Source organism: Tsukamurella spumae (assembly GCF_012396015.1).
GTDB classification, from domain to species: Bacteria; Actinomycetota; Actinomycetes; order Mycobacteriales; family Mycobacteriaceae; genus Tsukamurella; species Tsukamurella spumae.
On the sequence record NZ_JAAXOQ010000027.1, the window covers coordinates 1 to 55,580 of the forward strand.

The following is a 55,580-nucleotide window of genomic DNA, read 5'->3' on the forward strand; positions in this document are numbered from 1 at the left end:
TCCTCCCGGGCCAATTTCACCGCCCGGCGACGGAACTCCTCAGGCTTAGCTTTCGGCATGACACGAACTCCTCTCCTGCAGCAAGAACGCTACAGATCAGGTGTCCGGAGAACCGGGTCAAGCTCCATCCGTAAGTGGGTGCGAACCGCGCAGGTCGACGCCGGCCAGCGTGAAGGGGTCACCTCGGTGGAGTCGGAGGAGATCGGAGCTTGACCCGGTTTCCCGGACGATCCGTGCACGCTTCAGCGACAGCGCTGCACGGATCGCGTCCGGGTTCCGATGCGCGAGGCCGAGGCCGAGGCCTCGCGCATCGCCGTCCTATGCGTCGATCACCGCGACCAAGTCGCCACCGTCGACCTGGGTGGGCCCGGCGAGGGCGACGCGGCTGACGGTGCCGGCGACGGGGGCGGTGATGGCGGCCTCCATCTTCATGGCTTCGATGGTGGCGATCTGATCACCCACGGCGACTGTGGAGCCTGCGTGCACGGTCGGGGTGACGACGCCTGCGAAGGGTGCGGCGACGTGTCCGGGGTTGTTCTTGTCGGCGCGTTCCGCGGCGGGGATGTCTGCTTGGACGGCGCGGTCCCGCACGGAGACGGTGCGCAGTTGCCCGTTGAGGGTGCAGACCAGGGTGCGGTTGCCGTGTTCGTCCGGTTCGCCGACTCCTTCGAGTTTGATGAGCAGCTCGACGCCGGTCGCGAGTTGGACGCGGTGTTCCTCACCTTGCCGCAGTCCGTAGAGGAACTGGTTGGTCGAGAGTTTGGACACGTCGCCGAATTCGGCGAGGTGTTCGGTGAATTCGCGCATCGGCCCGGGGAATAGGAGCCGGCTCAGGGATGCGCGGCGCTGTTCCGAGGTGCCCTCGAGTTCGGTGGCCTCGTCGGCGGGGACGTCGCTGACGGGTGCGGCTTCGGCGCGGCCCTCGAGGGCGCGGCTGCGCAGGGGTTCGGGCCAGCCTCCGGGTGGGGTGCCGAGCTCGCCGCGGAGGAAGCCGATGACCGAGTCGGGGATGTCGTATTTGCCGGGGTCTGCGGCGAACTCGTCGGCGGAGACGCCGGTGCCGACGAGGGCGAGGGCGAGGTCGCCGACGACCTTGGACGAGGGTGTGACCTTGACCAGTCGGCCGAGCATCCGGTCGGCGGAGGCGTAGGCGTTCTCGATGTCCTCGAACCGCTCGGCCAGGCCGAGTGCTCCGGCCTGCTGCCGCAGGTTCGACAGTTGTCCGCCGGGGATCTCGTGGTGGTAGACCCGTCCGGTGGGGGCTTTGAGGCCGGATTCGAACGGGGCGTAGGCGCCGCGCACCGCTTCCCAGTAGGGCTCGAGCGCGCAGACCGCGTCGAGATCGATCCCGGTGTCCCGCTCGGTGTGCGCGGTGGCGGCCACGATCGAGGACAGCGATGGTTGGCTCGTCGTTCCCGATAGCGGGGCGGCGGCACCGTCGACGGCGTCCGCGCCCGCGGTCCATGCGGCGAGGTAGGTGGCCAGCTGCCCGCCGGGGGTGTCGTGGGTGTGCACGTGCACCGGGAGGTCGAACTCCTTGCGCAGCGCGGTGACCAGCTTCGTGGCGGCCGCGGGCCGCAGCAGTCCGGCCATGTCCTTGACCGCCAGGATGTGTGCGCCGGCCTTGACGATCTGTTCCGCCACGCCGAGGTAGTAGTCGAGGGTGTAGAGGTTCTCGCCCGGGTCGGCGAGGTCGCCGGTGTAGGACAGGGCGCCTTCGGCGATCGCGGTGTTCGTGGCGAGGACGGCCTCGATCGCGGGCCGCATCTGTTCGACGTCGTTGAGTGCGTCGAAGATCCGGAAGATGTCCACGCCCGTGGCGGCGGCCTCGGCGACGAACGAGTCGGTCACCTGCTGCGGGTACGGGGTGTAGCCGACGGTGTTGCGGCCGCGCAGCAGCATCTGCAGGCAGATGTTGGGCATCGCCTCCCGCAGCGTCGCCAGTCGCTCCCACGGGTCCTCGTGCAGGAACCGCAGCGCCACATCGTAGGTGGCGCCGCCCCACGCCTCGACGGAGAGCAGCTGCGGCATCATCCGTGCCTCGTACGGGGCGATCGTCGCCAGCGCCGAGGTCCGCACCCGCGTCGCCAGCAGCGACTGGTGCGCATCGCGGAAGGTGGTGTCGGTGACGGCGAGCGCGGTCTGCGCCCGCAGGTCCGCGGCGAACCCGGCGGGGCCGAGCTTGGTCAGGCGCTGCTTGGAGCCGTCCGGTGCCGGGACGGTCAGGTCGGCGGTGGGGACTTTGTCGGAGGCGTACACCTTGGTCGGGCGGGTGCCGTGCGGCTTGTTGACGGTGACATCCGCCAGGTAGCGCAGGATCTTGCTCGCCGTGTCCGAGGAGCCCCGCGCGGTGAGCAGCTCCGGACGCTGCTCGATGAAGGAGGTGGTGACCTCACCCGCCACGAACGCGGGATCGGCCAGGACCGCCTGCAGGTACGGGATGTTCGTCGCCACGCCGCGGATGCGGAACTCCGCCAACGCCCGTCGGGCGCGGACGATGGCCGTGGCCCGGTCGCGGCCGCGGGTGGTGAGCTTGACCAGCATCGAATCGAAGTGCGGGCTGATCTCCGCGCCGACGGACGTGCCACCGTCGAGGCGGATGCCCGCACCGCCCGGCGTCCGGTACGCCGACACCCGGCCGGTGTCCGGGCGGAATCCGTCCGTCGGGTCCTCCGTGGTGATGCGGCACTGCAGCGCGGCCCCGTTGAGGTGGATCGCGTCCTGCGTCAAACCCAGCTCGGGCAGCGTGGAACCCGAGGCCACCTTGAGCTGCGCGGCCACCAGATCGACGTCGGTGACCTCCTCGGTCACGGTGTGCTCCACCTGGATCCGCGGGTTCATCTCGATGAACACGTGCCGGCCCTGCGGATCGACGAGGAACTCCACGGTGCCGGCACAGCTGTAGCCGATCTGCTTGGCGAAGTTCACCGCATCGGTGCACAGGCGAGTGCGCAGCTCCTCCGAGATGTTCGGCGCCGGCGCCATCTCGATGACCTTCTGGTGCCGCCGCTGCAACGAGCAGTCCCGCTCGAACAGATGGATCACGTTACCCGCCGTATCGGCGAGGATCTGCACCTCGATGTGCCGAGGGTCGATCACCGCCTCCTCGAGGAACACCGTCGGATCACCGAACGCCGATTCCGCCTCCCGAGAGGCGATCTCGATCGCATCCCGAAGGTCGGCGATGTCCGCGACCCGGCGCATGCCGCGGCCGCCGCCGCCCGCGACCGCCTTGACGAAGACGGGGAAGTGCATCTCCCGCGCCGCGACGAGCAGCTCGTCGACGTCCGAGGACGGCGCCGTCGAGGTCAGGACCGGCAGGCCCGCCTCACGAGCCGCGGCGATCGCCCGGGCCTTGTTGCCCGTCAGCTCCAACACCTCGGTCGGCGGACCCACGAACGTAATGCCGTTCTCCGCACACGCCGACGCCAAGTCCGGGTTCTCCGACAGGAATCCGTATCCCGGGTAGACCGCGTCGGCACCAGCCTGCTTCGCGATCCGGATGATCTCGTCGACACTCAGGTACGCCCGGACCGGATGCCCCTCCGAACCGATCTGATACGCCTCGTCCGCCTTCTGCCGGTGCGGGGAGTTGCGGTCCTCGTACGGGTAGACGGCGACGGTTCGCGCCCCGCTCTCCACCGCTGCGCGGAATCCGCGGATCGCGATCTCGCCTCGATTCGCTACCAGGACTTTCTTGAACATGTTCACGCTCCACCGGTCTTCGTGGGACATCGACGTCTTACCTCAACGCCCGGGGCGATGGCCCCGGGCGCTGTCGTACTCAATGATATGGGGCCTACGCCACGACCGGGCGCTGTTCCACCCCCACGTACTCGCTGAGCGGTCTGATAAGGGCATTGGCCTCGGTCTGCTCGATGATGTGGGCGGTCCACCCGGTGATCCGCGCCATCACGAAGATCGGCGTGAACACCTCGGTATCGAATCCCAGCAGGTGGTACGCGGGTCCCGTTGGGAAGTCGAGGTTGGGCTTGATTCCTGTTGCATCGACCATAGTCCGCTCAAGGATGCCGTACATCTCGACGAAGCGCGCGCCGTCCGTCCGGTTCGCGATCTCGACGAATGCCTGCTTCATCGTGGGGACGCGCGAATCGCCGTTCTTGTACACGCGGTGCCCGAAGCCCATCACCTTCTCCTTGCGTTCGAGCTTGCCGCGCATCCACGCCTCGGCGGCGGCGGGATCGCCGATCTCCTCCATGTCGTGCATCACGGCCTCGTTCGCGCCGCCGTGCAGCGGGCCCTTGAGAGCACCGATGGCGGCGGTGACCGCGCTGTAGATGTCCGACATGGTGGACGTGACGACGCGGGCAGCGAAGGTCGAGGCGTTGAAGCTGTGCTCGGCGTAGAGGATCAGCGAGACCTCGAAGGCCCTCACCAGCACGGGCTCCGGGACCTCGCCGAAGCACATGTTCAAGAAGTTCGCCGCGAAGCCGAGCGTGTGGTCCGGCGCGATCGGCTCCTTGCCGTGTCGGCGCCGCTGATCCGCCGCGACGACGGTCGGGAGGACGGCGAGCAGACGCAGCCCCTTCGCCTGCAGCGCGACGGGATCGCGGTTCCACTCGTCGGTGTCCTCCGCGCCGAGATAGCTCACCGCGGTGCGGACGACGTCCATCGGGTGGCAGGTCTCGGGCAGCCGCGCGACCAGGCTCAGCAGCGACCGATCGGCCCGCCGTGCCGCACGCTCTCGCTGCGTGAAGAGCGAGAGCTGCGCGTCGGTCGGGAGCTCGCCGTTCCACAGCAGGTAGGCCACCTGCTCGAACGTGCAGTGTTCGGCGAGGTCCTGCACGGCGTAGCCGCGATAGGTCAGGGAGTTGGTCTCCGGCACGACCTTCGAGACGGCCGTCGTATCGACGACGACGCCCGCGAGGCCCTTGCGAATGTCCGTACTCATCACTGGTTCCCGTTCAGGTCGAAGTTGAAGATGCCGGAGTCGAAGTCGTTGTAGCGCTCGTACTGCAGGAGCTCGTAGAGCCGGCTGCGGTGCTGCATCCGCTGCAGCAGCTCCTTCTGCGTGCCCCGAGCCGCGATCTCGCGCAGGCCCTCCTCGGCCGCGAACATCGCCAGGCGCAGCGTCGTGACCGGGTAGATCACCGCGTCGTAGCCGATCGACTCGAGGGTGCCGGCGTCCAGGAGATCGGACTTGCCGAACTCGGTCATGTTGGCCAGCAACGGGATGTCCACAGCGGCGCGGAAACGTTCGAAATCCGCTGTGGTGTACAGGGCCTCAGTGAAGATCAGGTCGGCGCCGGCGTCGGCGTAGGCCTTCGCCCGCTCGACGGCCGCGTCGATGCCCTCGATGCCCGCGGCGTCGGTGCGGGCGCAGATGACGAAGTCGGCGTCCCGTCGGGCCGCGACCGCCGCACGGATGCGCCGGGCGGCCTCGTCGGTCGGCACGACGGCCTTGCCGTCGAGGTGCCCGCATCGCTTCGGATTCACCTGGTCCTCCAGGTGCAAGCCGGACAGGCCCGCGTCCTCGAGGACGGTGACCGTGCGGGCCGCGCTCATCGGTTCGCCGAAGCCGGTGTCGGCGTCGACGAGCGTGGGCAGCTCGGTCACGCGGGCGATCTGCTGCGCCCGCGTCGCGACCTCGGTGAGCGTGGTGAGGCCGATGTCGGGCAGGGCGAGGTCGGCGGCGACCACGGCGCCGGAGACGTACACGCCCTCGAAGCCGATCTCCTGGATCAGCTTCGCCGTCAACGGATTGAACGCGCCGGGCAGCCGCGCGATCCGATCCGAGGCGAGCGCGGCCCGCAAGGCCTTGCGCTTGTCGTTCGCCGACGCACGGGCTGCCAGCAGGCCGCCGGTCGGGTTGACGCCGGTATCGCCGCCGCTCATCAGAACAGCCCCGGGTTCAGCTTCGGGGCGCGGGCGAGCACCTCGTCGGAGACGGTGAAGGTGAGCTGGTCGAGCTCGCCGGCCCCGAGGGACGGAGTGCGCTGCGCGACGTCGAGGAAGCGCTCCTGCTCGTCCTCGTCGATGACGCCGTCGGCGAGGATGCGGAACTTCTCGATGTACTGCTCGCGGGCGAAGGGACGAGCGCCCAGCGGGTGCGCATCGGCCACCGCGAGCTCGTCGACGATCACCTCGCCGCTCTTCAAGGTGATCTCGGCGCGGGCGCCGAAGGCCTTCTCGGCGGGGTCGGTCGAATGGTAACGGCGGGTCCACTCGGGATCCTCGGCGGTGGAGATCTTGTTCCACAGCGAGACGGTGTCGGGCCGCTGCGCGCGCTCGGGGGCGTAGGAGCGCTCGTGGTGCCAGCCGCCGTCCTGCAGCGCGACGGCGAAGATGTACATCACCGAGTGGTCGAGCGTCTCGCGCGAGGCGTGCGGATCGAACTTCTGCGGGTCGTTCGAGCCGGTGCCGATCACGTAGTGGGTGTGGTGGCTGGTGTGCAGCACGATCTTCTCGATCTGCTCGAGATCGCCCACGCGCTCGCGCATCCGGCGCGCGAGGTCGATCGGCGCCTGGCTCTGGTACTCGGCGGAGTGCTCCTTGGTGTACGAGTCCAGGATGGCGCGCTTGGCCTCGCCGGCGCCGGGCAGCGGCACCTCGTAGACGGCCTCGGGGCCGCCGAGCAGCCACGCGATCACGCCGTCCTCGCCCTCCCAGATCGGTGACGGTGCGCCCTCGCCGCGCATCGCGCGGTCGACGGACTCGACGGCCATCTTGCCCGCGAACGACGGGGCGTAGGCCTTCCAGCTCGAGATCTCACCCTTGCGCGACTGCCGAGTGGCGGTGGTCGTGTGCAGCGCCTGACCGATGGCCTGATAGATCGTCGCGGTCGGCAGGCCCAGCAGCGTACCGATGCCGGCGGCGGCCGAGGGGCCGAGGTGGGCGACGTGGTCGATCTTGTGCTCGTGCAGGCAGATCGCCCGCACCAGGTCGATCTGGATCTCGTAGCCGGTGGCCAGGCCGCGGATCAGGTCGGAGCCAGTCGAGCCCTGGTGCTGCGCAGCCGCGAGGATCGGCGGGATGTTGTCGCCGGGATGGCTGTACTCGGCCGCGAGGAAGGTGTCGTGGAAGTCGAGCTCGCGGACGGCGGTGCCGTTGGCCCACGCCGCCCACTCGGGGGAGAACCGGCCGGGAACGCCGAAGACGGTGGCACCGGGCTGGTACGGGTGGGCGAGCGCCTGCGCCCGCGCATTGGCGACGGGGCGGCGCGTGACGGATGCGGCGGCGACCGCGGCGTTGTCGATGATCCGGTTGACCACCATCTCGGCGGTGTCGTCCGGTACCGCGACGGGGTCGGCGGCGACCTCCGCGATCTTCCAGGCGAGGTGCTCCTCCCGGGGGAAGGACTCGGCTGAGCGACGGGTGCGCACGGTGTGCGTCTGCACGATGGGCTCCTGAGGGGGAAGGGGACGGGGAATCGCTTCACACGCTATGCAGCGGCCCCGCGGCGCGAAACCGCTTGCAAATGTGGATCTTTGTGAAGCCGGATCGGGGACTTTGCGAAGTTTGTGGAAATCGTCGGTGCTAGATTCCCCTCATGCAGAGGCTGTACGCGGGCGGGCGCATCAAGCGGCTCCGGGAGGAGCGCGGCCTCACCCAGACGGCGCTCGCGAAGACCTTGGACCTGTCGGTCAGCTACGTCAACCAGCTGGAGAACGACCAGCGACCGCTGTCCGTGCCGGTACTGATGCGGCTGAACGCGACCTTCGATCTCGACATGTCCTTCTTCGCGCCGGAGTCCGACGCCCGGCTCGTCGCCGACCTGCAGAACGCGCTCGTCGAGAACGGCGAGGCGGGCGAGGTGAGCGCCGCCGAGCTCGACGACATCGTCGCGCGGTCGCCCTCGGTCGCGCGGGCCGTCGTGGCCATGCACCGCCAGCTGCAGGGCGCCACCGAGCAGGTCGACCGGCTCTCCAGCGGCATCGCCGGGGGCGCCGGCGGGGCGGTCTCCACCCCCTACGAGGACGTCCGCGACTTCTTCTACGACCGCCGCAATCACGTGGACTCGCTCGACCGCGCCGCCGAGGAACTGTTCGACGGTGCGGGGCTCACCGTCGGTGGGTTGGATCTGCAGCTGGCCCGGCTGCTGCGCGACGAGCACGGCGTCACCGTCCGGATCTCGGGCGGCGAGCCGGATCGGCCCGGGCCCCGTCGGTCCTACGATCCGGACGCGCGCGTGCTCACGCTGGCACGGCGCCTCGATCACGGCCAGCGGGCGTTCCAGATCGCCACGCAACTCGGCTTCCTCACGCAGGCGGCGGAGATCGACCGGATCGTCGCGGGGGAGACCTCGCTGCCCACGGGGTCGCGGGACCTCGCACGCGTGGGCCTGGCGAACTACTTCGCGGGGGCACTCGTCCTGCCGTACGAGCGGTTCCTGCGGGCCGCGGAGGAGCTCCGGTACGACATCGACCTGCTGTGCGCGCGGTTCGAGGTCGGCTTCGAGACGGTGTGCCACCGCCTCTCGACGCTGCAACGAGCGGGGCGCCGCGGCGTGCCCTTCTTCTTCGTGCGCACGGATCGCGCCGGGAACATCTCGAAGCGCCAGTCCGCCACCGCCTTCCACTTCTCGCGGGCCGGTGGCGGCTGCCCGCTGTGGGTGGTGCACGATGCCTTCGCGATGCCCGGCCGGATCCGCCGGCAGGTGGCCCAGATGCCCGACGGTCGCAGCTACCTGTGGATCGCGCGGACCACATCGGAGGTCACGACCGGCGGCTACCTCGGTCAGGGCCGGGACTTCGCGATCGGACTCGGCTGCGATCTCGCGCACGCGCACCGCCTGGTCTACTCGCGGGGCCTGGCACTCGACGATCCCGATTCCTTCGTCCCCATCGGCGCCGGATGCAAGGTGTGCGATCGGCCGCGCTGCGCGCAGCGCGCCTTCCCGCAGATGGGCCGGCCGATCGCCGTCGATACGAACCGGGCGGAGCTCATCCCGTACACGTTCGCGGGCGCCGCCGATCCCGACGGGGCATGATCAGAGTTCGCAGCGGAGTCGTGTGGAGGGGGAGCGTTCGGATGAGCGGGACGGTCGAGAAGGTGGCGGAGGAGACCGCCGAGCAATCGGTGCGGGTGCTGGATCGGGTGCGGGACTGGTGGTCGCACCGCTACACGTTCACCGGGACCTCGGTGGGCCTGGTCTTCCTGTGGCTCTCACTGACCCCGTCGCTGCTGCCGCGTGGCCCGCTGTTCCAGAGCCTGGTGAGCGGTGGCTCGGGTGCCATCGGCTACCTCATCGGTGTCTTCGCCGTGTGGCTGGTGCGCTTCATGCGATCGAAGGAGAGCAGCCCGCCGGTGCCGAAGCAGGGCTGGTGGATTCTGCTGGGGGTCGGCGTGATCGGCACCATCGGGATGGTCGTCTTCTTCGACGCCTGGCAGACCGACCTGCGCGACCTCATGGGCGTGGAGTACCTGACCTTCGTCGACTACCTGCAGATCGGTCTGCTGTCGATCGTCTTCCTCTACGCCTTCATCGAGCTCGGGAAGGCCGTTCGGTGGATCGTGCGGTGGCTCATCGCGCGTCTCGACCGCGTGTGCCCGCCCCGCGTGTCCGCGGTGATCGCCGTGGCACTGGTGCTCTTCCTGAGCATCGAGATCGTCAACGGGGTCGTGGTGCGCAACACGATGGACGCGATGAACACGGCGTTCTCGAAAGCCAGCCGGGAGGGCGCGGCCGATCGCCCGGTGCCCACCAGTCCGTTCCGCTCCGGCGGCCCGCAGTCGCTGGTCGACTGGTCCTCGCTCGGCAAGCAGGGCCGGGTGTTCGTGTCCAACGCGCAGACCGTCGCGCACCTCACCGCGTTCAACGGCGCACCGGCGATGGAGCCGATCCGCGCCTACGCCGGCCTGGAGTCCTCCGACTCGGGGAACCCGAACAGGTACAAGGACATCGCGGAGAAGGCGGCGGCGGAGCTCGAGCGCACCGGCGGCCTGCACCGCAAGGTGGTCGCGGTCGCGGCGACCACCGGTACGGGGTGGATCAACGAGGCCGAGGCCGGCGCGCTCGAGTACATGTACAACGGCGACACGGCCATCGTCAGCATGCAGTACTCGTTCCTGCCGAGCTGGCTGTCCTTCCTCGTCGACAAGCAGAACGCGCTCGATGCCGGCCAGGCCCTGTTCGAGGCCGTCGACAAGCGGGTCAAGGCGCTGCCGGAGGGGCAGCGGCCCAAGCTCGTCGTGTTCGGCGAGAGCCTCGGGTCGTTCGGGGGCGAGGCCCCCTTCCTGTCCCTCAACAACCTCGTCGCCAGGACCGACGGTGCGCTCTTCTCCGGGCCGACCTTCAACAACGAGATGTGGGTGCGATTGACCCAGCAGCGGGACGCGGGCTCGCCCGAGTGGCTGCCGGTGTACCAGCAGGGCGCCAATGTGCGGTTCGCAGCGCGGGCGGAGGACCTCGCGAACCCGGCGAAGCCGTGGTCCCATCCGCGCGCGGTGTACCTGCAGCACGCCTCCGACCCCATCGGCCGGTGGAGCCCGGACCTGCTGTTCAGTGAGCCGGACTGGCTCAAGGAGAAGCGCGGCCCCGACGTCCTGCCCTCGGTGTCGTGGGCCCCGATCGTGACCTTCCTGCAGGTCTCCGCCGACCTCGCGGTCGCGGGGAGTGTGCCCGACGGGCACGGACACACGTACGTCAAGGCCGTCGTCGACGCGTGGGCGGCCATCCTGGAGCCACCGGGCTGGACGGCCGAGAAGACCGCGCGCCTGCGTCCGATGCTCAACAGCCAGACGGGGTTCAACGAGCCCGATGCGCAGCCGGCGGGTTAGCGCCGGGCGTCAGAGCGCACCGTCGAACCCGTTCTGCCGCCACGCCTCGTACGCGACGATGGCGGCGGAATTGGCGAGGTTGAGTGAGCGTCGGCCCGCGAGCATGGGGATGCGCAGAGCCTCGGTGATGTGGGGGTCGGCGAGCACCTCGGGCGGGAGCCCGGTGGGCTCGGGGCCGAAGAGCAGGACATCGCCCGGCTGGTAGTCCACCTCGTGGTGGTGGCGCGTCGCGTGCGCCGTGAAGGCGTAGACGCGCTGCGGCGCCAGGGCCCGCCAGGCGGCGTCGAGGTCGGCGTGCACGCTCACGTGCGCGAGGTCGTGGTAGTCCAGGCCGGCGCGGCGGAGTTTCGGCTCGGAGAGGTCGAAACCCAGCGGTTCGACCAGGTGCAGCTCGCATCCGGTGACGGCGGCGATGCGGATCGCGTTGCCCGTGTTGGGGGCGATCCGGGGCTCGAAGAACAGAATGCGGAACACGGGTGACGATCCTGTCACCCGTGTCCCGCATGCGCGAGGGGAGGTCCGATCAGCCGGCGTACTGCGCGGGCTGCTGGGCGCCGAGTCGCTTCGTGGCGCTGCGCAGCTGCAGGGCGGTGATGATCTGCGTGATGCCGATGGCGACGGCCCAGATGCCGCCGACCCACACCAGGACACCCACCGAGAACGGACTGGAAACGAGGACCACGCCGCCGATCAGGGTGATCAGGCCGAGGATCACGACCCAGGCGCGGCCGGGCAGCAGCCGGTCGCTCGCGGCGGTGACGATCTGGGTGATGCCGGCGAAGATCCACGCGACGCCGATCCAGATGCCGAGGATCGCGACCGAGGTGATGAAGTCGTCGCGGAAGCAGGCCACGCCGATGACGATCGAGAGTGCGCCGCTGATCACCGAGAGCACGCGGTGCTGCGACTCACCGATCAGTCCGGCGATCACCTGGAAGGCGCCGCTGATGAGCAGGTAGATGCCGAACAGGATCGCGATGGCGAGGGTCGTCGGACCCGGCCACACCGCGATGACGATGCCCATCAGGACGGAGAGGACGCCGAGCGCGAGGACGGTCTGCCAGGTGGCCTTGATGCCCTGCTGGATCCCTTGCTGGAGTCCCGTTTGGAGGGGGTTCTGATCAGTCATGGGTTCATTATCGGATGAAACTCGAACCACTGCGACCCGAACCGGGATAAATCGTCACGCTGAATCAGGGGGATAGGATATCGGCTGTGACGGCTGAGGTGTTGGACGGCAAGGCGACCCGCGACGAGCTCTTCGAGGTGTTCCGGGAGCGGGTGAGCGCGCTGCGTGCGCGCGGCATCGCCCCGGGGCTCGGTACGGTTCTCGTCGGTGACGACCCGGGCTCGCGGTCCTATGTCAAGGGGAAGCACGCCGACTGCGCCAAGGTCGGCATCGAGTCGATCCGCCGTGATCTGCCCGCCGACATCTCGCAGGCCGAGCTCGAGGCCGTGATCGACGAGCTCAACGCCGACCCGGCATGCACCGGGTACATCGTGCAGCTGCCGCTGCCGAAACACCTGGACGAGAACGCGATCCTCGAGCGGATCGACCCGGCCAAGGACGCGGACGGCCTGCACCCGACCAACCTGGGCCGGCTGGTGCTGGGCGCGCCGGGCCCGCTGCCGTGCACCCCGCACGGCATCCTGCACCTGTTGCGGCGCTACGACGTTCCGATCGCCGGGGCGCACGTCGTGGTCGTCGGTCGCGGGGTCACCGTCGGCCGCCCGATCGGTCTGCTGCTGACCAGGCGGTCCGAGAACGCCACGGTCACGCTGTGCCATACCGGAACCCGTGATCTCGCGGCCGAGGTCCGCCGCGCCGACATCGTGATCGCCGCCGCCGGCGTTCCCGGTCTGATCACCGCGGACATGGTCAAGCCCGGCGCCGCCGTGCTCGACGTGGGCGTCAGTCGGACCGACGAGGGCCTGCGCGGCGATGTCGCCGAGGGCGTCGCCGAGGTCGCCGGTCATCTCTCGCCCAACCCCGGCGGCGTCGGCCCGCTGACGCGGGCCTTCCTGCTGGGCAACGTGATCGAGGCGGCCGAGCGCGACCTCGCCCGCGCGGACGGGGCGTAGTGGCGGAGACCGCGGTTCAGCAGTTCCGCCGTGCCCGGACGGTGCGCACGGTGATCGCGAACGCGGGGTACGTCGCGGTGGTGGCGATCCTCGCGGCGGGGATGGTGCTCATCGGGCTCGAGTACTGGCGCCGTGGTCTCGTCGTCTTCGGGCTGGGGACGGGGTTCGCCGCCGTCCTGCGCGCCACGCTCCCCGAGCGGCGTCAGGGACTGCTCCGCGTCCGCAGCCGCTGGTTCGATGTCTCGGCACTGGCGGTGGCGGCGGTGGCGATCCTCGTCGTGGCATGGGGGATCAGCCCGCTGGGCACCAAGTAACCCCAGTAAGACAAACTCCGAATGTAGATTCCTGTATGTAACATTTCGGCATCGGGTACGATGTGCTGAGGTAACGACTCGGTCAGCGACTCGAACGGAGGTGCCATGGGGATCTCGTCCTTCGGCGCGTCCGTGGGCCCCGGGCCGGTGCACTGCGTCCTCCTCGATCTCGAGGACGGGCGGATCGTGGACCGGCAGGCCCGCACGATCGATCCCGGGCCGTACCGCCTCGGCCGGCGGGGCAACCTGCTCTCCTCGGGCTTCGACCTGCTCGCCAGCCACTCCGAGCGCACCGTCGACGCGTCGGCCGTGTCCGTCGAGTCGCGCCGCGACCTGGTGTCCGTCCGTTGCGGCGCGCGCGGCGGCGTCCGGTCCGCGGGGATCGTCCGGGAATCCGACGCGGTCCTCCGCGCGCTCGACGAACGCGGCCTGATCGCCCGGTATCCGAACGTGATGATCGCGAACCTCGGAGCGGGCGGCCTGCGGGTCTACACCGTGACCGATGGAACCGTCACCGCTGAGCACCGGGCGCGCGGCGTCGTCGTCGACGGCCCGGACGCGGGAGTCGGCACGGTGCACGGGGTCGCCGATTTCCTGCACGCGACGATCTTTCGCTCCGCCCCGGCCCCGGAGGCGGTGGTCCTGGTGGGGAGCGGCGCGCAGAACACCGGCGTCCGCGAGGCCGTGGCCGACATCGCGCGGGCCGCGGGCGCGGAGCCCCTGTCCGTCGAGGAGCCCGAGGCGATCGCCGCCACCGGCGCAGCGCTCCTCGCGGCGGACCGCTGCGCCGCGGGAACGGCACCGTCGTCCCTGGTGAGCAGCGGCCTCGGTGCCCTCGGCGGCCACAGCGTGCGGCTGACCGCCGCGGTGCTGCCCCTGCTGGTCCTCGCCGCCCTGACCGGCGCGGTCCTCGCCACCGGCTACGCGACCGGCGTCATCGGGCCGGCCGGCCAGACCACCGACCAGGTCGTGCCGACCTCGACGATCGCGCCCTCGTCCGGCGAGAACGCGACCACCTCGGAGGTGGGTCCGCTGCCGACGTCCGCCGCCGCCTCGACCCTGCCCCCCGTGGACACGCTCGTTCCCACCTCGGTTCCGCGGGACAGCGGCGGCGACGGGGTGACGCCGACCATGACGACCTTCGCGCCGCCGCCCGTCCATCCGCCCACGACCCGGGCCCCGTGGCCGACGCCGACCGGGCCGATCACGCCGACCCGCGCGGTCCCGACGACGATCCCGCCGTCCAATCCGACGGGCACGCCGTCGGGAACGCCGTCCGGAACCGCGTCGCCGACGGAGCCGACGATCACACCGCCCGCCGAGGGCTCCGGTCAGAATCCGCCACCCGGATCGGCGCAGCCGCAGTCCCCCGAGATCGCCCCGGGCACCGGGCTGGTCGGACCCGGCACGGGCGCCGGTGGAGGCGCCGCGCATCCCGACGGTGCCGCGGCCCCGGCCGCGTCGCCCGGTGCAGCCGGGCAGGTCCCCGGGGCGACCGAGCCGCGGACGGCCCCGGAGGCACCGTCGTCCTCCTCGGATTCGCCGACGGTGACCACCCCGGCCCTGTAGGGCCCGGCGCGCCGTCAGCGGCGCGCGATCTCCATGGTGCGCGAGAGCAGCTCCGACACGGCGTCCATCTCGGTGAGGAAGCCGTCGTGGCCGTCGCGCGAGTGCACGACGACGAGGCCCTCGCAGCCCGGGAGCAGGTCGGCGATCTCCTGCTGCAGGCGCAGCGGGTAGAGGCGATCGGAATCGATCCCGCCGACCACCACGGGGACCGGGCAACCACGCAGCGCGGCCTCGACGCCGCCGCGACCGCGACCCACGTCGTGGTGGTTGAGCACCTCGGTGAGCGTCACGTAGCTGCCGGCGTCGAACCGGTTGACCAGCTTCTCGGCCTGGTGCTCGAGGTAGGAGGTGACGGCGTAGCGGCCACCCGTGAGCGGGTCCTCGTGGCCCTGCGCATCGTTGCGGAACCGGCTGTCCAGCTCGATCTCGGTGCGGTAGGTCAGGTGCGCGATGCGGCGGGCGACGCCCAGGCCGGCCGTCGGTGCAGCGTCGGTGCCGTGGTAATCGCCGCCGTGCCAGTGCGGATCCGCCGTGATCGCCGCGATCTGCGTGGTCTGGGTGCCGATCTGGTCGGCCGTCGCGCGGGCGCCCACGGCCAGGATCAGGGCCGAGCGCAGGAAGTCGCCGTACATGAGGGCCCATTCGAGCGCCCGTGCGCCGCCCATGGAGCCGCCGACCACCGACGCGATGTCGTGCACGTCGAGCGCGCGCAGCAGCGCAGCCTCGGCCTCCACCTGGTCGCGCACCGTGATGACCGGGAACCGGGAGCCGTAGGGCCGCCCGTCGGGAGCGAGCGACGCCGGCCCCGTCGAACCCGAGCATCCGCCCAGGACGTTGGCGGAGACCACGCACCACTCGTCCGTGTCCACCGCCGCGCCGGGGCCGATCAGGCCGTCCCACCAGCCCGCTGAGCGGTGGTCGGCGTCGGGCGGGCCGGTGACGTGCGAGTCCCCCGTGAGGGCGTGCAGCGTGAGCAGGACATTGCTGCGATCGGCATTCGGACGGCCCCAGCGCTGGAAGGCCATCGTCACGTCCTCGAGGACGACACCGGATTCGAGCACCAGGGGGCCGAGTGACAGGGCCTGCATCGCACCGTCGGGCACGCGGGCCCAATCGCCCGGCGGGCTGTCGATGAATCGGCCTGTGCGGATGCTGATGGTCACCGAACCTCTCCTCGCGCTTGCCACCCGGCAGGGACCACCGGGAAACCAGGTCATCACCCGGGGCACCCCACCGCGGCGGAGGGTTGCCGGTCAGCAAGCCGGGGCTGCGCGCTGACACTCATGACCTCATCTGCATCATAACCGACGGATTTCCCGTGAACGAGGTCACAGGTCGAGCCGGGAAGGAGGGAAGACACCGGAGCGTTGGACGAACTCGTGGACTCCTCTACCCGCACCGCGCTCGCGGTCGGCGCCATGGCGCTCGGCGGATTCGGCATCGGCACGACCGAATTCGCGGCCATGGGGCTGCTCCCCGACATCGCGAAGGACCTGCAGGTCAGCGAGCCGGTCGCCGGGCACGTGATCTCCGCCTACGCGCTGGGCGTCGTCGTCGGGGCGCCGCTCATCGCGGCCGCGTTCGCCCGGGTGCCGCGCCGGCTGCTGCTGATCGGGTTGATGGTCGCGTTCACCGTGGGCAACGGCCTGTCCGTCTTCGCGCCCGGCTACGGCACCCTCCTGGTGGCCCGGTTCGTCGCGGGCCTGCCGCACGGCGCCTTCTTCGGGGTGGCCGCGCTCGTCGCCGCGCACCTCGCCGGGCCTGCGGGGCGCGGGCGCGCGGTCGGGCAGGTGCTCATGGGGCTGTCGGTGGCCAACGTGATCGGGGTGCCGCTGGTGACCTGGCTGGGCAGCGCCTTCAGCTGGCGCTACGCGATGGGCGTGGTCGTGGTGATCGGCGCCGTCACCGTGGCCGCCCTCGTGGCCTTCCTGCCCGCGGTCAGCATTCCGGTGACCAACCCGCTCACCGAGCTCGGGGCGCTCGCCCGGCCCCAGGTCTGGTACGCGCTGCTCACGGGCATCGTCGGGTTCGGGGGCATGTTCGCGGTCTACACGTACATCTCCACGACGCTCACCTCGGTGTCCGGCCTGGGCGCGGGCGCCGTGCCGGTCGTGCTCGCGGTGTACGGCGTGGGCATGGTGATCGGCAACGCCGTGGGCGGCCGCGCCGCCGACCGTTCCGTGATCCGGTCGATCACCGCCGCGCTCGGCGCGCTCGCGGTGCTGCAGGCGCTGTTCTCGCTGTTCGCCCCGCAGCCCTTCGCGGCGGTCACCCTGTTCTTCCTCATCGGGCTCACCGCCTCGGCGCTCGTGCCGGCGCTGCAGACCCGGCTCATGGACGTCGCGGGCGAGGCGCAGACGCTCGCCGCCACGCTCAACCACTCCGCGCTGAACATCGCGAACGCGCTGGGTGCGCTGCTCGGCGGCGTGGTCATCGCCGCGGGCGGCGGCTACACCGCGCCGGCCCTGGTGGGCAGTGGGCTCGCGGTCGCGGGTCTGCTGGTGTTCGGGGCCGGGGTGCTGGCCGCGCGACGGGGCGCGGAAACTGTCGGTCCCCGTCGGTAGGGTCTTGGGGCATGCGAAGGATCCTGGCCCTCTGCGCGATAGTGGTGCTCGCCGTCTTCGGGCTCGTCGCCTGTGGTAAGTCGGCGGCACAGCCCAGTGCCACCGCGGCGCCGGCCGCGTCGTCGTCACCGTCGAACTCCGCGGTCCCGCAGCGGGTGCTCGCGACGCTCGCGCGGATCGACGCGGGCACGTGGCCCCCGAACGACGGGTCGGGTACGCAGGGAGGCCGCAACTTCGGCAACTTCGAGAACCGGCTGCCCAAGACCGATTCGAAGGGCAGGGCCGCCAAGTACACCGAGTGGGACGTCAACATCAAGAGGTCCGGCCGTGGGCGCGATGCGGAGCGGATCATCACGGGTGCCGACGGCGGCGCCTGGTACACCCTGGACCACTACAAGACCTTCACGAGGATCAGATGAGCACCCTTCCGCAGTTCCTCCAGTCCGGCTCCGGCGTCGCACTGACCAGCGCCGATCTGGACTCCCTCAAGCGTCGTGACCGGCCCCGGGTGCTCGTGGCCCGCGGCAGCCGGATGCGCACCAAGGCCGCCCTGCTCAACGAGGTCTCGGCCGTGCTGCAGTTCCCGCTCGACTTCGGCGACAACTGGGACGCCCTCGCGGACAGCCTCGGTGACCTCGATCAGCTCGGCGGGCAGGCGCTCGTGGTCCTCGGCGTGGCGCAGGCCGAGCAGGTCCTCGCCGATGAGGCCGGTGCCTTCGGCACCTTCGTCGCCGTCCTCGCGGACCGGGGCGTCCAGGTACTGCTCGCGGTGTCCGACGATGCCGACGGTCCGGCCGTGCGGTCCGCCTGGGCCGCGGCCGGCCTCACGGTGGAGGCGCTCGCGTGATCATCACCTCGATCAACGTCAACGGCGTGCGAGCCGCGGTGAAGCAGCGGTCGGAGGAGAACCTCGGCATGCTGCCCTGGCTGCGCGAGACGAGGGCCGCCGTGGTGCTGCTGCAGGAGGTGCGTGCCACGCACAAGCAGACGCTCGCGGCACTCGCGCCGGCGCTGGAGGAGGGCTGGCACCTGGCGGCCGCGGAGTCCTCGACGGCCGGTCGCAACGGCGTGGCGGTGCTGTCGAGGGACGAGCCCGACGCCGTGCGGATCGGCTTCGGCAGTGCGGAGTTCGACGATGCGGGCCGCTACATCGAGGCGGATTTCGGCAACCTCACCGTGGCCTCGCTCTACCTCCCGTCCGGTGACGTCGGTACGGAACGGCAGGACGAGAAGGACCGCTTCCGGGCGGAGTTCGGGGCGTACCTGGCCACGCTCGGGCGTCGGCGCCGCGAGGTCCTCGTGTGCGGCGACTGGAACATCGGCCACACCGAGCTGGACATCAAGAACTGGAAGGGCAATGTCAAGAACTCGGGCTTCCTGCCCGAGGAGCGGGCCTGGATGAGCGAGCACATCGGTGACGGACGAGCGTTCAAGGACGTCGTGCGCGACCTGCATCCCGGCGTTCCCGGCCCGTACGCCTGGTGGTCGTGGCGCGGCAAGGCCTTCGACAACGACTCCGGCTGGCGCATCGATCTGCAGATCGCCAACAACGCGCTGGCGAAGCGGGCGTCGTCGGCCGTGGTCGAGCGGGCCGATGCCTACCACCTGCGCTGGTCCGACCACGCGCCGGTCACCGTCGAATACTCCTGAGCGCGCGTAGCCCGATCGGCGGCCGTCGGAGCCACCGTGGTGCGGGAGCCGGGCCGGCGGCGTCGGCCCGATACTGAGAGGACGGGCCGGAACGCGGTCGATAGACTCGATCCCCGTGACCGGAACCGCACCCACCACCCCCGCCAAGCGGCAGCGCGCGCTGTCGGGCATCCAGCCGACCTCGGACTCGTTCCATCTCGGCAACTACCTCGGCGCGGTACGGCAGTGGGTACACCTGCAGGACGAGTTCGACACCTTCTACTTCATCCCGAACATGCACGGCATCACCACGCCGCACGACCCGAAGGCGCTGCGCGAGCGGACCGCCTTCGCGGCGGCGCAGCTGCTGGCGCTCGGCGTGGACCCCGACCGGTCGACGATGTTCGTGCAGTCGCAGATCCACGAGCACGCCGAGCTGACCTGGGTCCTGTCCTGCATCACGGGATTCGGCGAGGCCAGCCGGATGACGCAGTTCAAGGACAAGTCGGCGAAGAACGGCACGGACAGCTCGTCGGTGGGCCTGTTCACCTACCCGATCCTCATGGCGGCGGACATCCTGCTCTACCGGCCGCAGCTGGTGCCCGTCGGCGAGGATCAGCGGCAGCACCTCGAGTTGACCCGGAACCTGGCGCAGCGCTTCAACACCCGCTTCAAGAAGACCTTCGTGGTGCCCGAGGCGCACATCGTCTCCGACACCGCCAAGATCTACGACCTGCAGAACCCGACCGCCAAGATGAGCAAGTCGGCGGAGTCCGACGCAGGGCTGATCAGCATCCTCGACGACCCGAAGATCATCGCCAAGCGCGTGAAGTCGGCCGTCACCGACACCGAGCGGGAGATCCGCTTCGACCGGGAGAACAAGCCGGGCGTGTCCAACCTGCTGACCATCGAGTCGGCGTTCACCGGCACCTCGATCCCCGACCTCGAACTGGCATACGAGGGCAAGGGATACGGCGACCTGAAGACCCGGGTCGCGGATGTCCTCGTCGACTTCGCCACGCCGCTGCGCGGCCGGGTCAAGGGGTACCTCGACGATCGCGCGGAGCTGGACAAGGTGCTGGCATCGGGACGTGAGCGCGCGCAGGAGATCGCAGCCCGCACCCTCGCGGACGTCTACGACAGGGTAGGGTTCCTGGCGCCGTAGCCGATGTGATGTAGCGAACACCTGCAGGAGGATTCCCGAATGCTCCAGAAGTACCGCGACAGGTGGCCCTGGTTCGATCACGTGATGGCCGCGGCCATGCGGTACCAGGACAAGAAGGGCGATTACTTCGGCGCCGGGATCACCTACTTCAGCGTGTTCGCGCTGTTCCCGCTGATCATGGTGGCCTTCGCGGTCGGCGGGTACATCCTGATCAACGACGCCGACCTCCTCGCGGAGATCAAGAGCCGGATCGACTCGGCGATCAGCGAAGAGAGCCTGCGCAAGTCGGTCAGCGATCTGATCGACCAGGCCATCGCCTCGCGCAGCACCGTCGGCGTCGTGGGCCTGGCGGGCGCGCTCTGGGCCGGCCTCGGATGGATGGCGAACGTCCGCGCCGGGCTCACGGAGATGTGGGACAGCGAGGTGCCGAAGCAGAACTTCGTCAAGACCAAGCTCGCGGACCTCGGCTCGCTGGCGGGCCTGTTCGTCGCGCTGGTCGCGTGCATCGCCCTGATGATGGCGGGGAGCAGCCCGCTCACGAGCAGTATCCTCGACGCGGCGGGACTGGGCGACGTGCCCGGCCTGCCCTACCTGATCTCCGGAGCGACCCTGCTCATCACGCTCCTGGCCATGTGGGTGCTGTGGACCTTCGTGATCGCCCGACTGCCCCGCGTGCAGTTCCCCTGGCGCAACGCGACCCGCGCGGGCCTGCTCACCGCGGTCGCGTTCATGATCCTTACGCAGGTCGCGACGCTGCTCATCGGCGGCGTGATGCGGGGGCCCGCCGGCGCGACCTTCGGCCCGATCCTCGGCATCATGCTGTTCATCTACTTCACCGCACGGATCGTGCTGTTCGCGACCGCCTGGGCCGCCACCGACCCGCGCAACCAGCGCTACGTGATCCCGGCGGCACCGGATCCCGTGGTGATCGCGCCGGTCATCCGCCAGGAGTCCGATCCGGGACGCGCGGCGATCGCCGGTGCCGCGGGGCTGGTCGCGGGCCTCGGTCTCGGCTCGCTGCTGCGTCGCCGGCGCTGAATCAGGCGTCCTCGGGCGCGGTGGCGCGCGGGAGCGTCCGGCCGCGGAAGAACGCGGGCCGAGTCACGGCGCAGGCGATCATGAGCGGCACTCCGAGCACCAGCATGCCCACGCCGATGACGAACACCCCGCCGATACCGCCGATCACGGTCCGCCCGTAGTCGGGGGCGATCATGTCGACCGCGCTCTGCGCGAACGCCCAGATCATGGCCGCCCCGCCGAGCACGGGGAAGACCAGTCGGAGCAGGAGGTTGCGCAGCGACCGCCGGACGGTCCGCCGGAAGTACCACGCGCACGCGAAGGCGGTGATCGCGTAGTAGAACGCGACGGCCAGCCCGAGCGAGCTGATCGAGTCCTCGAGCGTGTTCCTGCTGAGCAGCGCCAGGGTCAGGTAGAAGGCCAGTGCGCAGACGCCCATGACGACGGTGCCGAAGGACGGCGTCAGGTACCTCGGGTGCACGCGGGCGAAGCGCTCGGGCACCGCCCGGTACACCGCCATCGCGAGGGTTCCGCGGGCGGTGGGAAGCACCGTCGACTGGGTGGAGGACAGCGCCGACAGCGCCACCGTGAGCACGAGCAGGCCCGCCAGCAGCGCACCGCCGACGGGGCGGCCGAGCACCGTCAGGACGTCGTCGTGGTTGTCCGGGTTGCCGAGCCCGAGGCCCGCCGCCCCGAACCCCGAGTAGGCCTGGACGGCAATGGCCACCAGCACGTAGGTCCCCATCAGCACCACGGTCGCGAGCACCGCGGCCCGCCCCGGGGTCGAGGAGGAGTCCTTGGTCTCCTCGCCGACGGCCAGGCACGCGTCCCAGCCCCAGTAGAGGAAGATGCACAGGATCACGGCGGCCGCGATCTGCGAGGCGCTCAGCCCCGTCGGGTCCAGCCAGTCCCAGGTCGGCCGTACCGCCTGGGTTCCGGCTCGTCCGCTGTACACCGCCCACAGTGCCGCCCCGGCCGCGACGGCGAGCACGGCGAACTGGATCGACATCAGCACGTTCTGCATCCGCTCGGACACGACGATCCCGCGGTAGGACACCCATGTCATCGCCACGATCAGCAGGCAGCCGAAACCGACCACGGTGAGCCGGTTCTCGGCGAGTTCGCTCAGCCCGACGAAGCGCAGGAGGTAGGTCGCGGAGATCTCCGCGACGTTCGCCAGGCAGATGATCGCCGACACCGCGAGGCCCCAGCCGCCCATCCAGCCGATCCACGGGCCGAAAGCCCTACTGCCCCAGGTGAAGGTGGTCCCGGCGTCCGGGGTGTCCGCGGCGAGCTCCTTGTAGGCGAGGGCCACCAGCAGCATCGGCACGAAGGCCACCACGAACATCGCCGGCGCCTTGCCCTGCACGTGCGCGACGACGCCGCCGAGTGTCGCGGCCAGGCTGTACGCGGGCGCCGTCGACGACAGGCCGATCGCCATGTTGCTGAGCAGCCCCAGGGAGTTCGAGCGAAGTCCCTTGTCGGGCACCGTCACCGCCCCGACCGGCGCGGCGACCATGTCAGCGGCCCCGGTTCGTGCGCATGGCCGCACCGACGAGTACCGCGATGACCGCGAGGCCGCCCAGGCCGATCAGCAGTCGGGTCCCGTTGCCCATGCCCGACGGTCCGCTCTCGACGATCGCGTCGGGTCCCGCGTCGGGGTGATGGTCCGGCGCACCGGATCCCGCCGCGTCGACGAGGGTGCCCACGGACTTCCCGCGCAGCGCGATGCCGTAGTCGAGCAGGCGGCGGTACTGGTCCCAGTAGGTGTTCCCCGTGTGGGTGAGACCGAACATCTGGACGATGACATAGCGATGACCATCCCGGTCGACGGCACCGGCGAAGGTCTTCTTCGCGTCGTCGGTGTAACCGTTCTTGCCGGCGACGGCGCCGGGGAAGTCGGTGAGCAGCCGGTTCTCGTTCAGGATCGGGTAGGGCGCAACGGATGTCGGTGCCGGCGCCGCGCTCGCACCCGGAGGTAGGGGAGCGGGCGGCTCGGTCGTGGGCACCGGCGGGTGACCGGGGAAGACGATCTGCGGGGTCGCGGCGATCTGCACGAACCGCTTGTCCCGGAGGGCCGCCCGCAGAATGAGGGCGAGGTCGTACGGGCTGGTGCTCATGCCGGGGGCGTCCAGGCCCGACGGGGTCGCGGCCCGCGTGTCGTGCGCGCCGAGCTCGGCCGCCAACGTGTTCATCTTCGCCACCGCGGCGTCCACGCCGCCGAGCTGCCGCGCAAGCGCATGTGCGGCGTCGTTGCCCGAGATCAGCAGCAGGCCCTCGAGCAGGTCCTTGACGGTGTACCGGCCGCCGGGGGAGACGCCGGCGGCGTCGCCCTCCTGCGCGGCGTCCTCCGCGGTCCCCTCGACGACGGTGTCGAGTTCGAGGTCGCGGAGCACGACCTGGGCCAGCAGCAGCTTGATCGTGCTCGCCGGGCGGTACCGGCCGTGCGGATCCTTCGCGGCGATCACGGTCCCGTCGGTGGCGTCGGCGACGAGCCAGCCCGCGGAGTCGATGCCGGGCGGGGCGGGCGGCGCACCGTCGGGCACGACGAGGCCGCACCCGCCCAGCTTCGCGCCACCGATGGGCGGTTCCGGAACGGCGAGCGGAGCAGGCGTGGGCGCGCCGGGCTTGGGCACCTCGGAGGCGTCGACGGCGGGCGGCGGGACGTGTTTGTGCGGGCAGGCGTCGGTCACCAGCGTGGCCACCGCCGGCCCGGGAGTGGGCGACGGTGCGGGAGCGGGCGTCGCGCCGGCCGGTGCGGCGGCGAGCGCACCGAGTAGGCCGACGACGGCTGCGGTTCTGAGGGCGCGCGCGATCATCGCGGCTCATGGTAGTCCGCTACGGTGGCGGTATGACGGAGCGTTGTTCGAGTTTCACGGACGAGCCGCTCCCCGGCACCGCGTCGACGGAGACGGGCTGGCTCTGCATCGAGAACGAATCCGGCTGGGGCCGCGATCCGTTCTCCGGCGGAACCTTCGCTCCGGAGGTGGGGGAGGCCATCGAGCGGTTCGCCGAGGAACGCGCTCTGCGGGTGCTGCTGATTCACCGGCCCGGCCGCGCGGGCGGGACCGGCCCGCGCCGGGTGTTCGTCGCCGACTCGGTGCCGGGCCGGAGTTCGCTGCGGATGTTCACGGTCGCCGACTACGCCGAGATCCCGGGCCTGCCCGTCGACGACCCGGCCGCGGGCGCGCCCGCGGGGCCGATCGCGCTCGTGTGCACCAACGGCAAGCGCGATGTGTGCTGCGCCGTCCTCGGCCGGCCGATCGCCGCCGAACTCGCCGACCGCTACCCCGAGCCGGTGGTGTGGGAGTGCTCGCACACCGGCGGTCATCGGTTCGCCCCCGTGGTGATCGTGCTGCCCACCGGCTACACCTACGGTCGCGTGTCCGGCGCTCAGGCCGCGGCGGCCCTCGACGCCGCGCGCGGGGGAGAGGTCTCGACCTCCGGGCTGCGCGGCCGCTCATCGATCCCGCCGGCCGAGCAGGCCGCGGAGGTCGCCGTCCGTGGGCTCCTCGGTCCCGTCGGGCCCGAGGTCCTGCGCACCATGTCCGACGGTGCGCCGTCCGCCGGGGTCCACGCGGTCACCGTCCGGCACGAGGACGGGCGTGCGTGGTCGATGACGGTCGCGGCCGAGGACCTGCCGCCGCGGATGATGTCGTGCGGCAAGAAGCCCTCGCCCGCGCGGGCCTGGCGCGTCTCCGGCCTGCATGAGGACGGGAACTGACACCGATACCCGCGAGAGTGGTCACGTCGACGCTCGCGTGATGTGAGCGGAGTCATGGAGCGGTTCCGCCCGGTTTGGGCGGATACCCCGCGATGCAATATTCCATCTGGAGTAATCGCGGCGTAGTGTTGCCGCCGAGCGCACGGATCGGAGGTGGGAGATGGCGCGGGAACGGGCACTGACTCCGCTGGCGATCGCCGCGCTGGCGCTGCTCGCCGAGCGGGACATGCACCCCTACGAGATGTTCACCACGATGGTCGACCGGCGCGAGGACCTCGTGGTCAAGCTCCGGGCCGGCTCGCTCTACCACGCGGTGAACCGGCTGGCCGAGGACGGAATGGTCGACGCCGTCGGCACCGAGCGCGACGGCAACCGGCCCGAGCGCACCACCTACGCGATCACCGCCGCGGGCCGGGAACGGTTGCACGCCACCGTCGCCGACATGTTGGCCAGGCCCGCCGAGGAGTACCCCGCCTTCCCGCTGGCGGTGGCCGAGGCGCACAACCTGGACCGGGACACCGTCGTGGACCTGCTCCGCGCCCGGCTCGACCGGGTCGACAGCGACCTGCAGGTCATGCGGGACGGCCTGGCCCGCGCGCTCACGCGGACCCTCGAGGTCCACCTGCTCGATCTCGACTACCTCATCACGATGCGCGCCGCAGAGGCGGACTGGCTGCGGCGCACCGTCGAACGACTCGACGACGACACCCTCGAATGGAAGGCCCCCTGTCATGGCGAATGACGCCACCACGGCACCGCACTACGACCCGGGCGCGCTGCCCGGGCTCCCCTCCGGCTACCGCCCCTGGCCCGCCCTCTGGGCGCTGGTCGTGGGCTTCTTCATGATCCTCGTCGACTCCACGATCGTCTCGGTGGCGACCGACGCGATCTGGGTCGATCTCACGCAGGGCAAGAACATCAACGCCGTCATCTGGGTGACCAGCGCCTACCTGCTGGCGTACGTGGTGCCGCTGCTGCTGGCCGGCCGCCTCGGTGACATGTTCGGCCCCAAGCGCCTCTATCTCGTGGGCCTGACGATCTTCACGCTGTCGTCGGCATGGTGCGGCCTGTCCGGCACGATCGGGATGCTCATCGCGGCCCGCGTGGTGCAGGGCTTGGGCGCCGCCCTGATGACGCCGCAGACGATGGCCGTGATCACCCGGACCTTCCCGGCGGCCAAGCGCGGCACCGCGATGGCGCTGTGGGGGTCCGTGGCGGGCGTCGCGATCCTCGTCGGCCCGCTGGCGGGCGGCGTGCTCGTCGACCGGCTGGGCTGGGAGTGGATCTTCTTCGTCAACGTGCCCGTCGGCATCGCGGCTTTCATCGCCGCCGTGATCCTGGTGCCGAATCTGCCCACGCACAAGCACAAGCTGGACTTCCCGGGCATCACGCTCAGCGCCGTCGGTCTGTTCCTGCTGACCTTCGGGCTCCAGGAGGGGCAGAATCAGCATTGGTCCGCGCTGATCTGGACGCTGATCGCCGCGGGCGTGATCCTGTTGGCGGCCTTCGTGTGGTGGCAGTCCAGGGCCGTCGAGCCGCTCATGTCGCTCACGCTGTTCAAGGACCGCAACTTCTCGATCGCCAACGCCGCGATCGCGTGCATGGGCTTCTCGGTGACGGGCATGTCGATCCCGCTGATGCTGTTCGCGCAGAAGTCGATGGGCCTGTCGCCCACCCGATCCGCGCTGCTGCTGATCCCGCTCGCCGTCCTCTCGGGCGCGCTGGCGGCACCGTCGGGCAAGCTGGCCGACAAGGTGCACCCGCGCTACCTCACCGGATTCGGCTTCGTGGCCAACGCGGTCGCGTTGTTCTGGCTGGCGCTCGTCGCCCACGACACCACGCCGGTGATCGGCATCCTGCTGCCGATCGCGCTGATGGGCGTCGGTAACGCGTTCATCTGGGGGCCGCTCGCCGCCACGGCGAACCGGAACCTGCCCTTGCAGCTCGCCGGCGCCGGCTCGGGGGTCTACAACATGACCCGCCAGGTGGGCGCGGTGCTCGGCAGTGCTGCGGTCGGCGTGCTCATGCAGCACCAGATCGAGGAGAAGTTCTCCGCCGCCACCGGACACGCGGGCGCCGGCGGAACGGTGTCCACCGGCGTGCTGCCCGAGTTCCTCCGCGGCCCGTTCGCCGACGCGATGGGCTCGACGATCATCCTGCCCGCAGCCGCACTCGTCGTGGCCTTCGTGATGGTGCAGTTCTTCGCGACGCCCACGCATCAGAAGCGCTGAAGGCCGCTCGGCTCAGCGGATCCGGCGACGGTACGCGAGCATCGCGGCGCCGTAGGCGACGACCAGGATGCCCGCGCTCCAGGCGAGCGCGGAGGCGAGCTCGGCACCGTCGACGGGGCGTTGCGCGAGCAGGGCGGAGATCGTGTTGACGATCGACGTGACGGGCTGGTGCTCCGCGAACGCGCGCACCGGCCCGGGCATCGTGGCGGTCGGGACGAACGCGGAGCTGATGAAGGGCAGGAAGATGAGCGGGTACGAGAACCCGGTCGCGCCGTCCACCGACTTCGCCGTCAGCCCGACCGCGACCGCGATCCAGGTGAGCGCCATCGTGAACAGCGCCAGGATCCCGGCGACGCCGAGCCAGGCGAGCGGGCCCGCCGAGGAGCGGAAGCCCATGAGCAGGCCGACACCGAGGATGATCACGACGGTGATCGCGTTGGAGACCATCGACGTCAGAACGTGCGCCCAGAGCACCGATGACCGCGCGATCGGCATCGACTGGAAGCGTTCGAAGATGCCGCCCTGCATGTCGTTGAACAATCGCAGCGCCGTGTACGCGATGCCGGATGCGATGGCCATCAACAGGATTCCGGGCAGCAGGTAGTCGACGTAGTTCGTGCCGCCGGTGCTGCCCTTGATCGCCCCGCCGAAGACGTAGACGAACAGCAGCATCATCGCGATCGGCGTGATCGCGGTGGTGATGATCGTGTCGGCGCTGCGGGTGATGTGCCGCAGTGATCGGCCCAGCAGCGCAGAGGTGTCGGAGACGGCGTAGGTGGTCATGATCGGTCCTCCGTGGTGGGGTCGGTACGGGATCCGGTGAGGGCGAGGAAGATCTCCTCGAGCGAGGGCTGCTTCTCGACGTACTCGACCTTCGCCGCCGGCAGCAGTCGCTTGAGTTCGGCGAGGGTGCCGTTCGCGACGATCCGGCCGTCGCGCAGGACGGCGATCCGGTCCGCCAGTTGCTCGGCCTCCTCGAGGTACTGCGTGGTCAACAGAATCGTCGTGCCCTGCGCCGCGAGGTCTTTCACGATCGACCAGACGTCGATCCGAGCCTCCGGATCCAGGCCGGTGGTGGGCTCGTCGAGAAAGATCACCGCGGGGTCGCCGATGAGGCTCATGGCGATGTCGAGGCGGCGTCGCATGCCGCCCGAGTAGGTGCCGACGCGGCGCCCGCCCGCGTCGGTCAGGCGGAACCGTTCCAGGAGATCGTCGGCGACGGTGCCGGGGTCGCCCTGGTGCCGCAGCCGCGCCACGAGCACGAGGTTCTCCCGGCCGTGAGGATCTCGTCGACTGCGGCGAACTGCCCCGTGAGGCTGATGGATTCGCGGACCCGCTGCGGCTCGGCGGCGACCTCGTAGCCGTGCACGGTGGCGCTGCCCGCGTCGGGACGCAGCAGGGTGGACAGAATGCGGACCAGGGTGGTCTTGCCCGCGCCGTTGGCGCCGAGCAGCGCGAAGACGCTGCCGGGGGCGACATCGAAGTCGACCCCGCGGAGCACCGGCAGGTCGCCGTAGCCCTTCTCGATGCCACGGACCCGGATGGCCGCGGTGGTGGTCGTGATCATGGTGTTCTCCTGACGGGGGATGTGCGCTCAGCGAGCGCGCCGGATGTCGATGTCGCCGAACGTGGCCCGGGCGCGGACGGCGACGTGCTCGCCCACCGGCCCCGTGGCCGGATCGCCCGCGTCCGCCAGGCCCTCCTCGAGGTGGTTGCGCACGCGTCCCTCCTTGGAGGACAGGTCGAGCCACGCCGGAATCCCCTCCGCAACACCGACGGTGAGCCGTCCGTAGCTGCTCTCGAGGTCGATGACGCCGCCCGAGACCTCGGCGAGGGTGATCGCGCCGTACGCGGTTCTCGCCGCGACGGATGAGAGGGCGCGGTCGATCTCGAGGTCGCCGTAGGACAGGTTCGCCTCGACGACGCCGTGCGTCTCCTCGATGCGGACGCTGCCGTGCGAGGCCTTGAGCAATGCGTCGCCGGCGATGGACGCGATGCGGATCCGCCCGTGGTCGGCGGTGATCTCGGCGGAGCCCTCGACCGCGCCGGCCGTGACATTGCCGTGGCCCGCACGCAGCCACAGGTCACCCGTCGTCGCGAGCTCGACGGTGCCCGTGCTCGCCTTGACCCGCGTGGCGGCCAGTCCGCCCTCGGTGCGAATGCCGCCGACGGCGCTCTCCACCGTGAACCGGGAGCCGGACGGCAGCTCGACGGTGATGTCGACGGATTCGGAGGCCCCGATGAAGCTCATGAGCCCGAATCTCGGCTTCGGGCCGATGATGACGAGCCGGGTACCGTCGAACTCCACGCGGACGGCCTCGGCGCCGCGCCGGTCCGCGGCCTTGGTGGGGGAGCTCGGCGCGACCGTGACGACGGTGTCGGTGCGGTCGGTCGCGATGACCTCGATGTCGCCGACCTGCAGGTCGACGGCGAGGTCGATGGGATCGGGGGTGGGGAAGATCGGCACGTGGGGACCTTTCGATGGGTGCGCTCGGTCGACCCCGCGTGGGCGCGGGGTGTGCGTCGAGCTGTTCGGTTGGAGGTGTCGGGGGAGCGGTCAGCGCGCCCAGCCGGCGAAGTCGTCGCCGGTGCGGAGCGCGCGTTGCGCGGATCGTTTCTTGCGGGGAGCGAGCGCCGCCGCGACGGCGCGCACCAGCCACGTGTTGACCGACACGCCCTCCGCGGCCGCGGACTGATCGACCTGGGTCTTGAGCGCATCGGGCAGGCGCAGGGTGGTACGGGAGGTGCTGGCGTCGTCGAACTCGACGCCGCCGGAGGGGGCGGCCTCGTCCGGTTCCGCGCGCGGCGCGGCGACCACGAAGTCCACCTCGCGGCTGCGCAGGCGCAGGTCGACGGAGCCCGGCGCCAGGTCGCGCGTGATCTCGGCCGCGGCTGCGGAGAGCGCGTCGAGCAGGACCAGCCGGACGGCGGCTTCCAGGCTCGAGGCGAGCCGCTCCGCGCTCGCGGTGGCGTCATCGACGCCGTTGTCCCCGGCATCGGCGAAATCGCGCTCGGCCGCGGCGATGAGCCGGCGCTGGAGGTCGCTGACGAAGGGCGTGATGTCCATGACGTCGACTATGACACCACTGTGGTGTCACGTCAAGGGCGGAGTGGTGTCACATGACCGCTCTGTGCTTCCTCACTGGTCAGCCGCATCTTCGCTCAGTGCCGCCAGGGTGTCGAGGCGGATTGGTGATGCTGTCAGCGATGCCAGATCGTCGAGCATGGCGTCGAGCCTGCTGGTGCCGATCCGCTGTGCCCATGTGTCGCGGACGGCGTGGAACGCCATTGCGCTCGCGTGGAGCATCGCGCGTCCATGTGTGGTGGGCGTGACGAGCCGTCGTCGACCGTCGTCGGGGTCGTGGTCGACGCGGACGTAGTTCAGGTCGACGAGCCTGGTGATCGTCTTTGCCGCAGCCTGCTTCGAGACTCCGAGTGTTGCGGCGATCTCGCGTGCGGTCGACCCGTGGCCGACGGCCTGCATCGCGAAACCGTCGCGGGGGCGAGCCTCAGGGAAGCCTTGCTCGGCCAGGATGCGGTGCGCCTCGTCGACCGCCGCACGGAAACCGCTGAGTAGGAGGAGTGGTAGCTCGTAGCCCGGTCTCGACATCGCATCGCCCCTTGTTTCGTCAACCTGACTGACTGTATCGTGACCGGAAATCGTCAACTAAGTTGTCTAAAAGGAGAGTGGTCATGAAGTTCACGGTGCACACGGTCGACACAGCGCCGCCGGAGTCCCGCCCGGCGCTTGAGGCGATCCGTGCGAAGTTCGGCGGAGTTCCGCGCGCCGCCGCATTGCAGGCGGAGTCGCCGGCGCTGCTCAACGGTTTCCTCGCGGCGAGCGCGGCGTTCGAGGCGGTGTCCTTGCCGGCGTGCGTGCGGGAGGCGGTGATCCTTGCAGTCGCTCACCGGAACGGCTGCGAGGTGTGCGTCCGGATTCATGCTGCGGAATTGGTCCGGATGAACCGCGCGGACGTCGCGCACGATATCGCCTCCGGGGTGAGTCCGAGCGATGCGGCCGTCGCGGCGGCCCTCGTCCTCGTCGGGCGGTTGTTCGACGGTGCCGGGCGGGTGGAGGATTCGGAACTCCAGGAGTTCTTCGACGCGGGATTCACTCCACGCAACGCGCTGGAGGTCGTGTTCGGCGTCGGTGTGTACACCGTCTCGACCTTCGCGAACCGGCTCGTCGGCGCCTGAAAGGCCGGGCCCAGGAGGTGAAGGCGTCGTCCGCTCCGAAGGCGAGCTCACCGCGCAGGAGCCCGTCGTCGATCGGGTTCGCGGGGACGGGGCGCCCCTCGTCGAAAGAGAAACACCCCGGACCTCGAGTGAGGTCCGGGGTGTTCCGGGCTGCAGTAAAGGTTCTAGCGGCTGAACAGGAGGGCGCGCTTGACCTCCTGGATGGCCTTCGTCACCTGGATGCCGCGGGGGCACGCGTCGGTGCAGTTGAAGGTGGTGCGGCAGCGCCACACACCGTCGACGCCGTTGAGGATCTCGAGGCGCTCGGCAGCGCCCTCGTCGCGGCTGTCGAAGATGAAGCGGTGCGCGTTCACGATCGCGGCGGGGCCGAAGTACGAGCCGTCCATCCAGTACACCGGGCAGCTGGTGGTGCAGCAGGCGCAGAGGATGCACTTGGTGGTGTCGTCGAAGCGGGCGCGGTCCGTGGGGGACTGGATGCGCTCGCGGGTCGGCTCGTTGCCCGAGGTCATCAGGAAGGGCTTCACGGCGCGGAAGGCGTCGAAGAAGGGCTCCATGTCGACGATGAGGTCCTTCTCGACGGGCAGGCCGCGGATCGGCTCGACCGTGATGGTGACGTCCTTGTCGCCGTGCAGGAAGTCCTTCATGAGCATCTTGCACGCGAGGCGGTTGACGCCGTTGATGCGCATGGCGTCGGAGCCGCACACGCCGTGGGCGCAGGAGCGACGGAAGGTGAGGGTGCCGTCGAGGTAGCCCTTGATGTACAGGAGCAGGTTCAGGAAGCGGTCCGAGGGGAGCGCGGGAACCCGGTAGCTCTGCCAGCCGGCCGCGTCGGGATCCTCCGGGTTGAACCGGTAGACCTTGATCGTGACCATCGTGGAGCCGGGCGGGACCGGCGGCTGCACGGAAGCGGGGGTGTCAACTGCGGCGGTCATCAGTACTTACGCTCCATCGGCTCGTAGCGGGTCTGCACGACGGGCTTGGTGTCGAGACGGATCCCGGCCTCCAGGCCCTCGCCCTCCTTGTACGCCATGGTGTGCACCATGAAGTTCACGTCGTCGCGCGTCGGGTAGTCCTCGCGGGCGTGGCCGCCGCGGGTCTCCTTGCGGTTCAGCGCGCCCACGACGGTGACCTCGGCCAGCTCGAGCAGGAAGCCGAGCTCGATGGCCTCGAGCAGGTCGCTGTTGAAACGCGTGCCCTTGTCGGTCACGGTGACGTGCTCGTACCGCTTCTTGAGGGCGCGGACGTCGTCGAGGGCCTGCGTCAGGGTCTTCTCGGTGCGGAAGACGGCGGCGTTGTTGTCCATCGTCTGCTGCAGCTCGGTGCGGATCGCCATGACGTTCTCGTTGCCGTGGTCGCTGAGCATCGACGCGACCCACTTCTCGACCATGTCGGCCGGGTTCTCGGGCAGCGGCACGAAGTCGTGCGTCTTGGCGTACTCCGCCGCGGCGATGCCGGAACGACGGCCGAAGACGTTGATGTCGAGCAGCGAGTTGGTGCCCAGGCGGTTGGCGCCGTGCACGGACACGCACGCGCACTCGCCCGCGGCGTACAGGCCGGGGACGACGTGCTCGTTGTCGCGCAGCACCTCACCGTGGATGTTGGTGGGGATGCCGCCCATCACGTAGTGGCAGGTGGGGTACACGGGCACCAGCTCGGTGACGGGGTCGACGCCGAGGTAGGTGCGCGAGAACTCCATGATGTCCGGCAGTTTGGCCATCAAGGTCTCCTCCGGGATGTGCGTGACATCCAGGTAGACGTAGTCCTTGTTCGGCCCGGCGCCGCGGCCTTCGAGCACCTCGAGCACCATCGAGCGGGCGACGATGTCGCGCGGAGCGAGGTCCTTGATGGTGGGCGCGTAGCGCTCCATGAACCGCTCACCGTCGACATTGCGGAGGATGCCGCCCTCGCCGCGCACGCCCTCGGTGATGAGGATGCCCAGGCCCGCGAGGCCCGTCGGATGGAACTGGTGGAACTCCATGTCCTCCAGGGGCAGACCCTTGCGGAAGACGATGCCCATGCCGTCGCCGGTCAGGGTGTGCGCGTTCGAGGTGGTCTTGTACATGCGCCCCGAGCCGCCGGTGGCGAAGATGATCGCCTTGGCGTGGAAGACGTGCAGCTCGCCGGTGGCCAGCTCGTACGCGACGGCGCCGGTGGCGACGGGGCCGTCCGCGGTCTCCGTCAGTGCGATGTCGAGCACGTAGAACTCGTTGTAGAACTCCACGTCGTGCTTGACGCAGTTCTGGTACAGGGTCTGGAGGATCATGTGGCCGGTGCGGTCCGCGGCGTAGCAGGCGCGGCGCACGGGCGCCTTACCGTGATCGCGCGTGTGGCCGCCGAACCGGCGCTGGTCGATCTTGCCCTCGGGCGTGCGGTTGAAGGGCAGGCCCATCTTCTCCAGGTCGAGCACCGCGTCGATGGCCTCCTTGGCCATGATCTCCGCGGCGTCCTGGTCGACGATGTAGTCGCCGCCCTTGACCGTGTCGAAGGTGTGCCACTCCCAGTTGTCCTCCTCGACGTTGGCGAGGGAGGCGCACATGCCGCCCTGCGCCGCGCCGGTGTGGGAGCGGGTGGGGTAGAGCTTGGTGAGCACGGCGGTGCGGGCGCGAGGGCCGGCCTCGATGGCCGCGCGCATACCGGCGCCGCCGGCACCGATGATCACCACGTCGTAACGATGTTCCTGCATGATGCGGGTGAGTCCTCTCGCGCGCTAGTTGGTAGCCGTATTGAAGGTGAGCAGCGCGTAGGTGCCGAGGACGACCACGAGGATCATCGACAGAGCCAGTAGCGTCTTGAGCCAGAACCGGGTGCGGTCCTTGCGGGCGTAGTCATCGATGATCACGCGGAGGCCGTTGCCGCCGTGCAGCTGTGCGAGCCACAGCATCGTGATGTCCCAGACCTGCCAGTAGGGGCTGGCCCACCGCTTCGCGACGAAGGCCGCGTCGATGCGGTGCACGCCGTTGTCGATGGCCAGCATGATGAAGACGTGCCCGAAGACGAGCACGAGCAGGGCCACGCCCGAGAAGCGCATGAACAGCCACGCCCACTTCTCGAAGTTGTTGCCCGCGGGGCGGTGCGGCGAGCGCGGCGCGTCGAGCGACGCGGGCCGGTCGTACTGCTTCATGAGGGTCTTGGCGAGCTTGGGTTCGTTCGCTGTAGTCATCTGTCGTTGCCCCTACCCGTGCGAGATCATGATGTAGAGCAGGCGCGCGGCCATTCCGGCGCCGGTGAGCAGGAAGACGGTCCACACGACGATGGACATCGCCTTCTGGTACTGCACGCCCTTGCTCCAGAAATCGACGAGGATCACCCGGACGCCGTTGAGGGCGTGGAACAGAATGGCCATGACGAGACCGATCTCGAGTAGGCCGATGATCGGGGTCTTGTAGGTCTCGATGACCTTGTCGTAGGCCGTGGGGTCGACGCGGATCACCGCGGTGTCGAGCACGTGGACGAACAGGAAGAAGAAGATGGTGACGCCGCTGATGCGGTGCAGCACCCAGTTCAACATGCCCGGATCGCCCTTGTAGACGGAGACGCGGCGCGGCTCCTCGGCGGCCGCCACCTCGGTAGTACTGCTCATCGAGCCCTGCCTTCGACATCGTTGTTGGATACGCCGGAAGTCCGGTCGACGCGGGACATTGAGCCCTCGCGCCGACGTTAGTCGCGACGTATACCTGAACCCACGCCTTGACCTTAAACCCACGGGAATGTGGAATCGAAACCACGGTCCCGATCCGTTGGGCCCGAAGGGATTCAGTTAGGTATGCCTGACCAAAATTGATCGAGATTCAACAAGGCCCGGAAGGGGAGTGATCGGCAGTGCCCGACATCGACTGGGAGGCTTTGCGGCACACCGCCGTCGAGGCCATGGGGAATGCCTACGCGCCCTATTCGAACTATCCCGTCGGTGCCGCCGCACTCGTCGACGACGGCCGTATCGTTGCCGGTTGCAATGTGGAGAATGTCTCATACGGGTTGACGCTCTGCGCCGAATGCGGACTCGTGGGCGCGCTCCACAGCACCGGCGGCGGGCGTCTCGTCGCGTTCGCGTGTACGAACGCCAACGGGGACGTCCTGCTCCCGTGCGGTCGCTGCCGCCAACTGCTCTACGAGCACGGCGGCGGCGACCTGCTCATCGATCACCGCTCCGGACCGGTGCCGCTGAGCCGGCTCCTGCCCGACGCGTTCGGGCCCGACGACATGGAAGAGGTAGCACGATGACCGAGGTGTACGACGCCGTCTCCATCATCGCCGCCAAGCGCGACGGCAAGGCGCTGTCCGACGGCCAGATCGATTGGGTGATCAACGGGTTCACGACGGGAGTGGTGGCCGATTACCAGATGTCGGCGCTGGCGATGGCGATCTTCCTGCGCGGGATGGATCGCCGCGAGATCGCCCGGTGGACCGCCGCGATGATCGGTACCGGCGAACGGATGGACTTCTCCGGCCTGCGCCGCGACGGCGCCCCGCTGGCGACGACCGACAAGCACTCCACCGGCGGTGTCGGCGACAAGATCACCCTTCCCCTCACCCCGCTGGTCGCGTCCTACGGCGTCGCCGTCCCGCAGCTGTCGGGCCGCGGGCTCGGCCACACCGGCGGCACGCTGGACAAGCTCGAGGCCATCGCGGGCTGGCGCGCCGACCTGACCAACGAGCAGATGTTCGACCAGCTGGAGAAGGTCGGCGGCGTCATCTGCGCTGCCGGATCCGGACTCGCCCCCGCCGACAAGAAGCTCTACGCCCTGCGCGATGTCACCAGCACCGTCGAGGCGATCCCGCTCATCGCCAGCTCGATCATGAGCAAGAAGATCGCCGAGGGCACGGCCTCGCTCGTGCTCGACGTCAAGGTCGGCAAGGGCGCGTTCATGAAGACCCGGGAGCAGGCGCGTGAGCTCGCCGAGACGATGGTCGCGCTGGGCCACGACTCGGGCGTGCGGACGGTCGCGCTGCTCACCGACATGTCCACGCCGCTCGGCCGCAGCGCGGGCAACGGACTCGAGGTCGCCGAGTCGCTCGAGATCCTCGCCGGCGGCGGACCGTCGGACGTCGTGGAACTGACGCTGGCGCTCGCCCGGGAGATGCTGGCCCTCGCGGGCGTCGACGCCGACCCGGCCGAGCACCTCGCGAACGGTCGCGCGATGGACAGCTGGCGCGCGATGATCGCGGCCCAGGGCGGCGACCCGGACGCGCCGCTGCCCGTCGCGGCGCACACGCGCACCGTCGCCGCGCCCGCATCCGGCGTGCTGACCGGCCTCGACGCGATGGGCGTCGGCGTCGCGGCCTGGCGCCTGGGCGCGGGGCGCGAACGGCAGGGCGAGCCGGTGCAGGCCGGCGCGGGCGTCACCTGGCACGCCGGGCTCGGCGACGAGGTCCGTGCGGGGGAGCCCCTGTTCACCCTGCACACCGACACCCCGGAGAAGTTCGACGGTGCGCTCGCCGCGCTCGACGGTGCCGCCACCATCGGCGGAACGACGGCGCCGCGCGGCTCCCTGGTGCTGGACCGGGTGACGGCCGTCTGATCAGGCCCCGGGCGGATTCATGACGCGGACGGGGGCGCCCGCGAGGTACGCGCGGATGTCCTCGGCCGCGTCGGCGTAGAAGGCGCGGTACTGCTGCTCGGTCACGTAGCCGACGTGCCCGGTGAGCACCGAGTTCGGCAGGTCCCGCAGCGGATCGTCCGCGGGCAGGGGCTCGGTGTCGAACACGTCGAGCGCCAGCCGGATGTCGCCCCGGCGCGCGGCGGCGGCCGCGGCAGGCGTGTCCAGGACGCCGGCCCGGGAGGTGTTGACCAGCAGTGCGCCCGGCTTCATCCGGGCGATGTCGGCGGCGCCGACGATGCCGCGCGAGCGTTCGGAGAGCACGTAGTGGATCGTGACCACGTCGGCGCGCTCGAACAGCTCCTCCTTGCTCACCGCCGTCGCTCCGACCTCCGCGGCGCGGTCGGCGTCGATGTTGCTGGACCAGGCGATGATCTCCATGCGGAAGGCGCTCGCGACGCGCGCCACGCGGCGCCCGAGCCCGCCCAGCCCGACGATGCCGATGGTGCTCTCGTACAGTTCCTTCCCGACGGTGCTCTGCCAGCGCCCGGCCCGGATGTTCGCCTCCTCCTCCGGGAGGTGCCGCAGTGCCCCGAGGATCAGTGCCCAGGTGTGCTCGGCGGCTGCGGCGGGACGATAGTCGGTGTGGCACACCGTGATCCCCAGCTCGGATGCGGTGGCGAGGTCGATGGCGGCGTTGCGGCGCCCCGTCGACACCAGGAGTCGTAGGCGCGGCAGGGCGCGCAGCACCTCGGCGGGGAAGCGGGTGCGCTCGCGCATCGCGACGACACCGTCGAACCCGGCCAACTGGCCGGGGACGTCGGTCAGCGGCTCGGTGAACACGGTGACGTCGAGCCCGGAGAAGTCGCCGTAGCGGCGGGAGACGTCCTGGTAGTCGTCGAGGATCGCGATGCGCATGAGACGACGTTAACCCTGCGCGGGGTAGTGCCCGCACCACCCCGGATTCTCGCGCCCGCGCCCGGGACTCGGCAGGGGCACCGGCCCTACCGTCTACGGCATGATCGACCACGTGACCCCGTCCCCGGCGCGCCCCGCGCAGCCGACCGCATCGCTCGCCGCGCCGCTGCGTGATCCCCTTCGTTTCCTCACCACGTCCGCGCCGTGGCGCGGGCTGGCGTACTTCATCGTGTCGATGGTCATCGGCTGGGTGGTGTTCTTCCTGTACGCCGTGATCGTGCTGCTGCCCTTCGCACCGGCATGGTCCTACGGGCTGGCGAAGCTGGAGCGGCTGCGCGTCACCTGGCTCGACGTGCCGGCGATCGGCGATCCCCACCCGCCCGTGACCGGGAACCTGTCGACCCGCGCGGGCGCCCGGATCGGCGAGCGGGCGACGTGGCGGGAGGTCGCGTACTCCCTGCTGCTCGCGGCGCTCACGCCGATCGTCTTCCTCGGCGCCTCGGTCGCCTGGACAGTGGGCCTGATCCTGGTGTTCGGCCCGCTGTTCGCCGAGGAGATCGACGTGCTGGGCACCGCGGTCGACGGCGTGATCAGCCGGACCTTCTGGGCGATCGTCGGACTCGTCATCTGCGCGGTCGGGCTGTACGTCACGTACGCGGTCTCCGCGGCGCAGGCCGCCACCGCGCGCCTGTTGCTCAGCCCCACCGAGGAGGAGCTGCAGCGTCGCGTCAACGCGCTGGAGACCTCGCGCGGCGTGCTGGTGGACTCCTTCGAGGGCGAGCGCCGCCGGATCGAACGGAACCTGCACGATGGGCCGCAGCAGGACCTGGCGAGCCTGTCGCTGCAGCTCGGCGAGCTGCAGCAGAGCCTGCCCGTCGACTCCGACGATGCGGTGCGGTCGCAGGTCGTCGAGGCGCAGGCGCGGCTCGAGCGCGCGATGGCGGGCCTGCGGGACACCGTCCGCGGCGTACACCCGCAGGTGCTCGACGACGCCGGAGTCGAGGCCGCGTGCACCGAGCTCGGCGGGGCGATCCGCGTGGATGTGCAGGCCGGCGAGGGATGGGAGCCCGGGCGCAGGCTGCCCGCCGAGATCGAGCAGGCGATGTACTACACCGCCAGCGAGGCCGTGACCAATGCGATCAAGCACGGCCGTGCACGCCAGGTCTGGATCACCTTCGCGGCGGGTGTCCTGGGCGTCTCGATGACCGTCATGGACGACGGTGCCGGGGGTGCCGATCCCGCGCGCGGGACCGGCCTGGCGGGGCTCATCGAGCGGGCCGAGGCGATCGGCGCGACCCTGACGGTGCTCAGTCCGCCGGGAGGGCCCACCACGGTCTACTGGGCGAAGGCCGTGTCGTAGCCTGCTCTGGATGCGGCTCGAAATGATGCGGATCGTGATCGCCGAAGACTCAGTCCTCCTCGCGGAGGGGTTGCAGCGGATCGTCGAACGGGCCGGCCACGAGGTGGTCGGCCTGCTCGGTGACGCCGACGCGCTGCGGGCGATCGATCCGGGCACCGTCGACCTGGTGGCGACGGATGTGCGGATGCCGCCGGGCCACGGGGACGACGGCCTGCGGGCTGCACTCGAGCTGCGGACATCGCGGGCGGGCCTGCCCGTACTGGTGCTCTCGCAGTACGTGGCTGCCGCGTACGCCCGACGCCTCCTCGACTCCGGAGGCGGCGTGGGCTACCTGCTCAAGGAGCGGGTGGGGCGGGTCGACGACTTCCTGCGTGCGCTCGACACCGTCGCCTCCGGGGGCGTCGTGGTCGACCCGGAGGTCGTGTCCAAGCTGTTCACCCCGACGGTGCTCGACCGGCTCACGCCCCGGGAGGGGGAGGTGCTCGCGCTCATGGCGGAGGGGCGGAGCAACTCCGAAATCGCTGCGACCCTGGTGGTCTCCGACGCCGCCGTCGCCAAGCACGTGGCCAACATCCTCGCCAAGCTCGACCTGCCGCCCGAGGAGGGGAACCGCCGAGTCCGCGCGATCCTGACCTATCTCGCGGAGCGCGGGCATCGCGGGGTGCTACGGGCGGGTAGCCGGTAGCGTTGCCGTATGGCGAATCCCGTTGGACCCACCCCCATCGACCTGGCCTCCCTCAAGCGCGCCCCCAAGGTGCTGCTGCACGACCACCTCGACGGCGGGCTGCGGCCCGCCACCGTCCTCGAGCTGGCCGCCGAGACCGGCTACGCGAACCTGCCCGCCGCCACCGAGCCCGAGCTGGCCGCGTGGTTCCGCGATGCCGCGGACTCCGGCTCGCTCGTGAAGTACCTCGAGACCTTCGAGCACACCGTCGGCGTGATGCAGACGCCCGAGGCGCTGGCACGGGTGGCACGCGAGTGCGCCGAGGACCTGGCCGCCGACGGAGTGGTCTACGCGGAGGTGCGATTCGCCCCCGAGCAGCACCTGCAGCGCGGGCTCTCGCTCGACGAGGTGATGGAGGCCGTGCTGGCCGGCTTCGCCTCCGGCGAGTCCGCGGCGCGCACCGCCGGTCGCCCGATCGTCGTGCGCTGCCTGGTGACCGCCATGCGGCATGCGGCGCGCTCGCGGGAGATCGCGGAGCTGACGGTGCGCTGGCGCGACCGCGGGGCGGTGGGCTTCGACATCGCCGGTGCCGAGGCCGGTTTCCCGCCCAGCCGGCACCTGGATGCCTTCGAGTACATGCGGGACCACTCGGCGCCCTTCACCATTCACGCGGGAGAGGCCTTCGGCCTGCCGTCCATCCACGAGGCATTGGCCTTCTGCGGTTGCGACCGACTGGGCCACGGCGTGCGCATCGTCGACGACATCAGCGGCGTCGAGCCGGGCTCCGCCGACTTCTCCGGCGCGCAGCTCGGACGGGTGGCCGCGCGCGTGCGCGATGCCCGCATCCCGTTGGAGATGTGCCCGAGCTCCAATGTCCAGACCGGGGCAGTCGCCTCGCTCGAGGAGCATCCCTTCGACCTGCTGGCGCAGCTGCGCTTCCGCGTCACGGTGAACACGGACAACCGGCTGATGAGCGACACCACGATGAGCAAGGAGATGCTCAAACTGGTGGAGACCTTCGGCTACGGGTGGACCGACCTGCAGCGCTTCACGATCAACGCGATGAAGTCGGCGTTCCTGCCCTTCGACGAGCGGCTGGCGATCATCGACGAGACGATCAAGCCCGGCTTCGCCGTGCTGATCGGCTGATTCGCCCCGTCACTTGGCGGTGAGACGGTCCTCGAAGTCGTGCTCGATGGCCCGCCAGGCCTCCACCTCGTTGTCGAACGGGCCCGACGGGGCCAGCCGGCGCGGCTGGGGGTCGAGCGCGTAGGAGACGAAGAAGCCGAGCGGCGTGGTGGGGCGCAGTGCATCCCGCACCGACGGGTCGTCGGCGAAGTCGGCGGCGTCGAGCAGTAGCTCGACCGCGAGGTCGAGCTGGTCGCGGTCGATGCGGCGCGGTCCGTCGGCGATGTCCTCGCTGATGCCGGGGAGCACGTAGACGTTGTCGTCGTAGACCTCCACCTCCAGCGAGCCGTCGGTGGCCGCGACCTGCACCTCCTGGTACGTGGACACGGTGGACAGGTCGGTGTCGTTGTCGTCGGCCAGGTACCGCGCCAGCGCGCCCTCCGAGTCGAAGACGAAGATCTTGCCCTTGCGGCCCAAGAAGATCGGATTGTCGTCCAGGTAGCAGCGCAGCGTGTAGTACTCGCCGGTCGAGGTGATGATCTTGATGGGGTCGATACCGACCTGGCCCCAGAAGGAGTCGTCCTCCTCGAACTCCTCGTCCTCCGCGCTGTCGGTCGTGGCGTCGGCCTCGTCGTCGTCGAACTCGTCGTCGTCCTCGTCGAGATCGTCCGCGTCCAGGCCGGGCACGTCGTCCAGGTCGTCGTCGAGGTCCGCGGCGTCGGCGGCCAGCGCGGCCGCCTTCTCGTCGGCCGCCGTGAGCTCCTCCTCGGCGGCCTCGGTCAGCGTGGCGGAGACCTTCGGGGCGCTGACGACGCCCTCGATCGCGTCGATCACGTCGTCCCACTTGCGGCTGATGATCTGGCCCACCTTGTGCCACATCTCCGCGCCCTCACGGCCCTCGAAGTTGCGGGTGCCGATGCGCACGGTACCCAGCACGGGGTTGCCGTTGAAGAACTTGGTGACGTCGATCAGCTCGCACACCTCGCCGATGAGGCCGACGATCTCGAGGGTGTCCTCGAGCTCGGCGATCACCTCCGGGGTGGGCTCCTCGGCCGCCAGCTCGGGCACGGAGATCACGTCGAAACCGCGATCGTCGCGCGGCACGAACGCCTCTGCGGGGAGCGTGGTGAGCGCCTCCCACGCCGGGTGGTCGTCGAGGTCGTTCGGCTTGTCGCTGCGCACGAACGCGACGAGCTCCGCGACCGACGAGAAGCCGTACAGGTCCTCGTCGAGGCCCAGGAAGGCCTCCCATTCGTCCTCCCCGTCACGCCACCGCGGTGCCCACAGGGTGTACACCGGGCCGTCGGTGAGGCCGAGCTCGATCGGGACGATGTCAGACGCCATAGCGCCCAGCGTAGTGCACTACGCCGGTTCGGCGTCGGCCAGAGGATCCGAGTGCTTCCTGAGCACCTTCAGCGCCCGCGGATCGGGCTTGCGGCCGTTCAGCACCGCCGCCTTCGCGGCGATCTGCGCGAGATTCAAGCGACGAACGGCGCGGTACTCAGCCACAGCGTCGCGGAGATCATCGCTACCCCGTCGGCCGGAAGAAGCCGTGGAACTGCTGGCCGATGTTGTCGGTGCGGATCGAGGAGAGTTGGACCGGGTCGCCGGCTTCCACCATGAGTCCGTTGCCCACCACCATGGCGACGTGGCCGCTCCACACCGCGAGGTCGCCGGGACGCAGGTCCGACGCGCTCACCGAGGCGCCGACGCCCTGCTGATCGGCGAGCCGCGGCAGCTCGATCCCGGCCTGCCGGTAGGCCCACTGGGTGAACCCGCTGCAGTCCAGGCCCACGCCCGGCGTCGTTCCGCCCCACTGATAGGGCACGCCGAGCTGCGTCAGCGCCGCCTGCACCGCCGCCGCGGCCTTGGCATTGGGCGCCTTCACCACCGTGCCGTTCGGCAGTCGCACGGCGTAGCCGCCCTTGCCGTCGGCGGTCACCGTCGCTGTCGTGGCGCGGCGGGAGGCGCTCACCGTCTGCGCTCCGGTGCCGCGCCCGCCGCCCGAGCCTCGACCTGAGCCCCGACCCGACCCCGTGAGCGCGGAGGCGAGCCCGCCGAAGGGGGACGATCCCGAGCCGCCGGAGCCCGTCCCTCCGCCGGACCCCGCACCTCCACCGGTGCCCGACGGCGTCGCGGCCGCGGGCACCGTCGACGCCGAGGTCGAGGTGGGAGTCGTAGCGGCGCCACCGTCGACGGTGCCGGGCGCCGTCGGGGTCGCGGACGCCAGCGCGGTGACGGCACCGGACTCGCCGTCGAGCTCGCCGCGCACCCGGCGCAGCACCTCGAGCGCCTGCTGCAGATGATCCGCCGCGAGGGTGAGCACGGCGATCAACCCGGTCGGGTTCAGCAGCGTCGGGTTCGCGGCCTCCCCCTTGCTCACGAAGGAGTCGAGGATCGTCGTGAGCTCGGCATGGCCCTTGCGCACCGCCTCCGCGGCCACGGTCACGGACTGCCGCAGCGCGCCCGTGTGCTGCGACAGCGCGCTCGCGACGGTGCCACCGTCGCCGATCGTGCGTTGCGCGGACGTCGCGTCCTCGCCCGTCCACGCGTTCCCGACGGTGACCCGCGCCGCCGCGGTCTGCGCGCCGACCCGCGCCAGTTCCGACTCGACGGCCTTGATCGCGGCGTCGATTCCCGAGGCGTTCAGGTCGCCGGTGCCGAAGGCGTCGAGCAGCGCCCGCAGCGGCGCCGCCAGCACCGTGACGATGCCGCTCACGACGCGCCGCCGAGCAGCCCGAGCAGGGCGCTCGCGCCGCCCGCCTCCACCGCGACCGCCGAGGCGGCCGTGCGCGCCGCCCCCGCCGACGCCGACGCGTAGAACGCGGCCAGCCGGACCAACTCCGCGTCGGTGGAGCCGATCGCGCCGAGCAGCTCCGCCAGGTAGTCACCCCCGACCACCCCGAACACCGGCGTCAGCGCCGCCGCCGACGCCGCCCCGGCCCCCGCCGTGGCGGACACCGTCGCGGCCAGAGCGCCCAGTTCACCGCCGGCCGCCGTCACCGCACTCACTGTCATCTCGAACGGTTCCATCGCAATACCCCCTCAATCATTGGACGGCTCAGGTGCCCGCTCGGTTCCCGATACGCTGACGACATGCAGATCACCGTGGTCGACCACCCCCTGGCCGCCGTCCGGCTCACCGCGTTGCGCGCGGAGGCCACCGACAACGCGTCGTTCCGCGCCGCGCTCAAGGAGCTCACGCAGATGCTGGTCTACGAGGCCATGCGCGGGGCACCCGTCGCCGCGACCCCGGTGACCACCCCGCTCGAGGTGACCGACGGTGCCGCCCTCGCCGCTCCGCCGCTGCTGGTGCCCGTGTTGCGGGCCGGGCTGGGCATGGTCGACCAGGCGCACGCGATGCTGCCCGAGTCGCAGGTGGGCTTCGTCGGCATGGGCCGCAACGAGGAGACGCACGTCCCCGAGCCCTACTTCGAGTCGCTGCCCGCGGACCTCACGGATCGGCCCGTGTTCGTCCTCGATCCGATGCTCGCGACCGGCGGATCGATGGTCGAGACGCTCGGCCTGCTCGCGCAGCGCGGCGCCACCGATGTCACCGCGGTGTGCGTCGTCGCCGCCCCGGAGGGCGTCCGCGCGCTGGAGGAGTGCGGGCACCCCGTCCGGTTGGTGACGGCCACCGTCGACCGTGGTCTGAACGAGAACGCCTACATCGTCCCGGGCCTCGGCGACGCCGGGGATCGTCAGTTCGGTCCGCGCTGGACCTGACCGGTCAGGGCGCCGACCAGAATCCTGTTGCCGGTTCGGTGAATTCGCCGTTCGCGGCGCTGATCACCAGGCCGGTCGGGGTGATGTTGATCGTCGCGTCGGGCGCCCGCGCCACCCAGCCGGGGCCGGCGGGCAGGACGCCGTCGATCCTGGTGCCGGAGCCCGTGTCGGTGCGCCAGCCGGCGTAGTACAACGCTCCCGCGTGGTCGCACACGACGGCCTGCGAGGTCGCGGTGAGCACCATCATCTTCGGTCGGTCGCCGTCGACGCAGCGCGCCGTGGTTCCGAGGAAGCCCAGAGCGTCCGTGCCCGGGATCGTCGGCGCGGCCGTCGGCGCGCCCGACTGCTCGCCGGAGCCCTCCGGGGCCGACGGTGCCGCCGCGGACGCGTGGCCGCGGGCCGGATCGGCGGAGTGTCGCTGGCCGCTGACATAGGCGGTGGCCCCGGCGGCCGCGGCGATCACGATGAGCACGCCCACGATCACGGACACCGCGATGACCCGGCCGCGAGCGGGATCGGCCGGGCGTACGGGTCGGCTCACCCGAAGGCCGCCCACTCCCGGACGGTGTCCGTCACCGCCGCGAGTCGCTGCCGGGCGCGCTCGTGCGCGGCACTCGTGTCCTTCGGGTCCGTCACGGGCTCGATCACCTCCAGGTAGAACTTCGCCTTCGGCTCGGTTCCGGAGGGACGCACGGTGACCCGGACGCCGTCGCCGCGGAACACCAGCGCATCCGTCGCGGGACGAGCTGTCAAAAGATCCTCACAGCCCACGCTCGTGTTTGCAACTTCAACGGGAGGGTTGCTGCGCAGTGCGGCCATGATCGCCGCGATCCGGGCCACGTCGTCGACGCGCAGCGCGTACTGGCTCGTGAGGTACACCCCGTGCCGGCGGTAGAGCTCGTCGAGGGCGTCGGGCAGGCCGCGGCCCCGGGCCTTGAGCCCCGCCGCGTAGCCCGCTGCGACGACCGCGGCGGAGATGCCGTCCTTGTCGCGCACCGTCGACGGATCGACGCACAGGCCGAGCGCCTCCTCGTACGCGAAGACCAGCCCGTCCCCGGCGCGGACGAGGTTCTTGAAGCCGGTCAGGGTCCGTGCGTACCGCGCGCCGTGCGCCTCGGCGATCGCGCCGAGCAGCTCGGAGCTGACGATGGTAGTGGCCACGAGCGGCTCCGACGGTGCGCCGTCGAGCGGCTCGTCGAGCAGGTGTGCGCCCAGCAGCGAGCCCGACTCGTCGCCGGTGAGCATCCGCCAGCCCTCGGGGAACCGCGCGCCGAGGGCGCATCGGTCCGCGTCCGGATCGAGCGCGACCGCGAGGTCGGCATCGACCCGTTCCGCGAGCGCGAGCAACAGGTCGGACGCGCCGGGCTCCTCCGGGTTGGGGAAGGTCACCGTCGGGAACTCGCCGTCCGGGGCGAACTGCTCCTCGACCACGTGGACGTCCTGGAAACCGCTGCGCCGCAGTGCCTCCACCGCGACCTTCCCGCCGACGCCGTGCATCGGGGTCAGGGCGATCCGGAGCGGCGTCACCGGGGCCGGACGCAGCGCCGACACCCGGCGCAGGTAGTCCTCGACCACCTCGGTCGCGCGCGGGTCGACGGGGACCGCCGTGCGGGGAACGGTCTTCGCGCCGGGCGCGGTCCGGATCAGCTCCTCGATCTCCGCGTCGGCGGGGGAGACCAGTTGTGCGCCGCCGTCGAGGTAGACCTTGTAGCCGTTGTCGGCGGGCGGGTTGTGCGACGCCGTGATCTGCACCCCGGCGACCGCGCCGAGCGCCCGCGTCGCGAACGCCACCCACGGGGTGGGGCCCGGCTCGGGCAGCGCGACGACCGCGAAGCCCTGCGCCGCGAGCACCTCGGTGGCCGCGGCGAAGAAGGCCTCGGAGCCGCGCCGCGCGTCGCGCCCGACCACGACGGTGCCGCCACCCAGGCACCTGCCCTTCAGCCACTCGCCGAGGGCCCAGGTCGCGCGGGTCACGACCGCCACGTTCATGCCCGACGGTCCGCCGCGCACCGGTCCGCGCAGCCCCGCGGTCCCGAACGAGAGCGGCGCGGCGAACCGCTCCGCCAGCGCGTCGGCGTCGAGGGCGTCGAGCTCGGCGCGGGTGACCGGGTCGGGATCGGCGTCGATCCAGGCGAGGACCCGTTCGGCGAGTTCGGCGCCCACCTACATCGCCCCGATCACATCGGCGAGGAGGCCGCCCATGCGTGTGGCCGCCTCGCGTCCCGCCTCGAGGACCTCCTCGTGGTTGAGCGGATCGCCGGTGATGCCCGCGGCCAGGTTGGTCACCAGTGAGATGCCCAGCACCGCGGCGTCCTCCGCGCGGGCCGCGATGGTCTCGTGCACCGTGGACATGCCCACCAGGTCGGCGCCCAGGGTGCGCAGCATGCGGATCTCCGCCGGGGTCTCGTAGTGCGGGCCGGGCAGGCCGGCGTAGACGCCCTCGCTCAGCGACGGATCGACCGTCTTCGCGAGGCTGCGGAGCTCCGGCGAGTAGGCGTCCACGAGGTTGACGAACTGGGCGCCCACCAGCGGGGACCGCGCCGTCAGGTTCAGGTGATCGGAGATCAGGACGGGCTCGCCCACTTTCATGCCCTCCCGCAGCCCGCCCGCGGCGTTGGTGAGGATCACCGTCGACGCGCCCGCCGCGCAGGCGGTGCGGACCGGGTGCACCACCCGGGAGAGGTCGTGGCCCTCGTAGGCGTGGGTGCGGCCGAGCAGCACCAGCACCCGCCGCTCGCCCACGACGAGCGCGATCGCGGTGCCCTTGTGGCCCGCGGCGCTGGGCGGCGCGAAGTGGGGCAACTCCGCCATGGGGACGGTCCCCACCTCGGTCCCGCGGGCCGCGAGGGCCTCCGCCGCGGGGGCCCAGCCGGAGCCGAGGACGACGGCGACGTCGAAGCGTTCCCCCCCGGTCGCCGCGATGAGTTCATCGGCGGCCTCGCGGGCCGCTGCGGACGGATCGTCGATGCCGAGGTCACGTGGCGCCATGCCTGTCGATGCTAGCCGCTATCGTCATCGCCATGCCTTATGTCACGCGGACCGACGACGTCTTCACGCTCTACCTCGGGGACGAGGGGGCCGAGCTTTCGGAGTCCAACCCCGAGAACCGCTTCACCCCGGACTGGGTCGATGCCGTGCACGCCCGGCTCGACGAGGTCGAGGCGCAGGCCGGCGGCGCGCCGGCGGCGCTGGTGGTGACCGCCACCGGCAAGTTCTTCTCCAACGGACTCGACGTGATGTACATCCTCGCCAACGTCGGCGAGCTGCCCGCGTACCTGGATCGCGTGCACACGGTCTTCAGCCGCCTGCTGACCTTCCCGATGACGACCGTCGCGGCCGTGAACGGCCACGCCTTCGGCGCCGGCGCGATGCTGGCGCTCTCGTGCGACTTCGCGGTCATGCGCGAGGACCGCGGGTTCTTCTGCCTCCCCGAGGTCAGCCTGAAGATGGGCTTCACCCAGGGCATGGCGACCCTGCTGCGCTCGCGGCTGCCCTACCAGACCGCGATCGAGGCGATGACGACCGGACGCCGCTACGGCGGCGGTGATGCCGTGGCCGCGGGCATCGTGCAGGCCGCGACCTCCGAGGCGGAGCTGCTGCCCGCCGCGGTCGCCCGTGCCGCCGCCAACGCGGCCGCGGACGGCCCCACGCTGAACAAGATCAAGAACGACCTGCACGCGCCGCTCATCGCGGACCTCGCCGTCGCCACCACCGAAGTCAAGTTCGGCTGACGGTGACCGGTCGCGTCACCTCCGTCCTGGAGCCGCTCACCGGCACCGTCGACCGCGTGCACGGTGACCTGGTCTCGATCAGCCACCAGGTGCACGCCCGGCCCGAGCTGGCCTTCGAGGAGCGGTTCGCGTCGGCGCTGCTCGCCGACGCCCTCGCGGGGCACGGCTTCGCCGTGGAGCGCGGCATCGCGGGCCTCGAGACCGCCTTCGTCGGGAGGTCCGGCAGCGGGCCGCTGCGGGTCGCCGTCTTCGCCGAGTACGACGCCCTGCCGGGCATCGGGCACGCCTGCGGGCACAACATCATCGCCGCGGCGGGGCTCGGCGCCGGCATCGCGCTCGCCTCCGTCGCCGACGACCTGGGGCTCACCGTCGAGGTGTACGGGACGCCCGCCGAGGAGTCCGGGGGCGGCAAGGTGCTCATGCTCCAGCGCGGCGCGTTCGACGGTGTCGCCTGCGCGGGCATGGTGCATCCCGCGCCGTTCGACGTGGTGCGCACCCGCACCCTGGCGCTCGCGGACCTGCGGATCCGGTTCGCAGGCCGCGAGGCGCACGCCTCCGCTGCCCCGTGGGCCGGCCGCAACGCCGGCGATGCGGCGACCGTCGCGCAGGTCGCGCTCGGCCTGCTCCGGCAGCACCTCGAGCCGGGGCAGCAGCTCCACGGCATCGTCAGCGAGGGCGGCACCGCGCCGAACGTCGTCCCCGCCGCAGCGGAACTGCTCTACTACCTGCGCGCCGACGACGCGGAATCGCTGGAGCGGCTCACCGCCCGGGCCGACGACTGCTTCGCCGCGGGCGCGTTGGCCGCCGGGTGCACGCACACCGTCGGAGAGGTCTCGCCCGCGTACACCGAGCTCCGCAGCGACGAGGCGCTCGCCGCCGCCTACCGCGCGGCGGCCATCGCGATCGGTCGGTCGCCGGTGGCCCCGGAGTACGAGCGGGCAGTGCCGCTGGGGAGTACCGACATGGGCAACGTGAGCCACGCTGTACCGTCGATCCATCCGCTGATCGGCCTGGAGACCGACGGGGCCGTGACCCATCAGCCGGAGTTCACGGCCGCTGCTGCCTCCGAATCCGCCGATCGGGCCGTGCGCGACGGTGCGCTGGCATTGGCCGCCGCGTTCGCGGCGGTCGCAGAGGACGAGGACGAACGTGCGCGGCTGGTGACCCGGGCCGCGCACGGCGGTGGCAGTGATGGAGGCGGACGGTGAGCGGCAGTACTGCGGAGGCACACGTCGACGAGTGGTTGCAGCGCAAGGGCGGTTGGCTGCGCGAGTTCCGTCGCGACCTGCACGCGCACCCCGAGCTCTCCTGGCGTGAGAAGCGGACCACGAACGCGGTCTTCGAGACCCTCACCGCCGCGGGGTTGCACCCGCGGCGACTGTCGACGACGGGCCTGGTGTGCGATCTGGGGCCGGCAGCGGTCCCCGGCGGCCCGGGACTGGTGGCGCTGCGCGCCGACATGGACGCGCTGCCGATCCACGAGGCCACCGGCCTGGATTTCCAGTCGACCAACCCCGGCGTCTCGCACGCGTGCGGGCACGACGCCCACACCACGATCCTGCTCGGCGCCGCGCTCGCGCTCGCCGAGCTCGACGCGGGCCCGGGCCTTCCCGTCGGCGTGCGGCTGATCTTCCAGCCCGCCGAGGAGGTCATGCCCGGCGGTGCGCTGTCCGCGGTGCGCGACGAGGTGATGACCGGCGTCTCCCGGATCTATGCGCTGCACTGCGACCCGCGGATCGAGGTGGGCAGGATCGGTGTCCGGTCCGGCGCGATCACCTCGGCCGCCGACCACATCGAGGTCATCCTGCACTCGCCCGGCGGCCACACCTCGCGGCCGCACCTGACGAGCGATCTGATCTACGGCCTCGGCACCGTCATCACCGGTCTGCCGGGCGTGCTGTCGCGCCGTATCGACCCGCGCTCCGGCACGATCATGGTGTGGGGCGCCGCGAACGCCGGCTCCGCTCCCAACGCGATCCCGCAGATCGGTGCGCTGCACGGCACCGTGCGCACGGGGGAGCACCAGATCTGGGAGTCGCTGGAACCGCTGGTCCGCGAGATCATCGGCGAGCTGCTCGCGCCCCTGCGGATCAAGCACGAGGTCAACTACACCCGCGGCGTGCCGCCGGTGATCAACGACCACCTGGCCGCCACCCGCCTCGCCGCGGCCGCGCGGGCCGTCTCGCCCGACGGGGTCGTCGACACCCCGCAGTCCGGCGGCGGCGAGGACTTCTCCTGGTACCTCGAGGAGTCGCCCGGCGCCATGGCGCGGCTCGGCGTGTGGTCCGGCGAGGGGCGCCAGTACGACCTGCACCAGCCCGATTTCGTGCTCGACGAGCGTGCGCTGGAGATGGGCGTGAAGGTCCTGACGAACGTGGTCTTCGGCTCCGTCGACTGAGCGATCCGGACGCTTGCGACGCCACGGTGATCCGGGTGACGCCGGAGATTCGACGAGTGCTGTCCTCTTGAGCGATCAGGTCCGACCGTCCAGCCCGCCGGAGATGTCGATGGACGTACCGGTCGTGTAGGAGGATCGGTCGGAGAGTAGGAAGACGACGGTATCGGCGACCTCGCCCGGCATGCCCATGCGCTGCAAGGGGATCGACCGCCGACGCGCTTCGTCCAGGCACCAGTCGGCGTAGTCGGCCGTAGCGCCGGACCGCTCATATCTCGCCCTTTGTCGCGCGGTCTCGATGACGCCCACGTTGACCACCACGACGCGGACTCCCTCGGGCGCGGACTCTGCGCTCAGTGTCGCCGCGTAGTTCGCGAGGGCGGCGCGGGCAGCTCCGACCGGAGCCAGTGCGGAACTCGGGTGATGCGCGCTGACTCCGTTGACCAGCACGATCGCGCCCCGGGTGGCGACGAGGTGCGGACGGGAGGCGTTCACGAGCGCCAGTGCCGCTACCACCTTGGTGGTGAACTGCTCGGCCCATACCGCGGGATCCGCGTCGACGCTCGCCGTCACGCCGGTCCCCGCGTTGGCGACGATGCCGTTCAGGCCACCGAACTCGCGGACTGCGGCCTCGACGATCGCCTCGACGTCCTCGAGTCGTCTGGCATCGCCGGCCAGCAGCAGGAGGTGACCGGCGGGGGCTCCCGCGTCGGCGAAGGCCGCGGTGAGGCGATCGAGGTCGCGTGCGAACCCGCAGACCCTCGCGCCCTCACGCAGGAGTCGTCGCGCCGTCGCGAGCCCGATGCCGCTGCTCGCCCCCGACACGATGAAGGCTCGGTCGCGCAGGTCAAGATCCATGTGGCCCTTCCTTTCTCCGGTCCACCAGCGCGTCGCCGAGGGCGGTGCGGCGGTAGAGGACTCGTCGTCCGTAGCGGGAACTCTCGACGATGCCGTTGGCGCCGAGCACTTTCAGGCTCTGGGAGATCGCCGACGGCGAGACCCCCAGTGCCCGGGCCAGATCGACGACGGCGGCGGGTTCGTCGAGCGCCGCGAGCAGGTCCGCCTTGGCGGCGCCGATGAGTCTGCGGAGCGCATCGTCGGCGACCGGAGGCGAGGTCTCCGCGAGCGTCGCCGATCCACGCGCCGGGTAGCCGATGTGCGGCGCGGTTCGCGTCGGATCGTGGGCGGTGGTGATCCGGGTGGTGAAGACGCTCGGCATCAGCGTCAGCCCGAGTCCGGGGGAGCGGATCTCGCCCGCCACCACCGAGCAGGCCATGTCCACGCTCAGCTCCCCGGTGCGGCGCCACTCGACGCGTGGGCTCAGCGATCCGAAGAGCCTCGTCGGCCCGCCGACTGCGAGCTCCCGGCCGCGGAAGACGACGTCCGACTCCAGGATCCGTTGCACCGCCGGCCAGACGGGCGCGACGGCCGCGCGGTGGTAGGCCGCCAGGGCGTCGGCGATGACCGGCGCGGGATTCTCGAGCGCGATCAACCGAGCGAGCTCCAGGGAGGGGGCGTCGCCTTCGGCGAGTTCCGCCAGCTCCGCGCGCACCGTCGCCGTATCCGTGCCACGGACCGCGTCGAGGTGCGCCTCGAACGACGGCCGGACCTCGGCCTGCGCGGTCACCGGAGTGAGGAAGTCGGGGATCTGCTTGCCGGACGGCGAGACGAGCGCATCGATCAGGGCGCGGTCGTACTCGTCGCCTCGCGCATCCGCCGCACGCCGCCAGCCCGCCAGGTGACCGGCGGTGGGGCGGGCGCGGTTCAAGTGGAACAGGCTCAGCGCCGTTTCGTTCAACGGCGACACCACGAATCGGGCATCGGCAAGATCGCCGACGTCGAGCAGGTAGGTCAACATGTAGGCGCCACCTAATTCATTGGAACCGAACCACCGGTTCGTGTGTGCTTCTCGTATGAGCGAGTACAGAGAGCACTGGAACCTGATGGCGGATCCTCCGACTGCTGCAGTCTACGCGCGGCTGGCGGACATCCACGAGCGATCGGCGGGGCGGCGCACCGTCGACCTGCCGCGGCGGGGCCTGCGTCCCGGGCTGGCCCGGGCCCTGCGGCGCCTGGCGTCGGCGATCGAGCCGGCACCGTCGGGCTGCGGGCCGGAGACGGCCTGAACGGACCTACTCCGCGCCGTCCGCGGACGCACCCGGCCCGGGGCCGACGTTGCGGGACTCGCGGGTGCGGATATCGAGGACGTAGTCCTCGGGGGCGCCGGCGATGTAGGCGGCGTCGGCCATCACGCCGAGGTACCGGGCGGAGGGCAGGCCGCCCTCGAAGGCGTCCACGACGTAGAGCCAGGCCAGGGTCGATCCGCCGTCGATGAGGTCGACGCGGGCCTTGAGCTTGACGTGGATGCCCAGCTCGGAACCCTCCCAGCGGTCCAACGACAGCTCGTCGTCGGTGGTCACGTCGTAGAGCACCACGAAGACCTTGGCGTCGGGATCCGAGCGGTCCTCGGAGACGGTCGCGAGGGCGCCCTCCCAGCCGATGTCCTCGCCGGAGAAGGTCAGGCGCCAGCCCCGCAGCCACCCCGTGCCTGCCATCGGAGAGTGCGGGGCGCGCTCGGCCATCTGGTCGGGGTGCATGTTGGAGCCGTAGGCGGCGTAGATCGGCACAGGTGAACTTTACCGCGCCCGTCCGCCCGCGCGGATCTCCCGACGGTGCCCGCGCGTGACGGCGCGTCGGACGATAGCGTTGCACCCATGACGAACATCGTGATCATCGGCGGCGGTCCGGCGGGGTACGAGGCGGCGCTCGTGGCGGTGGCGCACGGGGGCGATGTCACGGTCGTCGAATCGGACGGCATCGGCGGCGCGTGCGTGCTCTACGACTGCGTCCCGTCGAAGACCTTCATCGCCTCGACCGGCATCCGCACCGAGACCCGGCGCGCCGTCGACCTGGGGATCGAGCTGCAGTTCGAGCGTGTCGAGATCGATGTCGAGCGGATCAACACCCGCGTCAAGGAGCTCGCGGCGGCGCAGTCCTCGGACATCCGCGCCCGGCTCGTCGGCGAGGGCGTGCGGATCATTCGCGGCAGCGCCTCGCTCGCGCCGACCAACCCGGGCATGGCGCAGCACATCGTGAACGTCGTCACACCGACCGGCGGCGAACAGACCCTCGAGGCGGATGTGGTGCTCGTCGCGACCGGGGCCTCGCCGCGTGTGATGGAGTCGGCGAAGCCGGACGGGGAGAAGATCCTCACGTGGCGCCAGCTCTACGATCTGGAGGAGCTGCCCACCCATCTCGTGGTCGTGGGCTCCGGCGTCACCGGCGCGGAGTTCGTGCACGCCTACACCGAGCTCGGCATCAAGGTGACGCTGGTGAGCTCGCGCGACCGCGTGCTGCCGAACGAGGACGAGGACGCCGCGCTCGTGCTGGAGGACGCGCTCGTCGACCGCGGTGTGTCACTGGTCAAGCGGGCCTACGCGGACAAGGTCGAGCGCACGGACAGCGGCGTGATCGTGCGGCTCACGGATGGCCGCACCGTCGAGGGCTCGCACTGCCTGATGACGGTCGGCTCGATCCCCAACACCGCGGGCATCGGCCTCGAGGACGTGGGTATCGAGCTCAACAAGGGCGGCTACATCCCCGTCGACCGCGTCTCGCGGACCAAGGTGCCGGGCATCTACGCGGCGGGCGACTGCACGGGCGTGCTGCCGCTCGCCTCGGTCGCCGCGATGCAGGGGCGCGTCGCGATGTACCACGCGCTCGGCGAGGGCGTCTCGCCCGTGAAGCTCAAGACCGTCTCGTCGGCGATCTTCACGCGTCCCGAGATCGCCACCGTCGGTGTCTCGCAGGCCGCGATCGACGACGGCACCTACCAGGCGCGCACCGTCATGCTGCCGCTCGCGACCAACCCGCGCGCCAAGATGTCCGGGCTCAAGCGCGGCTTCGTCAAGATCTTCTGCCGCCCCAACACCGGCCTGGTGATCGGCGGGGTCGTGGTGGCGCCCAACGCATCCGAATTGATCCTGCCGCTCACCGTCGCCCTGCAGAACGGCCTGACCGTGGACGACGTCGCCCAGACCTTCTCCGTCTATCCGTCGCTCTCCGGCTCGGTGACCGAGGCGGCCCGGCAGCTGATGCGCCAGGACGATCTGGCCTAGCACCCCGGCGGTGAGCGATCGGGACGACGTCTTCGAGGGGTTGCGGCCTCGGCTGTTCGGGGTGGCGTACCGCGTTCTCGCGTCCGCGCCCGACGCGGAGGATGTGGTGCAGGACGCGTGGTTGCGCTGGCGCGGTGTGGACGACGGTACCGTCCGGGATCCCGAGGCCTTCCTGGTGGTGACGGTGACCCGCCTCGCGCTCAACCTGGCACAGTCGGCGCGGGCGCGCCGTGAGCAGTACGTCGGGGAGTGGTTCCCGACGCCGATCGACACGGCGTCCGATCCCTTCCTCGGCGCCGAGCGGGCGGAGGCGTTGGAACTCGCCGTCGTGCACGTGCTGCAGCGGCTCTCGCCCGAGGCGCGGGCCGCCTACGTGCTCCGCGAGGCCTTCGAGCACCCGTACCAGCGAATAGCGGAGATCCTGCAGATGCAGGAGCCCGCCGTGCGGAAGCTGGTCAGCCGCGCCCGCGCCCAGGTCGCAGGGGAGCGGCGCACCACGGCCACCCGCGAACGGGTGAGTGCGCTGCTCGACGCCTTCCTCGCCGCGGCGCACGCCGGCGATGTCGCGGGGCTCGAGGCCGTGCTCGTGGCCGACGTGGTGAGCGAGACCGACGGCGGCGGTGCGCGCCGGGCCGGGCGTCGGCCGGTGGTCGGGGACAGCGCGGTGGCGCGCTTCGTCGCCGGCTTCTCCGTGCGCTTCATGTCCGACGCGTCCGCACGGATCGTCGAGGTCAACGGACTGCCGGGCGCGGTCTTCACCCTCGACGGTGC

Annotated in this window: 55 protein-coding genes, 2 pseudogenes and 1 riboswitch (1 of these 58 running past the window's edge); of the genes and pseudogenes, 27 read left to right on the forward strand and 30 right to left on the reverse strand. The window is 70.8% G+C overall.

All coding sequences use genetic code 11. From position 1 onward, the window contains the following. Nucleotides 1-318: 318 nt before the first annotated feature. The 4 genes from HF999_RS17425 to prpD form a co-directional block, all read right to left on the reverse strand. Entirely contained in the window at nt 319-3,705 is a 3,387-nt protein-coding gene (locus HF999_RS17425; RefSeq protein WP_168547115.1) for a pyruvate carboxylase, read from the reverse strand. Between the two features lie 94 nt (nt 3,706-3,799). Beyond that, a complete protein-coding gene (locus HF999_RS17430; RefSeq protein WP_168547116.1) occupies nt 3,800-4,912 on the reverse strand; it encodes a bifunctional 2-methylcitrate synthase/citrate synthase in 1,113 nt (370 codons plus the stop codon). Continuing rightward, nucleotides 4,912-5,856 carry a methylisocitrate lyase gene (gene prpB / locus HF999_RS17435; RefSeq protein WP_168547117.1) on the reverse strand — a complete coding sequence of 315 codons (945 nt, stop codon included), beginning with the start codon at nt 5,854-5,856 and terminating at the stop codon, nt 4,912-4,914. Before prpB ends, HF999_RS17430 begins: the two co-directional genes overlap by 1 nt. Further along, entirely contained in the window at nt 5,856-7,358 is a 1,503-nt protein-coding gene (prpD, locus tag HF999_RS17440; protein ID WP_168547118.1) for a 2-methylcitrate dehydratase PrpD, read from the reverse strand. The genes prpB and prpD overlap by 1 nt, the downstream gene beginning before the upstream one ends. A 152-nt stretch (nt 7,359-7,510) precedes the next feature. Here prpD and HF999_RS17445 point away from each other — a divergent pair, with 152 nt between their 5' ends. After that, nucleotides 7,511-8,950, forward strand: coding sequence for a short-chain fatty acyl-CoA regulator family protein (locus HF999_RS17445; RefSeq protein WP_168547119.1), 1,440 nt, complete (start codon nt 7,511-7,513; stop codon nt 8,948-8,950). 41 nt (nt 8,951-8,991) lie between these two features. Next, entirely contained in the window at nt 8,992-10,740 is a 1,749-nt protein-coding gene (locus HF999_RS17450; RefSeq protein ID WP_168547120.1) for an alpha/beta hydrolase, read from the forward strand. Between the two features lie 9 nt (nt 10,741-10,749). Here the strand turns inward: HF999_RS17450 and HF999_RS17455 are convergent, their stop codons facing one another. Together HF999_RS17455 and HF999_RS17460 are read right to left on the reverse strand one after the other, a co-directional pair. Further along, nucleotides 10,750-11,214, reverse strand: coding sequence for a tRNA (cytidine(34)-2'-O)-methyltransferase (locus HF999_RS17455; RefSeq protein ID WP_168547121.1), 465 nt, complete (start codon nt 11,212-11,214; stop codon nt 10,750-10,752). 49 nt (nt 11,215-11,263) lie between these two features. Beyond that, the gene (locus tag HF999_RS17460; RefSeq protein ID WP_168547122.1) at nt 11,264-11,869 is read right to left on the reverse strand and encodes an HdeD family acid-resistance protein; all 606 of its coding nucleotides are present in this window, start codon (nt 11,867-11,869) and stop codon (nt 11,264-11,266) included. 86 nt (nt 11,870-11,955) lie between these two features. On the opposite strand from HF999_RS17460, the gene HF999_RS17465 reads away from it, so the two are divergent. The 3 genes from HF999_RS17465 to HF999_RS17475 all read left to right on the forward strand — a co-directional run bounded on the left by HF999_RS17465 (nt 11,956) and on the right by HF999_RS17475 (nt 14,705). Beyond that, complete coding sequence (locus HF999_RS17465) at nt 11,956-12,822, forward strand: bifunctional methylenetetrahydrofolate dehydrogenase/methenyltetrahydrofolate cyclohydrolase (RefSeq protein WP_312854183.1); 867 nt, start codon at nt 11,956-11,958, stop codon at nt 12,820-12,822. Beyond that, the gene (locus HF999_RS17470; RefSeq protein ID WP_312854184.1) at nt 12,822-13,136 is read left to right on the forward strand and encodes a DUF3017 domain-containing protein; all 315 of its coding nucleotides are present in this window, start codon (nt 12,822-12,824) and stop codon (nt 13,134-13,136) included. Before HF999_RS17465 ends, HF999_RS17470 begins: the two co-directional genes overlap by 1 nt. A 105-nt stretch (nt 13,137-13,241) precedes the next feature. Further along, a complete protein-coding gene (locus tag HF999_RS17475; RefSeq protein ID WP_168547123.1) occupies nt 13,242-14,705 on the forward strand; it encodes a hypothetical protein in 1,464 nt (487 codons plus the stop codon). Between the two features lie 14 nt (nt 14,706-14,719). On the opposite strand, the gene metX is transcribed toward HF999_RS17475, so the two are convergent. Further along, nucleotides 14,720-15,868 carry a homoserine O-acetyltransferase MetX gene (metX, locus tag HF999_RS17480; RefSeq protein WP_376766500.1) on the reverse strand — a complete coding sequence of 383 codons (1,149 nt, stop codon included), beginning with the start codon at nt 15,866-15,868 and terminating at the stop codon, nt 14,720-14,722. A gap of 8 nt (nt 15,869-15,876) precedes the next feature. Further along, a riboswitch (SAM riboswitch) is annotated at nt 15,877-15,994 on the reverse strand. Between the two features lie 78 nt (nt 15,995-16,072). Between metX and HF999_RS17485 the strand changes: the two genes are divergently transcribed. The 6 genes from HF999_RS17485 (at nt 16,073) to yhjD (ending at nt 21,101) form a co-directional block, all read left to right on the forward strand. Beyond that, nucleotides 16,073-17,269: an MFS transporter gene (locus tag HF999_RS17485; protein WP_246208013.1), complete on the forward strand. Its 1,197-nt coding sequence runs from the start codon at nt 16,073-16,075 to the stop codon at nt 17,267-17,269. An 11-nt stretch (nt 17,270-17,280) separates the two neighbouring features. Next, nucleotides 17,281-17,688, forward strand: a complete 408-nt coding sequence (locus tag HF999_RS17490; protein WP_168547124.1) for a guanyl-specific ribonuclease — start codon at nt 17,281-17,283, stop codon at nt 17,686-17,688. Next, nucleotides 17,685-18,116: a barstar family protein gene (locus HF999_RS17495; protein ID WP_168547125.1), complete on the forward strand. Its 432-nt coding sequence runs from the start codon at nt 17,685-17,687 to the stop codon at nt 18,114-18,116. Before HF999_RS17490 ends, HF999_RS17495 begins: the two co-directional genes overlap by 4 nt. Then, nucleotides 18,113-18,919, forward strand: coding sequence for an exodeoxyribonuclease III (locus tag HF999_RS17500; protein WP_168547126.1), 807 nt, complete (start codon nt 18,113-18,115; stop codon nt 18,917-18,919). The genes HF999_RS17495 and HF999_RS17500 overlap by 4 nt, the downstream gene beginning before the upstream one ends. A gap of 115 nt (nt 18,920-19,034) precedes the next feature. Then, nucleotides 19,035-20,063 carry a tryptophan--tRNA ligase gene (gene trpS / locus HF999_RS17505; RefSeq protein WP_168547127.1) on the forward strand — a complete coding sequence of 343 codons (1,029 nt, stop codon included), beginning with the start codon at nt 19,035-19,037 and terminating at the stop codon, nt 20,061-20,063. Nucleotides 20,064-20,102: 39 nt separating this feature from the next. Then, a complete protein-coding gene (gene yhjD, locus HF999_RS17510; protein ID WP_168547128.1) occupies nt 20,103-21,101 on the forward strand; it encodes an inner membrane protein YhjD in 999 nt (332 codons plus the stop codon). Nucleotide 21,102: 1 nt separating this feature from the next. Here the strand turns inward: yhjD and HF999_RS17515 are convergent, their stop codons facing one another. Together HF999_RS17515 and HF999_RS17520 are read right to left on the reverse strand one after the other, a co-directional pair. Then, on the reverse strand, nt 21,103-22,599 hold the full coding sequence (locus HF999_RS17515; protein ID WP_168547129.1) for an APC family permease: 1,497 nt from the start codon (nt 22,597-22,599) through the stop codon (nt 21,103-21,105). Between the two features lies 1 nt (nt 22,600). Then, complete coding sequence (locus tag HF999_RS17520) at nt 22,601-23,899, reverse strand: D-alanyl-D-alanine carboxypeptidase family protein (protein WP_168547130.1); 1,299 nt, start codon at nt 23,897-23,899, stop codon at nt 22,601-22,603. Between the two features lie 32 nt (nt 23,900-23,931). On the opposite strand from HF999_RS17520, the gene HF999_RS17525 reads away from it, so the two are divergent. The 3 genes from HF999_RS17525 (at nt 23,932) to HF999_RS17535 (ending at nt 27,035) form a co-directional block, all read left to right on the forward strand. After that, nucleotides 23,932-24,804, forward strand: coding sequence for a ferredoxin family protein (locus tag HF999_RS17525; protein WP_168547131.1), 873 nt, complete (start codon nt 23,932-23,934; stop codon nt 24,802-24,804). Between the two features lie 160 nt (nt 24,805-24,964). Next, nucleotides 24,965-25,546: a PadR family transcriptional regulator gene (locus HF999_RS17530; protein WP_168547132.1), complete on the forward strand. Its 582-nt coding sequence runs from the start codon at nt 24,965-24,967 to the stop codon at nt 25,544-25,546. Next, nucleotides 25,536-27,035: a DHA2 family efflux MFS transporter permease subunit gene (locus HF999_RS17535; RefSeq protein WP_168547133.1), complete on the forward strand. Its 1,500-nt coding sequence runs from the start codon at nt 25,536-25,538 to the stop codon at nt 27,033-27,035. The genes HF999_RS17530 and HF999_RS17535 overlap by 11 nt, the downstream gene beginning before the upstream one ends. A 12-nt stretch (nt 27,036-27,047) precedes the next feature. Here HF999_RS17535 and HF999_RS17540 read toward each other — a convergent pair whose 3' ends face one another. The 6 genes and pseudogenes from HF999_RS17540 to HF999_RS17560 all read right to left on the reverse strand — a co-directional run bounded on the left by HF999_RS17540 (nt 27,048) and on the right by HF999_RS17560 (nt 30,645). Then, nucleotides 27,048-27,818 (reverse strand): ABC transporter permease, encoded by a 771-nt coding sequence (locus tag HF999_RS17540; RefSeq protein WP_168547135.1) that lies wholly within the window; start codon nt 27,816-27,818, stop codon nt 27,048-27,050. Beyond that, a pseudogene (locus HF999_RS22855) lies at nt 27,815-28,420 on the reverse strand (ABC transporter ATP-binding protein); the annotation flags it as partial. The pseudogene HF999_RS22855 and the gene HF999_RS17540, both read right to left, overlap by 4 nt. Next, nucleotides 28,363-28,602: pseudogene (locus tag HF999_RS23075) on the reverse strand (ATP-binding cassette domain-containing protein); the annotation flags it as partial. The pseudogenes HF999_RS22855 and HF999_RS23075, both read right to left, overlap by 58 nt. A 27-nt stretch (nt 28,603-28,629) precedes the next feature. Next, complete coding sequence (locus tag HF999_RS17550; RefSeq protein WP_168547137.1) at nt 28,630-29,502, reverse strand: DUF4097 family beta strand repeat-containing protein; 873 nt, start codon at nt 29,500-29,502, stop codon at nt 28,630-28,632. Between the two features lie 90 nt (nt 29,503-29,592). Further along, the gene (locus HF999_RS17555; RefSeq protein WP_168547138.1) at nt 29,593-30,102 is read right to left on the reverse strand and encodes a histidine kinase; all 510 of its coding nucleotides are present in this window, start codon (nt 30,100-30,102) and stop codon (nt 29,593-29,595) included. Nucleotides 30,103-30,174: 72 nt separating this feature from the next. Then, nucleotides 30,175-30,645 (reverse strand): MarR family winged helix-turn-helix transcriptional regulator, encoded by a 471-nt coding sequence (locus HF999_RS17560; protein WP_168547139.1) that lies wholly within the window; start codon nt 30,643-30,645, stop codon nt 30,175-30,177. 83 nt (nt 30,646-30,728) lie between these two features. Here HF999_RS17560 and HF999_RS17565 point away from each other — a divergent pair, with 83 nt between their 5' ends. Beyond that, nucleotides 30,729-31,232: a carboxymuconolactone decarboxylase family protein gene (locus HF999_RS17565; protein WP_168547140.1), complete on the forward strand. Its 504-nt coding sequence runs from the start codon at nt 30,729-30,731 to the stop codon at nt 31,230-31,232. Nucleotides 31,233-31,396: 164 nt separating this feature from the next. Here HF999_RS17565 and HF999_RS17570 read toward each other — a convergent pair whose 3' ends face one another. The 4 genes from HF999_RS17570 to sdhC are packed head-to-tail and all read right to left on the reverse strand — an operon-like array spanning nt 31,397 to nt 34,812. Then, on the reverse strand, nt 31,397-32,164 hold the full coding sequence (locus tag HF999_RS17570) for a succinate dehydrogenase iron-sulfur subunit (RefSeq protein ID WP_168547141.1): 768 nt from the start codon (nt 32,162-32,164) through the stop codon (nt 31,397-31,399). Further along, nucleotides 32,164-33,915: a succinate dehydrogenase flavoprotein subunit gene (gene sdhA, locus HF999_RS17575; RefSeq protein WP_168547142.1), complete on the reverse strand. Its 1,752-nt coding sequence runs from the start codon at nt 33,913-33,915 to the stop codon at nt 32,164-32,166. The genes HF999_RS17570 and sdhA overlap by 1 nt, the downstream gene beginning before the upstream one ends. Nucleotides 33,916-33,939: 24 nt before the next feature. Then, nucleotides 33,940-34,392: a succinate dehydrogenase hydrophobic membrane anchor subunit gene (locus HF999_RS17580; protein WP_068743580.1), complete on the reverse strand. Its 453-nt coding sequence runs from the start codon at nt 34,390-34,392 to the stop codon at nt 33,940-33,942. 12 nt (nt 34,393-34,404) lie between these two features. Beyond that, the gene (sdhC, locus tag HF999_RS17585) at nt 34,405-34,812 is read right to left on the reverse strand and encodes a succinate dehydrogenase, cytochrome b556 subunit (RefSeq protein ID WP_168547143.1); all 408 of its coding nucleotides are present in this window, start codon (nt 34,810-34,812) and stop codon (nt 34,405-34,407) included. A 239-nt stretch (nt 34,813-35,051) separates the two neighbouring features. Here sdhC and HF999_RS17590 point away from each other — a divergent pair, with 239 nt between their 5' ends. Beyond that, nucleotides 35,052-35,453: a cytidine deaminase gene (locus HF999_RS17590; protein WP_168547144.1), complete on the forward strand. Its 402-nt coding sequence runs from the start codon at nt 35,052-35,054 to the stop codon at nt 35,451-35,453. Further along, on the forward strand, nt 35,450-36,751 hold the full coding sequence (locus tag HF999_RS17595; protein WP_168547145.1) for a thymidine phosphorylase: 1,302 nt from the start codon (nt 35,450-35,452) through the stop codon (nt 36,749-36,751). The genes HF999_RS17590 and HF999_RS17595 overlap by 4 nt, the downstream gene beginning before the upstream one ends. Here HF999_RS17595 and HF999_RS17600 read toward each other — a convergent pair whose 3' ends face one another. Next, a complete protein-coding gene (locus tag HF999_RS17600) occupies nt 36,752-37,687 on the reverse strand; it encodes a D-2-hydroxyacid dehydrogenase family protein (protein WP_168547146.1) in 936 nt (311 codons plus the stop codon). It abuts the gene before it with no gap. 100 nt (nt 37,688-37,787) lie between these two features. On the opposite strand from HF999_RS17600, the gene HF999_RS17605 reads away from it, so the two are divergent. From HF999_RS17605 to HF999_RS17615, 3 genes are read left to right on the forward strand one after another with little or no spacing between them, the layout of a single operon-like run. Beyond that, on the forward strand, nt 37,788-39,047 hold the full coding sequence (locus HF999_RS17605) for a sensor histidine kinase (RefSeq protein ID WP_168547147.1): 1,260 nt from the start codon (nt 37,788-37,790) through the stop codon (nt 39,045-39,047). A gap of 25 nt (nt 39,048-39,072) precedes the next feature. Next, entirely contained in the window at nt 39,073-39,732 is a 660-nt protein-coding gene (locus HF999_RS17610; protein WP_168547173.1) for a response regulator, read from the forward strand. A gap of 9 nt (nt 39,733-39,741) precedes the next feature. Beyond that, nucleotides 39,742-40,860 carry an adenosine deaminase gene (locus HF999_RS17615; RefSeq protein ID WP_168547148.1) on the forward strand — a complete coding sequence of 373 codons (1,119 nt, stop codon included), beginning with the start codon at nt 39,742-39,744 and terminating at the stop codon, nt 40,858-40,860. A 9-nt stretch (nt 40,861-40,869) separates the two neighbouring features. Here HF999_RS17615 and HF999_RS17620 read toward each other — a convergent pair whose 3' ends face one another. From HF999_RS17620 to HF999_RS22865, 4 genes are read right to left on the reverse strand one after another with little or no spacing between them, the layout of a single operon-like run. Next, entirely contained in the window at nt 40,870-42,183 is a 1,314-nt protein-coding gene (locus tag HF999_RS17620; protein ID WP_168547149.1) for a SatS C-terminal domain-containing protein, read from the reverse strand. Nucleotides 42,184-42,201: 18 nt separating this feature from the next. Then, nucleotides 42,202-42,348 carry a hypothetical protein gene (locus HF999_RS17625; RefSeq protein WP_168547150.1) on the reverse strand — a complete coding sequence of 49 codons (147 nt, stop codon included), beginning with the start codon at nt 42,346-42,348 and terminating at the stop codon, nt 42,202-42,204. A 19-nt stretch (nt 42,349-42,367) separates the two neighbouring features. Continuing rightward, entirely contained in the window at nt 42,368-43,558 is a 1,191-nt protein-coding gene (locus tag HF999_RS17630) for a C40 family peptidase (protein ID WP_168547151.1), read from the reverse strand. Next, the gene (locus tag HF999_RS22865; RefSeq protein ID WP_168547152.1) at nt 43,555-43,872 is read right to left on the reverse strand and encodes a hypothetical protein; all 318 of its coding nucleotides are present in this window, start codon (nt 43,870-43,872) and stop codon (nt 43,555-43,557) included. The genes HF999_RS17630 and HF999_RS22865 overlap by 4 nt, the downstream gene beginning before the upstream one ends. Before the next feature lie 63 nt (nt 43,873-43,935). Between HF999_RS22865 and upp the strand changes: the two genes are divergently transcribed. Beyond that, nucleotides 43,936-44,565, forward strand: coding sequence for a uracil phosphoribosyltransferase (gene upp, locus HF999_RS17640; protein WP_168547153.1), 630 nt, complete (start codon nt 43,936-43,938; stop codon nt 44,563-44,565). Between the two features lie 4 nt (nt 44,566-44,569). On the opposite strand, the gene HF999_RS17645 is transcribed toward upp, so the two are convergent. From HF999_RS17645 to HF999_RS17655, 3 genes are read right to left on the reverse strand one after another with little or no spacing between them, the layout of a single operon-like run. Continuing rightward, on the reverse strand, nt 44,570-45,106 hold the full coding sequence (locus HF999_RS17645; protein ID WP_168547154.1) for a hypothetical protein: 537 nt from the start codon (nt 45,104-45,106) through the stop codon (nt 44,570-44,572). Continuing rightward, nucleotides 45,103-46,728: a phospho-sugar mutase gene (locus HF999_RS17650; protein WP_168547155.1), complete on the reverse strand. Its 1,626-nt coding sequence runs from the start codon at nt 46,726-46,728 to the stop codon at nt 45,103-45,105. The genes HF999_RS17645 and HF999_RS17650 overlap by 4 nt, the downstream gene beginning before the upstream one ends. Further along, nucleotides 46,729-47,532, reverse strand: a complete 804-nt coding sequence (locus tag HF999_RS17655; protein ID WP_168547174.1) for a purine-nucleoside phosphorylase — start codon at nt 47,530-47,532, stop codon at nt 46,729-46,731. It lies immediately after the preceding gene. A 53-nt stretch (nt 47,533-47,585) separates the two neighbouring features. Here HF999_RS17655 and HF999_RS17660 point away from each other — a divergent pair, with 53 nt between their 5' ends. From HF999_RS17660 to HF999_RS17670, 3 genes are read left to right on the forward strand one after another with little or no spacing between them, the layout of a single operon-like run. Continuing rightward, a complete protein-coding gene (locus tag HF999_RS17660) occupies nt 47,586-48,296 on the forward strand; it encodes an enoyl-CoA hydratase/isomerase family protein (RefSeq protein WP_168547156.1) in 711 nt (236 codons plus the stop codon). Next, nucleotides 48,293-49,504, forward strand: coding sequence for an amidohydrolase (locus HF999_RS17665; protein ID WP_376766502.1), 1,212 nt, complete (start codon nt 48,293-48,295; stop codon nt 49,502-49,504). Before HF999_RS17660 ends, HF999_RS17665 begins: the two co-directional genes overlap by 4 nt. Next, nucleotides 49,501-50,694 carry an amidohydrolase gene (locus HF999_RS17670; RefSeq protein ID WP_376766501.1) on the forward strand — a complete coding sequence of 398 codons (1,194 nt, stop codon included), beginning with the start codon at nt 49,501-49,503 and terminating at the stop codon, nt 50,692-50,694. Before HF999_RS17665 ends, HF999_RS17670 begins: the two co-directional genes overlap by 4 nt. Before the next feature lie 75 nt (nt 50,695-50,769). Here HF999_RS17670 and HF999_RS17675 read toward each other — a convergent pair whose 3' ends face one another. Then, complete coding sequence (locus HF999_RS17675) at nt 50,770-51,549, reverse strand: SDR family oxidoreductase (protein ID WP_168547157.1); 780 nt, start codon at nt 51,547-51,549, stop codon at nt 50,770-50,772. After that, a complete protein-coding gene (locus HF999_RS17680; protein ID WP_168547158.1) occupies nt 51,539-52,549 on the reverse strand; it encodes a helix-turn-helix domain-containing protein in 1,011 nt (336 codons plus the stop codon). The genes HF999_RS17675 and HF999_RS17680 overlap by 11 nt, the downstream gene beginning before the upstream one ends. Before the next feature lie 55 nt (nt 52,550-52,604). On the opposite strand from HF999_RS17680, the gene HF999_RS17685 reads away from it, so the two are divergent. Then, nucleotides 52,605-52,817, forward strand: a complete 213-nt coding sequence (locus HF999_RS17685) for a hypothetical protein (RefSeq protein ID WP_168547159.1) — start codon at nt 52,605-52,607, stop codon at nt 52,815-52,817. A 6-nt stretch (nt 52,818-52,823) separates the two neighbouring features. On the opposite strand, the gene HF999_RS17690 is transcribed toward HF999_RS17685, so the two are convergent. Beyond that, on the reverse strand, nt 52,824-53,318 hold the full coding sequence (locus HF999_RS17690) for a gamma-glutamylcyclotransferase family protein (protein WP_168547160.1): 495 nt from the start codon (nt 53,316-53,318) through the stop codon (nt 52,824-52,826). 87 nt (nt 53,319-53,405) lie between these two features. Between HF999_RS17690 and HF999_RS17695 the strand changes: the two genes are divergently transcribed. Beyond that, nucleotides 53,406-54,809, forward strand: coding sequence for an NAD(P)H-quinone dehydrogenase (locus tag HF999_RS17695; RefSeq protein WP_168547161.1), 1,404 nt, complete (start codon nt 53,406-53,408; stop codon nt 54,807-54,809). Between the two features lie 10 nt (nt 54,810-54,819). Then, a protein-coding gene (locus HF999_RS17700) for a sigma-70 family RNA polymerase sigma factor (RefSeq protein ID WP_168547162.1) crosses the window boundary here: on the forward strand, nt 54,820-55,580 show its 5' portion. The gene runs 94 nt beyond the window's last position; 761 of the gene's 855 nt are visible here — the first part of the coding sequence; the start codon lies at nt 54,820-54,822; the stop codon falls past the right edge of the window.

Bases quoted from the DNA above. Each gene is read 5' to 3' on its own strand.
- HF999_RS17425 (WP_168547115.1), bottom strand. From the start codon at position 3,705: ATGTTCAAGAAAGTCCTGGTAGCGAATCGAGGCGAGATCGCGATCCGC.
- HF999_RS17430 (WP_168547116.1), bottom strand. From the start codon at position 4,912: ATGAGTACGGACATTCGCAAGGGCCTCGCGGGCGTCGTCGTCGATACG.
- prpB (WP_168547117.1), bottom strand. From the start codon at position 5,856: ATGAGCGGCGGCGATACCGGCGTCAACCCGACCGGCGGCCTGCTGGCA.
- HF999_RS17445 (WP_168547119.1), top strand. From the start codon at position 7,511: ATGCAGAGGCTGTACGCGGGCGGGCGCATCAAGCGGCTCCGGGAGGAG.
- HF999_RS17450 (WP_168547120.1), top strand. From the start codon at position 8,992: ATGAGCGGGACGGTCGAGAAGGTGGCGGAGGAGACCGCCGAGCAATCG.
- HF999_RS17460 (WP_168547122.1), bottom strand. From the start codon at position 11,869: ATGACTGATCAGAACCCCCTCCAAACGGGACTCCAGCAAGGGATCCAG.
- HF999_RS17475 (WP_168547123.1), top strand. From the start codon at position 13,242: ATGGGGATCTCGTCCTTCGGCGCGTCCGTGGGCCCCGGGCCGGTGCAC.
- HF999_RS17490 (WP_168547124.1), top strand. From the start codon at position 17,281: ATGCGAAGGATCCTGGCCCTCTGCGCGATAGTGGTGCTCGCCGTCTTC.
- HF999_RS17495 (WP_168547125.1), top strand. From the start codon at position 17,685: ATGAGCACCCTTCCGCAGTTCCTCCAGTCCGGCTCCGGCGTCGCACTG.
- yhjD (WP_168547128.1), top strand. From the start codon at position 20,103: ATGCTCCAGAAGTACCGCGACAGGTGGCCCTGGTTCGATCACGTGATG.
- HF999_RS17515 (WP_168547129.1), bottom strand. From the start codon at position 22,599: ATGGTCGCCGCGCCGGTCGGGGCGGTGACGGTGCCCGACAAGGGACTT.
- HF999_RS17520 (WP_168547130.1), bottom strand. From the start codon at position 23,899: ATGATCGCGCGCGCCCTCAGAACCGCAGCCGTCGTCGGCCTACTCGGT.
- HF999_RS17525 (WP_168547131.1), top strand. From the start codon at position 23,932: ATGACGGAGCGTTGTTCGAGTTTCACGGACGAGCCGCTCCCCGGCACC.
- HF999_RS17530 (WP_168547132.1), top strand. From the start codon at position 24,965: ATGGCGCGGGAACGGGCACTGACTCCGCTGGCGATCGCCGCGCTGGCG.
- HF999_RS17535 (WP_168547133.1), top strand. From the start codon at position 25,536: ATGGCGAATGACGCCACCACGGCACCGCACTACGACCCGGGCGCGCTG.
- HF999_RS17540 (WP_168547135.1), bottom strand. From the start codon at position 27,818: ATGACCACCTACGCCGTCTCCGACACCTCTGCGCTGCTGGGCCGATCA.
- HF999_RS17555 (WP_168547138.1), bottom strand. From the start codon at position 30,102: ATGGACATCACGCCCTTCGTCAGCGACCTCCAGCGCCGGCTCATCGCC.
- HF999_RS17560 (WP_168547139.1), bottom strand. From the start codon at position 30,645: ATGTCGAGACCGGGCTACGAGCTACCACTCCTCCTACTCAGCGGTTTC.
- HF999_RS17565 (WP_168547140.1), top strand. From the start codon at position 30,729: ATGAAGTTCACGGTGCACACGGTCGACACAGCGCCGCCGGAGTCCCGC.
- HF999_RS17570 (WP_168547141.1), bottom strand. From the start codon at position 32,164: ATGACCGCCGCAGTTGACACCCCCGCTTCCGTGCAGCCGCCGGTCCCG.
- sdhA (WP_168547142.1), bottom strand. From the start codon at position 33,915: ATGCAGGAACATCGTTACGACGTGGTGATCATCGGTGCCGGCGGCGCC.
- HF999_RS17580 (WP_068743580.1), bottom strand. From the start codon at position 34,392: ATGACTACAGCGAACGAACCCAAGCTCGCCAAGACCCTCATGAAGCAG.
- sdhC (WP_168547143.1), bottom strand. From the start codon at position 34,812: ATGAGCAGTACTACCGAGGTGGCGGCCGCCGAGGAGCCGCGCCGCGTC.
- HF999_RS17595 (WP_168547145.1), top strand. From the start codon at position 35,450: ATGACCGAGGTGTACGACGCCGTCTCCATCATCGCCGCCAAGCGCGAC.
- HF999_RS17600 (WP_168547146.1), bottom strand. From the start codon at position 37,687: ATGCGCATCGCGATCCTCGACGACTACCAGGACGTCTCCCGCCGCTAC.
- HF999_RS17605 (WP_168547147.1), top strand. From the start codon at position 37,788: ATGATCGACCACGTGACCCCGTCCCCGGCGCGCCCCGCGCAGCCGACC.
- HF999_RS17610 (WP_168547173.1), top strand. From the start codon at position 39,073: ATGCGGATCGTGATCGCCGAAGACTCAGTCCTCCTCGCGGAGGGGTTG.
- HF999_RS17615 (WP_168547148.1), top strand. From the start codon at position 39,742: ATGGCGAATCCCGTTGGACCCACCCCCATCGACCTGGCCTCCCTCAAG.
- HF999_RS17620 (WP_168547149.1), bottom strand. From the start codon at position 42,183: ATGGCGTCTGACATCGTCCCGATCGAGCTCGGCCTCACCGACGGCCCG.
- HF999_RS22865 (WP_168547152.1), bottom strand. From the start codon at position 43,872: ATGGAACCGTTCGAGATGACAGTGAGTGCGGTGACGGCGGCCGGCGGT.
- upp (WP_168547153.1), top strand. From the start codon at position 43,936: ATGCAGATCACCGTGGTCGACCACCCCCTGGCCGCCGTCCGGCTCACC.
- HF999_RS17660 (WP_168547156.1), top strand. From the start codon at position 47,586: ATGCCTTATGTCACGCGGACCGACGACGTCTTCACGCTCTACCTCGGG.
- HF999_RS17675 (WP_168547157.1), bottom strand. From the start codon at position 51,549: ATGGATCTTGACCTGCGCGACCGAGCCTTCATCGTGTCGGGGGCGAGC.
- HF999_RS17680 (WP_168547158.1), bottom strand. From the start codon at position 52,549: ATGTTGACCTACCTGCTCGACGTCGGCGATCTTGCCGATGCCCGATTC.
- HF999_RS17685 (WP_168547159.1), top strand. From the start codon at position 52,605: ATGAGCGAGTACAGAGAGCACTGGAACCTGATGGCGGATCCTCCGACT.
- HF999_RS17695 (WP_168547161.1), top strand. From the start codon at position 53,406: ATGACGAACATCGTGATCATCGGCGGCGGTCCGGCGGGGTACGAGGCG.